At 71.1% G+C, this 55,099-nt stretch carries 54 protein-coding genes (2 of these 54 cut by a window edge); 27 read left to right on the top strand and 27 right to left on the bottom strand.

What is annotated here, in order from left to right:
* The 8 genes from L0984_RS23950 to L0984_RS23915 all read left to right on the top strand — a co-directional run.
* Positions 1-237, top strand: the end of a protein-coding gene (locus tag L0984_RS23950) for an alpha/beta hydrolase (RefSeq protein WP_234196851.1). Its footprint begins 609 nt before the window's first position; 237 of the gene's 846 nt are visible here — the last part of the coding sequence; its start codon lies beyond the left edge, outside the window; its stop codon occupies positions 235-237.
* Between the two features lie 13 nt (positions 238-250).
* A complete protein-coding gene (cnbZ, locus tag L0984_RS23945) occupies positions 251-1,024 on the top strand; it encodes a 2-amino-5-chloromuconate deaminase CnbZ (protein ID WP_234196850.1) in 774 nt (257 codons plus the stop codon).
* 24 nt (positions 1,025-1,048) lie between these two features.
* Positions 1,049-2,047 carry a tripartite tricarboxylate transporter substrate-binding protein gene (locus L0984_RS23940; protein WP_234196849.1) on the top strand — a complete coding sequence of 333 codons (999 nt, stop codon included), beginning with the start codon at positions 1,049-1,051 and terminating at the stop codon, positions 2,045-2,047.
* 158 nt (positions 2,048-2,205) lie between these two features.
* Positions 2,206-3,723 carry a class I adenylate-forming enzyme family protein gene (locus tag L0984_RS23935; RefSeq protein ID WP_234196848.1) on the top strand — a complete coding sequence of 506 codons (1,518 nt, stop codon included), beginning with the start codon at positions 2,206-2,208 and terminating at the stop codon, positions 3,721-3,723.
* Positions 3,720-4,166 (top strand): PaaI family thioesterase, encoded by a 447-nt coding sequence (locus L0984_RS23930; RefSeq protein WP_234196847.1) that lies wholly within the window; start codon positions 3,720-3,722, stop codon positions 4,164-4,166. The genes L0984_RS23935 and L0984_RS23930 overlap by 4 nt, the downstream gene beginning before the upstream one ends.
* Positions 4,167-4,212: 46 nt before the next feature.
* Positions 4,213-5,199 carry a tripartite tricarboxylate transporter substrate binding protein gene (locus L0984_RS23925; protein WP_234196846.1) on the top strand — a complete coding sequence of 329 codons (987 nt, stop codon included), beginning with the start codon at positions 4,213-4,215 and terminating at the stop codon, positions 5,197-5,199.
* A gap of 41 nt (positions 5,200-5,240) precedes the next feature.
* Positions 5,241-6,059 carry an SDR family oxidoreductase gene (locus L0984_RS23920; RefSeq protein ID WP_234196845.1) on the top strand — a complete coding sequence of 273 codons (819 nt, stop codon included), beginning with the start codon at positions 5,241-5,243 and terminating at the stop codon, positions 6,057-6,059.
* A complete protein-coding gene (locus tag L0984_RS23915) occupies positions 6,056-6,373 on the top strand; it encodes a hypothetical protein (RefSeq protein ID WP_234196844.1) in 318 nt (105 codons plus the stop codon). The genes L0984_RS23920 and L0984_RS23915 overlap by 4 nt, the downstream gene beginning before the upstream one ends.
* Positions 6,374-6,519: 146 nt before the next feature.
* On the opposite strand, the gene L0984_RS23910 is transcribed toward L0984_RS23915, so the two are convergent.
* The 12 genes from L0984_RS23910 to L0984_RS23855 all read right to left on the bottom strand — a co-directional run bounded on the left by L0984_RS23910 (position 6,520) and on the right by L0984_RS23855 (position 18,285).
* Positions 6,520-7,515 carry a Bug family tripartite tricarboxylate transporter substrate binding protein gene (locus L0984_RS23910; RefSeq protein WP_370646177.1) on the bottom strand — a complete coding sequence of 332 codons (996 nt, stop codon included), beginning with the start codon at positions 7,513-7,515 and terminating at the stop codon, positions 6,520-6,522.
* Positions 7,516-7,560: 45 nt separating this feature from the next.
* Positions 7,561-8,715: an acyl-CoA dehydrogenase family protein gene (locus L0984_RS23905; protein WP_234196842.1), complete on the bottom strand. Its 1,155-nt coding sequence runs from the start codon at positions 8,713-8,715 to the stop codon at positions 7,561-7,563.
* A 79-nt stretch (positions 8,716-8,794) separates the two neighbouring features.
* Complete coding sequence (locus L0984_RS23900; RefSeq protein WP_234196841.1) at positions 8,795-9,601, bottom strand: enoyl-CoA hydratase/isomerase family protein; 807 nt, start codon at positions 9,599-9,601, stop codon at positions 8,795-8,797.
* Positions 9,598-11,298, bottom strand: coding sequence for a long-chain-fatty-acid--CoA ligase (locus L0984_RS23895; RefSeq protein ID WP_234196840.1), 1,701 nt, complete (start codon positions 11,296-11,298; stop codon positions 9,598-9,600). The genes L0984_RS23900 and L0984_RS23895 overlap by 4 nt, the downstream gene beginning before the upstream one ends.
* 63 nt (positions 11,299-11,361) lie before the next feature.
* A complete protein-coding gene (locus L0984_RS23890; protein WP_234196839.1) occupies positions 11,362-12,513 on the bottom strand; it encodes an acyl-CoA dehydrogenase family protein in 1,152 nt (383 codons plus the stop codon).
* 22 nt (positions 12,514-12,535) lie between these two features.
* Complete coding sequence (locus L0984_RS23885; RefSeq protein WP_234196838.1) at positions 12,536-13,363, bottom strand: SDR family NAD(P)-dependent oxidoreductase; 828 nt, start codon at positions 13,361-13,363, stop codon at positions 12,536-12,538.
* 45 nt (positions 13,364-13,408) lie between these two features.
* A complete protein-coding gene (locus tag L0984_RS23880) occupies positions 13,409-13,870 on the bottom strand; it encodes a MaoC family dehydratase (RefSeq protein WP_234196837.1) in 462 nt (153 codons plus the stop codon).
* Positions 13,863-14,306 carry a MaoC family dehydratase N-terminal domain-containing protein gene (locus L0984_RS23875; protein WP_234196836.1) on the bottom strand — a complete coding sequence of 148 codons (444 nt, stop codon included), beginning with the start codon at positions 14,304-14,306 and terminating at the stop codon, positions 13,863-13,865. Before L0984_RS23875 ends, L0984_RS23880 begins: the two co-directional genes overlap by 8 nt.
* On the bottom strand, positions 14,303-15,502 hold the full coding sequence (locus L0984_RS23870) for a lipid-transfer protein (RefSeq protein ID WP_234196835.1): 1,200 nt from the start codon (positions 15,500-15,502) through the stop codon (positions 14,303-14,305). Before L0984_RS23870 ends, L0984_RS23875 begins: the two co-directional genes overlap by 4 nt.
* A 124-nt stretch (positions 15,503-15,626) precedes the next feature.
* Positions 15,627-16,703 (bottom strand): AraC family transcriptional regulator, encoded by a 1,077-nt coding sequence (locus L0984_RS23865; RefSeq protein WP_234196834.1) that lies wholly within the window; start codon positions 16,701-16,703, stop codon positions 15,627-15,629.
* Between the two features lie 70 nt (positions 16,704-16,773).
* On the bottom strand, positions 16,774-17,970 hold the full coding sequence (locus tag L0984_RS23860) for a CaiB/BaiF CoA transferase family protein (RefSeq protein ID WP_234196833.1): 1,197 nt from the start codon (positions 17,968-17,970) through the stop codon (positions 16,774-16,776).
* 93 nt (positions 17,971-18,063) lie between these two features.
* Positions 18,064-18,285, bottom strand: coding sequence for a DUF3606 domain-containing protein (locus tag L0984_RS23855; RefSeq protein ID WP_234196832.1), 222 nt, complete (start codon positions 18,283-18,285; stop codon positions 18,064-18,066).
* Between the two features lie 210 nt (positions 18,286-18,495).
* Here L0984_RS23855 and L0984_RS23850 point away from each other — a divergent pair, with 210 nt between their 5' ends.
* The 3 genes from L0984_RS23850 (at position 18,496) to L0984_RS23840 (ending at position 21,608) form a co-directional block, all read left to right on the top strand.
* Positions 18,496-18,663, top strand: coding sequence for a hypothetical protein (locus tag L0984_RS23850; RefSeq protein WP_234196831.1), 168 nt, complete (start codon positions 18,496-18,498; stop codon positions 18,661-18,663).
* A gap of 237 nt (positions 18,664-18,900) precedes the next feature.
* On the top strand, positions 18,901-19,686 hold the full coding sequence (gene fabG, locus L0984_RS23845) for a 3-oxoacyl-ACP reductase FabG (RefSeq protein ID WP_234196830.1): 786 nt from the start codon (positions 18,901-18,903) through the stop codon (positions 19,684-19,686).
* Between the two features lie 35 nt (positions 19,687-19,721).
* Positions 19,722-21,608 carry a glycoside hydrolase family 15 protein gene (locus tag L0984_RS23840; protein WP_370646165.1) on the top strand — a complete coding sequence of 629 codons (1,887 nt, stop codon included), beginning with the start codon at positions 19,722-19,724 and terminating at the stop codon, positions 21,606-21,608.
* A 3-nt stretch (positions 21,609-21,611) separates the two neighbouring features.
* On the opposite strand, the gene putA is transcribed toward L0984_RS23840, so the two are convergent.
* Positions 21,612-25,490, bottom strand: coding sequence for a trifunctional transcriptional regulator/proline dehydrogenase/L-glutamate gamma-semialdehyde dehydrogenase (putA, locus tag L0984_RS23835; protein WP_234196829.1), 3,879 nt, complete (start codon positions 25,488-25,490; stop codon positions 21,612-21,614).
* An 86-nt stretch (positions 25,491-25,576) separates the two neighbouring features.
* Between putA and L0984_RS23830 the strand changes: the two genes are divergently transcribed.
* Positions 25,577-26,071 (top strand): Lrp/AsnC ligand binding domain-containing protein, encoded by a 495-nt coding sequence (locus tag L0984_RS23830; protein ID WP_234196828.1) that lies wholly within the window; start codon positions 25,577-25,579, stop codon positions 26,069-26,071.
* A 51-nt stretch (positions 26,072-26,122) separates the two neighbouring features.
* Here the strand turns inward: L0984_RS23830 and L0984_RS23825 are convergent, their stop codons facing one another.
* Positions 26,123-27,145, bottom strand: a complete 1,023-nt coding sequence (locus L0984_RS23825; protein ID WP_370646164.1) for a formylglycine-generating enzyme family protein — start codon at positions 27,143-27,145, stop codon at positions 26,123-26,125.
* Positions 27,146-27,249: 104 nt separating this feature from the next.
* Between L0984_RS23825 and L0984_RS23820 the strand changes: the two genes are divergently transcribed.
* The 6 genes from L0984_RS23820 to L0984_RS23795 all read left to right on the top strand — a co-directional run bounded on the left by L0984_RS23820 (position 27,250) and on the right by L0984_RS23795 (position 33,414).
* Positions 27,250-27,621, top strand: coding sequence for a DUF2946 family protein (locus tag L0984_RS23820; protein ID WP_234196943.1), 372 nt, complete (start codon positions 27,250-27,252; stop codon positions 27,619-27,621).
* A 160-nt stretch (positions 27,622-27,781) separates the two neighbouring features.
* Positions 27,782-28,477 carry an SCO family protein gene (locus L0984_RS23815; RefSeq protein WP_234196827.1) on the top strand — a complete coding sequence of 232 codons (696 nt, stop codon included), beginning with the start codon at positions 27,782-27,784 and terminating at the stop codon, positions 28,475-28,477.
* Positions 28,478-28,540: 63 nt separating this feature from the next.
* A complete protein-coding gene (locus L0984_RS23810) occupies positions 28,541-29,014 on the top strand; it encodes a copper chaperone PCu(A)C (RefSeq protein ID WP_234196826.1) in 474 nt (157 codons plus the stop codon).
* 48 nt (positions 29,015-29,062) lie between these two features.
* Positions 29,063-29,524 carry a hypothetical protein gene (locus L0984_RS23805; protein ID WP_234196825.1) on the top strand — a complete coding sequence of 154 codons (462 nt, stop codon included), beginning with the start codon at positions 29,063-29,065 and terminating at the stop codon, positions 29,522-29,524.
* 106 nt (positions 29,525-29,630) lie between these two features.
* The gene (locus L0984_RS23800) at positions 29,631-31,814 is read left to right on the top strand and encodes a TonB-dependent receptor (RefSeq protein ID WP_234196824.1); all 2,184 of its coding nucleotides are present in this window, start codon (positions 29,631-29,633) and stop codon (positions 31,812-31,814) included.
* A 13-nt stretch (positions 31,815-31,827) separates the two neighbouring features.
* Positions 31,828-33,414 carry a PepSY domain-containing protein gene (locus L0984_RS23795; protein WP_234196823.1) on the top strand — a complete coding sequence of 529 codons (1,587 nt, stop codon included), beginning with the start codon at positions 31,828-31,830 and terminating at the stop codon, positions 33,412-33,414.
* 118 nt (positions 33,415-33,532) lie between these two features.
* On the opposite strand, the gene L0984_RS23790 is transcribed toward L0984_RS23795, so the two are convergent.
* From L0984_RS23790 to L0984_RS23760, 7 genes are all read right to left on the bottom strand, one after another.
* Entirely contained in the window at positions 33,533-35,611 is a 2,079-nt protein-coding gene (locus tag L0984_RS23790; RefSeq protein ID WP_370646176.1) for a TonB-dependent receptor, read from the bottom strand.
* Between the two features lie 86 nt (positions 35,612-35,697).
* On the bottom strand, positions 35,698-36,213 hold the full coding sequence (gene nikR / locus L0984_RS23785; protein WP_234196821.1) for a nickel-responsive transcriptional regulator NikR: 516 nt from the start codon (positions 36,211-36,213) through the stop codon (positions 35,698-35,700).
* A 229-nt stretch (positions 36,214-36,442) separates the two neighbouring features.
* Positions 36,443-36,739, bottom strand: a complete 297-nt coding sequence (locus L0984_RS23780; protein WP_234196820.1) for a Dabb family protein — start codon at positions 36,737-36,739, stop codon at positions 36,443-36,445.
* 3 nt (positions 36,740-36,742) lie between these two features.
* Complete coding sequence (locus L0984_RS23775) at positions 36,743-38,635, bottom strand: ABC transporter permease (RefSeq protein WP_234196819.1); 1,893 nt, start codon at positions 38,633-38,635, stop codon at positions 36,743-36,745.
* A gap of 22 nt (positions 38,636-38,657) precedes the next feature.
* Positions 38,658-39,350 carry an ABC transporter ATP-binding protein gene (locus L0984_RS23770; RefSeq protein ID WP_234196818.1) on the bottom strand — a complete coding sequence of 231 codons (693 nt, stop codon included), beginning with the start codon at positions 39,348-39,350 and terminating at the stop codon, positions 38,658-38,660.
* Complete coding sequence (locus L0984_RS23765; protein ID WP_234196817.1) at positions 39,350-40,117, bottom strand: ABC transporter ATP-binding protein; 768 nt, start codon at positions 40,115-40,117, stop codon at positions 39,350-39,352. The genes L0984_RS23770 and L0984_RS23765 overlap by 1 nt, the downstream gene beginning before the upstream one ends.
* A 9-nt stretch (positions 40,118-40,126) precedes the next feature.
* Complete coding sequence (locus L0984_RS23760; protein WP_234196816.1) at positions 40,127-40,906, bottom strand: SDR family NAD(P)-dependent oxidoreductase; 780 nt, start codon at positions 40,904-40,906, stop codon at positions 40,127-40,129.
* Positions 40,907-41,091: 185 nt separating this feature from the next.
* On the opposite strand from L0984_RS23760, the gene L0984_RS23755 reads away from it, so the two are divergent.
* The 3 genes from L0984_RS23755 to L0984_RS23745 all read left to right on the top strand — a co-directional run bounded on the left by L0984_RS23755 (position 41,092) and on the right by L0984_RS23745 (position 43,714).
* Entirely contained in the window at positions 41,092-41,490 is a 399-nt protein-coding gene (locus L0984_RS23755; protein WP_017759469.1) for a cupin domain-containing protein, read from the top strand.
* A 50-nt stretch (positions 41,491-41,540) separates the two neighbouring features.
* Positions 41,541-42,758: an ABC transporter substrate-binding protein gene (locus L0984_RS23750; protein ID WP_234196815.1), complete on the top strand. Its 1,218-nt coding sequence runs from the start codon at positions 41,541-41,543 to the stop codon at positions 42,756-42,758.
* Positions 42,759-42,850: 92 nt separating this feature from the next.
* Positions 42,851-43,714: an IclR family transcriptional regulator gene (locus tag L0984_RS23745; RefSeq protein WP_234196814.1), complete on the top strand. Its 864-nt coding sequence runs from the start codon at positions 42,851-42,853 to the stop codon at positions 43,712-43,714.
* A gap of 37 nt (positions 43,715-43,751) precedes the next feature.
* On the opposite strand, the gene L0984_RS23740 is transcribed toward L0984_RS23745, so the two are convergent.
* The gene (locus L0984_RS23740; protein ID WP_234196813.1) at positions 43,752-44,495 is read right to left on the bottom strand and encodes an FCD domain-containing protein; all 744 of its coding nucleotides are present in this window, start codon (positions 44,493-44,495) and stop codon (positions 43,752-43,754) included.
* Positions 44,496-44,553: 58 nt separating this feature from the next.
* Between L0984_RS23740 and L0984_RS23735 the strand changes: the two genes are divergently transcribed.
* The 5 genes from L0984_RS23735 to L0984_RS23715 all read left to right on the top strand — a co-directional run bounded on the left by L0984_RS23735 (position 44,554) and on the right by L0984_RS23715 (position 50,071).
* Positions 44,554-45,411: a fumarylacetoacetate hydrolase family protein gene (locus L0984_RS23735; RefSeq protein ID WP_234196812.1), complete on the top strand. Its 858-nt coding sequence runs from the start codon at positions 44,554-44,556 to the stop codon at positions 45,409-45,411.
* Between the two features lies 1 nt (position 45,412).
* The gene (locus L0984_RS23730; protein WP_234196811.1) at positions 45,413-46,261 is read left to right on the top strand and encodes a polysaccharide deacetylase family protein; all 849 of its coding nucleotides are present in this window, start codon (positions 45,413-45,415) and stop codon (positions 46,259-46,261) included.
* A 74-nt stretch (positions 46,262-46,335) separates the two neighbouring features.
* Entirely contained in the window at positions 46,336-47,307 is a 972-nt protein-coding gene (locus L0984_RS23725) for a tripartite tricarboxylate transporter substrate binding protein (protein ID WP_234196810.1), read from the top strand.
* 45 nt (positions 47,308-47,352) lie between these two features.
* Positions 47,353-48,333: a tripartite tricarboxylate transporter substrate binding protein gene (locus tag L0984_RS23720; protein ID WP_234196809.1), complete on the top strand. Its 981-nt coding sequence runs from the start codon at positions 47,353-47,355 to the stop codon at positions 48,331-48,333.
* 28 nt (positions 48,334-48,361) lie between these two features.
* Positions 48,362-50,071 carry a CocE/NonD family hydrolase gene (locus tag L0984_RS23715; RefSeq protein ID WP_234196808.1) on the top strand — a complete coding sequence of 570 codons (1,710 nt, stop codon included), beginning with the start codon at positions 48,362-48,364 and terminating at the stop codon, positions 50,069-50,071.
* 234 nt (positions 50,072-50,305) lie between these two features.
* Here the strand turns inward: L0984_RS23715 and L0984_RS23710 are convergent, their stop codons facing one another.
* On the bottom strand, positions 50,306-50,560 hold the full coding sequence (locus L0984_RS23710) for a hypothetical protein (RefSeq protein WP_234196807.1): 255 nt from the start codon (positions 50,558-50,560) through the stop codon (positions 50,306-50,308).
* A gap of 207 nt (positions 50,561-50,767) precedes the next feature.
* On the opposite strand from L0984_RS23710, the gene L0984_RS23705 reads away from it, so the two are divergent.
* Positions 50,768-52,231 carry an ELWxxDGT repeat protein gene (locus L0984_RS23705; RefSeq protein WP_234196806.1) on the top strand — a complete coding sequence of 488 codons (1,464 nt, stop codon included), beginning with the start codon at positions 50,768-50,770 and terminating at the stop codon, positions 52,229-52,231.
* An 8-nt stretch (positions 52,232-52,239) separates the two neighbouring features.
* Here the strand turns inward: L0984_RS23705 and L0984_RS23700 are convergent, their stop codons facing one another.
* From L0984_RS23700 to L0984_RS23685, 4 genes are all read right to left on the bottom strand, one after another.
* Positions 52,240-53,043 (bottom strand): ABC transporter permease, encoded by an 804-nt coding sequence (locus L0984_RS23700; RefSeq protein WP_370646174.1) that lies wholly within the window; start codon positions 53,041-53,043, stop codon positions 52,240-52,242.
* A gap of 22 nt (positions 53,044-53,065) precedes the next feature.
* Positions 53,066-53,911: an ABC transporter permease gene (locus L0984_RS23695; RefSeq protein ID WP_234196804.1), complete on the bottom strand. Its 846-nt coding sequence runs from the start codon at positions 53,909-53,911 to the stop codon at positions 53,066-53,068.
* On the bottom strand, positions 53,908-54,906 hold the full coding sequence (locus tag L0984_RS23690) for an ABC transporter ATP-binding protein (RefSeq protein WP_234196803.1): 999 nt from the start codon (positions 54,904-54,906) through the stop codon (positions 53,908-53,910). The genes L0984_RS23695 and L0984_RS23690 overlap by 4 nt, the downstream gene beginning before the upstream one ends.
* A 63-nt stretch (positions 54,907-54,969) precedes the next feature.
* Positions 54,970-55,099: the end of a MerR family transcriptional regulator gene (locus tag L0984_RS23685; protein ID WP_234196802.1), read on the bottom strand. The gene runs 269 nt beyond the window's last position; the window shows 130 of its 399 coding nt (coding positions 270-399); its start codon lies off the right edge, out of view; its stop codon occupies positions 54,970-54,972.

Genomic DNA, 55,099 nt, shown 5'->3' with positions numbered 1-55,099 from the left:
GCCGGGACCGTGGTCCATGCCGTGGTCGGCGGCGCGGAAAGCGCGGAGTTCCAGCGCCAGACGCAGTGGCTGCGCGAGGCCTGGGGCGAGGCGGCGGTGCCCGTGGCGGACGTCTGCCCGGGCGCAGGCCACTTCGCCGTGGTCGAGGCCCTGGCCGACCCGGCGCACGACGTCCACCGGGCGTGCCGACTTCTCATGGCCGGCGCTTCGGCATCGGCCCTTCCTTCGAACCTCTGATACGTCCGTCGCGATGACCCTGCCCTCCACCCTTCCCGTTCCCCACGGCGGCTTCCGCTACCTGCCGGGTGGCTTCCAGTATTCGGCGGCGGTCGTCGCGGAGCCTGGCTTCGTGATCGAGCGCGCGGTCTTCGACACCGCCCTGCCGCTCGAAGAGGGCTTTGCCCGCATCGAAGCCCATCTGAGCGCGCTGGGTCGGCCGATGGCGGCGCTGTGCGCCTGCGAATTGCGCTCGCCCGCGCCGTTGACCGAGGCGGATTTCGTGGCCTTCAACCGGCGCTACGTGCAGCCCCTGGAGCGATGGGGCATCTACCTGGACGGGGCCAATCCCGTGGCCCGATGCAACCTGGTGCCGGCCGACCGGCCGCCCGAGACCGTGGTGTTCCACGCCTTCAGCTACACGCGACCGGCGGTCCTGGCGCAGCAGCGGCCCGACTTCGTGACCTCGGGCGCAGCCGAATGCCCCGACCGCCCGGGCTACCGCGAGGCGATCGTGCGGCTGGGCGAGACCTCGCCGGATGCGCTGCGCGACAAGCTGCAGTTCGCCCTGGGCGATCTCGAATCGCGCTTCGCGCCGCTGGGCGTGGGCTGGGCGGACGTGAAGGAGCTCAACCTCTACAGCGTGCACGACCTGCATCGGCCGCTGCTGCAGGGCCTGTCGTCGCGCGCAGGCGCCGGCTGCACCGTCACCTGCCATGCGGTGCGCCCGCCCGTCGTCGATCTGGAGATCGAACTCGATGCCCGCCGACATGGCAGCGTGCTGCTGCTGCCGCGCACGGCGGGTTGATTGGCTCTGATGAAAGGACTTCCCATGCCCTGCCTTTTTCGAACGCACCTTCTCCGTCGCTGGCTCCGCGCCGCCGCCACCTTCTGCGTGGCCGGCCTCGTGGGCGCGGGCGCCCTGGCGCAGACCGACGCCATCGGTGGACCGATCCGCATCCTGGTCGGCTTTCCGGCGGGCGGCACCATCGACGTGGTGACCCGGCAGGTGGCGGAAGAGATGAGCAAGGCGCTGGGCGTGCCCATGGTGGTAGAGGTGGCGGCCGGCGCGGGTGGCCAGCTCGCGGCCCAGCAGCTCAAGCGCGCCGCGCCGGACGGCCGCACGCTGATGGTGGCGCCTGACCACACGGCCGTGATCCTTCCCCTGACCCTGGCCAATCCCGGCTTCGACATGGCGACCGACTTCCAGCCCGTCGGCCTGGTGGCCCGCTACGAGGGCGCCCTGGCCGTCAGCCAGGCCAGCGGCATCCAGGACATGGCGGGCCTGATGGCCCGCGTCAGGACGGACCCGCCCGCGGGCAACGTCGGCGTGTCCGCGCCCGGCAGCAAGCCGCAGTTCCTGCTGTCGATGCTGGCGCGGCAGCAGGGGCTGGCCCTGACCGCCGTGCCCTACCGCGGCTCCGTGCCCATGGTGCAGGACCTGGCCGGCGGCCACCTGACGGCGGGCATCACCGCGCTGGGCGACTTCCTCGAATTCCACAAGGCCGGCAAGCTCAAGGTCATCGCCGTGACGGGCGATCAGCGCGTGCCCCAGCTGCCGGCCGTGCCGACGGTGACGGAGGCGGGCCATGCCTTGAAGATGCACTTCTGGATCGGCATGTTCGCCCCGGCGGCCGTGCCGCGTCCGGTGGTGGACCGCCTCAACCAGGCCCTGCAGAAGGCCCTGGGCGCGCCGGCCGTGCAGGAGCGCATGGCGGCCCTCGTGTTCGAACCCAGTCCCTCGACGCCGGAGCAGCTGAAGGCACGCATGGCCGCGGAGACGCGCGAGTGGGCGCCTGTGATCAACGCCTCGGGCTGGGTGCGGCAATAGGGCTGGAACGCCGGGGCGCCGGCGGGTTGCACGCTCGGGTCAGCCGCGCGTGATTGGAAGGTTTCGCCAACGCCCCCGACCGATCCAGCCATTGGGTGCAGCGCCGGCGCTGCCTACGCTCGGGCCGTCTGAACGAACCCGCCCCGCGCGTCCCCACCGTGTACCTCACCCAAGGCCTGCATCGCGCCCTGCAGCGACATCCCGAGAAGATCGCCCTCACCCACGTGGGTGAGGGCTTCGTGCGGCAGCACCGCTTCGCGCAGTTGCTGGACGACGTGGCGCGCCATGCCGCGGCCCTGCGCGGGCGCGGCGTGGCCGCCGGCGACCGGGTGGCCCTGCTGGCGCCCAACGACGACCTGCTGGTGCGCGCGCTCTATGCCTGCTGGTGGCTGGGCGCCGTGGCCTGTCCGCTCAACGTGCGGTGGTCGGCGGCCGAGGTGGCCCATGCAGTGACCGACAGCGGCGCGCGGCTGCTGCTGGTAGGCGACGGCCTGGGGCCGGCCCTGCCGAACGGCCTCGACGTGCCCGTGCTGCGCCTGGCGGCGCTGGCGGATGAGGCCGCCACCTGCCCAGCGTTGCCCGACACCCGCACCGGCGGCGACGCGGTGGCCTGCCTGCTCTATACCGGCGGCACCACGGGGCGCGCCAAGGGCGTGGTGCTCAGCCATGCGAATTTCTGGACGGCCTCGATGACGCGCGGCGCCGAGCTCAACAACGCACCCGGGTCAGTGTCGCTGCTGGTGGCGCCGCTCTTCCACGTGGCGGGGCTGGGCCGGCTGGTGGGGCAGACGCTGGTCAGCGGCAGCGCCATCACCATGGCCCAGTTCCGGCCGGCCGAGGTGCTCGCGGCCATCGAGCGCCATGGCATCACCGACGTGATCCTGGTGCCGACCATGCTGCAGGCCCTGCTGGACGAGCCGGGCTTCGCGCCACAGCGCGTGCGCAGCCTGGACCGCATCGCCTTCGGTGCGGCGCCCATGCCGCCCGACCTGCTCGACCGGGCCCTGCAGGCCTGGCCGCATGCCGAGTTCTTCCAGGCCTATGGCCTCACCGAGACGGCCGGCGCGGTGTGCATCAACCTGCCCGTCAACCACCGCTCGGCCGAGGCGCGTGCCGCCGGCCGCCTGCAATCGGTGGGCCGCGCAGGGCTGGGGGCCGAGATCGAGATCGTCGACGAAGACGGCCAGGCGGTGCCCCGTGGCACGGTGGGCGAGATCGTCGTGCGCGGGCCCATGGTCACGCGCGGCTACTGGCGCAACGACGAGGCCACTGCGGCGGCCTTCCGCGATGGCTGGTTCCGCACGGGCGATGCCGGCTGCATGGATGCCGAGGGCTACCTGCGCATCGTCGACCGCCTCAAGGACATGATCATCACGGGCGGCGAGAACGTGTACTGCGCCGAGGTGGAAGGCGCCCTGCGCAGCCATCCGTCCGTGGCCCAGGCCGCCGTGATCGGCCTGCCCGATGCGCACTGGGGCGAGCGGGTGCATGCGGTGGTGGTCGCCCGGCCGGGCACCGACGCACCGACGCTCGATGCACTGCGTGACTGGTGCCGCGAGCGCCTGGCCGGCTACAAGTGCCCGCGCAGCCTGGCCGTGCTGCCGCAGCTGCCGCTGTCGGCCGCCGGCAAGGTGCTCAAGAACGTGCTGCGCGAGCAGGCGCGCGCCGCCTCATGAGCGCCGCGCCGCAGGCCCCGGATGCCGGCCCGCGCCCGGTGACGGGCGACGATCCGCGCCAGCTCTTTGCCAGGGTGCCCTTCTGCGCGCTGCTGCAGATGCGGCGCGAGCATTCGTCGGCCGGCCGGGCCCGCATGAGCCTGGATGCCCGCGCGGAGCTGGGCAATGTCATCGGTGCCGTGCATGGCGGCGTGGTGTCCACCCTGCTGGACGTGGCCATGGCCAGCGCGGCCGTCTCGCAGGTGGACTTCGCGCGCACCGCCGTCACGCTCAACCTGAGCACCAGCTTCCTGGAGCCGGGCCACGGCACCCTCACCGCCGATGCGCAGGTGGTGGCCACCGACGGCCAGGTGGCCTGGTGCCGCGCCGTCGCCACCGATGCCGCGGGCCGCACGGTGGCCCGGGCGCAGGGCAGCTTCCGCTACCTGCCGCTCCCACGCTGAGCGCGCACTGCCTGCCGACCCCATCACAACGAAGGAGACACGACCCATGACCACCGTCATCGCCTCGCCGCGCCGCCGGCGCCTCGTCGCCGGCCTGGCCGCCCTGGGCGCCGCCCCGATGGCCTTCACGGCCCGGGCCAATGCGCCCTACCCCAGCCGGCCCATCCAGCTGGTGCTGCCCTTTCCGCCCGGCGGCTCCTTCGACCCGGTGATCCGCGCGCTGGCCGAGGCCGCCTCGCGCGAGCTGGGCCAGCCGGTGGTGCTCATGCACCACCCCGGCGCCGGCGGCGTGACGGGCACGGCCAACGTGGCCCTGATGAACGAGGCCGACGGCTACACCATCGCAGTGATCCACAACTCCGTGATCCGCGCCCCGCTGGTGCAGCGGGTGAACTGGGACCCGCTCAAGGACTTCAGCTACCTGGGCAACCTGTTCGGCCTGACCACCGGCGTGTGCGTGGCCGCCGATGCGCCCTGGAAGCGCTTCGACGACCTCATGGCCGACGCCAAGGCCCGGCCCGGCAAGATCAGCTGGGGCAACGTGGGCGCCATCAGCATCAACCGCATCACGGCCGAGCGGCTCGCGCGTTCGGCGGGCACGTCCTTCAACATGGTGCCCTACAAGGGCGGCGGCGAAGCCTTCCAGGCGCTCATCGGGCATCACCTGGACGTGTATTCCGATCCCGGCTTCGGCGCCCAGGTGCAGGGCGGCCGCGTGCGCCTGCTGGCCAGCTTCACCGCGCAGCGGCTGCCCAACCATCCCGACGTGCCCACGCTGCGCGAGCTGGGCTACGACTTCGTGATCGACTCGCCGGTCGGCCTGGTGGCGCCCAAGCGGCTGCCGGCGCCCCTCGTGCAGCGGCTGCACGAGGCCTTCCGCGCGGCCGCTGCCTCGCCGGCCTACCTGCGCCAGCTCGACCTGTACGACATGGTGCCGCAGCCGAGTTCGCCCGAGGCCCACGCCGCCTTCGCCCGCGAGCAGTTCGCGCGCGACCAGAGGATGCTGGCCGAGATCGGCTTCAAGCCCGAGTAGCGCCGGCCCCGCTGCCCACGCCCTTCCACAGGACCTTTGCCATGACCGCATCCTCCGCCGCTCCCGTGTTCGACTTCTCCGGCCGCCATGTCTTCGTGGCCGGTGGCTCCTCGGGCATCAACTTCGGCATCGCGCAGGGCTTTGCGCGGGCCGGCGCGCGCATCGCGCTCATCAGCCGCTCGGCCGACAAGGTGGCCACGGCCGTGTCGCAGCTCGAAGCCGAGGGCGCCGAGGCCTTCGGCCAGGCGGCCGACGTGCGCCAGCCCGAGGCCGTGCAGGCCGCGCTGGAGGCCGCGGCCGCCCGCTTCGGGCCCATCGACGTGCTGGTCTCCGGCGCGGCCGGCAACTTCCTGGCCAGCGTGCTGGACATGTCGCCCAATGCCTTTCGCACGGTGGTGGACATCGACCTGATGGGCAGCTTCCACGTGGCCCGGCTGGCCCATGCGCACCTGCGCCAGCCGGGGGCGTGCGTGATCCAGATCTCCGCCAGCCAGGCCTTCACGCCCACGCCCTTCCAGGCGCATGTGTGCGCGGCCAAGGCGGGCGTGGACATGCTGACCCAGGTGCTGGCCATGGAATGGGGCCCGCAGGGCATCCGCGTCAATTCCATCGTGCCCGGGCCCATCGCCGACACCGAGGGCCTGCGCCGCCTGGCGCCCACCGACGACACGCTGGCCGCCATGGCCCGGCGCGTGCCGCTGCGCCGCCTGGGGCAGACGCAGGACATCGCCCGCATGGCCATGCTGCTGGCCAGCGACTGGGGCAGCTACGTGACGGGCGCGATCATTCCGGTGGACGGCGGCCTGGCACTGACCGGCCCGCGCGACTTCAGCGCCGCCGCCGCGGCCAGCCGCCGATGAGCGCCGGCATCGGCAGCGACGTGGAGGCTGGCGCAGCCGGAGACGACGCCCTGCGCAGCACCGCGCTGCTGCATGCCGCCCTGGCCCGCGCCGCCCGCAACCGGCTGGACGATGCCCACCGCCCGCTGGCGGCCATCGACATGCAGCTGATGTTCAGCGGCGCGCCGGGGGATTCGCCGCAGGCCCAGGCCAAAGCGACCGGTGGCGGACGGTCGGTGTGCTTCTGCGAGGCCGAGTTGCGCGATGCGCAGGGGCGGACGGTGGCGCGGGCCATGGCGACCTTCCGTTATGCGATGGTGGGGGCGTCGAGATAGGCGGAGAGCTGGGGCGGCTTTTGACCGAAGGGGCCGATGGATGCGCCCCCTCTCCCCAACCCCTCTCCCGCGAGGGAAGAGGGGCTCGGGCTGTGGCGCGATGCGGCCCGCGTCGCGCCGTCTGCCGCAGGCCGGTCTTCTTCGGTTCAGTTCAACCGGATCTGCGCGTCCCGGATGATGGCCGCATAGGCCGCGGCATCGCTGCGCAGCACGGCGGCGAATTCGGCGGGCGTGTCGCCGGCGGGCACCAGGCCCAGCGCCTCGATCTTCTCGCGCACGTCGGGCAGGGCCAGGATGCGCAGCGACTCGGCCGAGAACTTCTGCACCACCGGCTGGGGCGTGCCCGCCGGCATCAGCATGCCGAACCAGCCCAGCGGCTCGAAGCCGGTGAAGCCCTGCTCCTTGAAGGTGGGCACGTCGGGCAGCCAGCTCACACGCTGCGTGCCGGTGATGGCCAGCAGCTTGAACTTGGGCAGGTGCGGCCGCGACGAGCCAGCGTCCACGAAGGCGGCCGACAGCTGCCCGCCCATCATGGCGTTGACCAGCGGGGCGCCGCCCTGGTAGGGCACGTGCACCATGTCCAGGCCGCCCTGCAGGTTCAGCAGCGACCCCTGGATGTGCGACGAACTGCCCGCCCCGTAGGAGCCATAGCTGTACTTGCCCGGCTGCGCCTTCACCAGCTCCACGAACTCGCGCACGTTCGAGGCCGGCGTGCTGCGCGGCACGGCCAGGATGCTGGGGCTCAGGGCCACGCGCGTCACCGGCACGAAGTCCTTGAGCGGGTCGTAGGGCAGGTTCATGAGCGGGATCTGCTGCACCAGCGCCACGATGCTGAAGAGCACCGTGTGGCCGTCGGGCGTGGCACGCGCCACCAGCTGCGCGCCGAGGGTGCCGCTGGCGCCGGGGCGGTTGTCCACCACCACCGGCACCTTCCAGGCCTCGCCCAGCTTCTGCGCCACCAGGCGTGCGAGCACGTCGGTGGCGCCGCCCGCCGGATAGGGCACCACCATGCGGATGGGCCGGTTGGGATCGGGATAGGCGGGCGAGGCCTCAGCCGCGGCCGGCAGTGAGCCGGCCAGGCCAAGCGCGCCCGTGGTGCCGGCGAGGGCCAGCCCGAGCAGCGAACGGCGTGCAATGCGCATCATGGTGTGTCTCCTGGGGTCTTCGTGGTGGATGCGGGAAGCGGCTCAGCGCGCGGCCTGGCGCACCATGTTGCGCGCGATGACCATCTGCTGGATCTGCGTGGTGCCCTCGTAGATGCGGAAGAGGCGCACGTCGCGGTAGAAGCGCTCGATGCCGTACTCGGCCATGTAGCCTGCGCCGCCGAAGATCTGCACGGCCCGGTCGGCCACGCGGCCGCACATCTCCGAGGCGAACATCTTGGCGCAGGAGGCCTCGACGGCCACGGGCCGGCCGTCGTCGCGACGGCGGGCCGCGTCCAGCACCATGCAGCGGGCGGCATACACCTCGGCCTGCGAGTCGGCCAGCATGGCCTGCACGAGCTGGAGGTCGGCGATGGGCTGGCCGAACTGGCGCCGGTCCATGGCATAGGCCAGGGCGTCGCGCAGCATGCGCTCGGCCACGCCCACGCAGATGGCGGCGATGTGGATGCGGCCCTTCTCCAGCACCTTCATGGCCGTCTTGAAGCCCTGCCCTTCCCGCCCGCCGATGAGCTGGCCGGCGGGCACGCGGCAGTTGTCGAAGATCACGTCGGCGGTGTGCGCGCCGCGGTGGCCCATCTTGCGGTCGGGCTTGCCGATGGTGATGCCGGGCGTGCCGCGCTCCACGATGAAGGCCGACACGCCGCCCGCGCCCTTGTCGGCCGGGTCGGTGCGGGCCATGAGCGTGAACAGCCCCGCATGCGGCGCGTTGGTGATGTAGCGCTTGGTGCCGTTGACCACGTAATGGTCCCCATCGCGGATGGCCGTGGTGCGCAGCGAGGCAGCGTCCGAGCCGGCCTCGGGCTCGGTCAGGGCGAAGGAGGCGATCAGCTCGCCGGTGGCCAGGCTGGGCAGGTAGCGGGCCTTCTGCTCGGCCGTGCCGTCGAAGACGATGCCCTGCGAGCCGATGCCCACGGTGGTGCCGAACAGCGAGCGGAAGCAGGGCGAGGTCTGGCCCATGGCCAGCATGACCTCGGTCTCCTCCTCCATGGTCAGGCCCAGGCCGCCGTATTCCTCGGGCACGGTCAGGCCGAACAGGCCCAGGGCCTTCATCTCCTGCACCAGGGCAGGCGGGATCTCGTCGGTCTCGGCCACCTCGGCCTCGGCGGGCACCAGGCGCTCGCGCACGAAGCGGTTCACGCTGTCCAGCAGCTGCGCCAGGGTGTCGGGGTCTCGGATCATGCGGTCGTTCCTCGTTCAAGAAGGCAGGGATGCAGCCGCCCCGCCGCGGGCCCCGCGGCGACGAGCGGCGTGCGCGGTGTCAGGCCGCGGGCGGCCAGCTGAAGGGCAGCGGGCGCTTGTCCAGGAAGGCGGCCACGGCCTCGCGGTGGGCGGGCGTGCCGGCCGCCACGGCCTGGGCATTGGCCTCGGCGTCGAGCGCCTGGGCCAGCGAGGGCGCGCCCTCGGCCAGTGCGCGCTTGATCAGGCCCACGGCCGTGGGCGATGCGCCGGTGAAGCTGCGCGCGATGGCCCAGGCGCGCGGCAGCAGTGCCTCCGGCGCATGCAGCTCGCTCACGATGCCCAGGCGCAGGGCCTCGTCGGCGCGCACGTCGCGGCCCGAGAGCATCAGCTCGCGCGCCCGCTGCACGCCCACCACGCGCGGCAGCGTGTGGAAGGCGCCCACGTCCGGCACCAGCCCGACCTTGATGAAGGACATGCAGAACCAGGCGCGCGGCGTGGCGATCACGAAGTCCGCCGCCAGCGCCAGGCTGAAGCCCGCCCCGGCCGCGGCGCCGTCGACGGCGGCGACCACCGGACGGTCGAGCGTGAGCAGGTCGCGCAGCCATTCGTGCACGTTGCCCAGGCGCTCGCGCCACTGGCCGCTGTCGATCTGCAGGCTGCCGATGTTGCGCAGGTCGCCGCCGGCGCAGAAGTGGCCGCCTGCGCCGGTGAGCACCACGGCGCGGATGTCGCGGTCGCGCCGTACCGTGCGCACCGCCTCGGCCAGCTCGTCGCGCAGCACCAGGTCGAAGGCATTGCGCTTCTCGGGACAGTCGAGGGTGAGGGTGGCGACCTGTTCGCGCACCTCCAGGCGCACCATGCGCCGGGCTTCTGGCGATGCCGTCATGCGGCCTCCTGGGTGGGAACGAGGGCCGCGCGGGCTTCGGCCTCCTGCAGGGCGCGCCAGGCGACCTTGCCGGTGGCCGAGCGCGGCAGCGCGGGCAGGAAGCGCACGCTGCGCGGCACCTTGTAGGCCGACATGCGCGTGCGGCACCAGTCGAGCAGGCCGGCCTCGGCGAGCGTGTGGCCGGGCCGCGCCACCACGAGCGCCCGCACCGTCTCGCCACGGCGCGGGTCGGGCACGCCGACCACGCAGGCCTCCAGCACGGCCTCGTGCTCGTAGAGCATGGCCTCGACCTCGGCCGGCCAGACCTTGAAGCCGCTGGCGTTGATCATGCGCTTGAGGCGGTCGCGCATGAAGAAGTAGCCCTCCTCGTCCACATGCGCAAGGTCGCCGGTGCGCAGGTAGCGCTGGCCGTCGATGGTGACGAAGGCCTGGGCATCGGCCTCGGGCTGGCGCCAGTAGCCCAGCATGAGCTGCGGGCCGCGCGTGACCAGCTCGCCCACCTCGCCGGGCGGCAGCGGCGCGAGCGATTCCGGGTCGACCACCAGCGAATGCACACCCTGCGTGGGCAGTCCCAGGCACTGGCGCTTGCCGCGGTCCACGGGGTTGGCATGCAGGAAGGCCGCCGTCTCCGTCAGCCCATAGGCCTCGTTGTAGGCCAGGCCGAAGCGCGCCTGCAGCATGGCGGCCACGGCCTCGGGCATGGCGGCGCCGCCGCCCGAGAGCATCGACAGGCTGCCCAGGTCGGCCGTGGCGGCCTCGGGCTGGGCGAAGAAGTCCATCACCATGGCCGGCGGTGCGGCCCACACGCTCACGCGGTGGCGGGCCACCAGGGCCACGGCCTGGGCCGCGTTCCAGCGGGGCATCATGACCACGGTGGCGCCCAGCGTGATGGGCAGGTTCATGCCGTTCTGCATGCCCAGCATGTGGAACAGCGGCGCCACGCACAGGAAGACCGATTCCGAGTGCAGCCCGCGCCACACCTGCGAGGCCAGGTTGGAGGCCAGCAGCGTGGCATGCGAATGCCGGCAGCCCTTGGGTGCGCCGGTGGTGCCCGAGGTGTAGGGCAGCGCGGCCAGCGCATGGACATCGGCATGCGCGGGCGGCGGTGCCAGGCCTTCGGCGATGGCGGCCTCGAAGCCGTGGTAGGGCCCGTCGGGCAGCGGGCGGCGTGCCTCGGCCAGCGCCGGCACGCCCTGCACGGCCTCGGCCTGCGTCGAGGCGCCGCTGCCCGTGAGCGCATCGGCATAGGCCAGCACGAGCACCGCATCGAGCAGGCCGTCGGCCACGGCCTGCTGCACCGGCCCGAGCAGTTCCTGCGCGCAGATGGCGACCCGTGCCCCGCTGTCGCGGGCATAGTGGGCCAGCTCGGGCGCCGTGCTCATCGGGTTGACCGGCACCACGGCCGCGCCGGCGCGCTGGATGCCGAAGGTGGCGACGACGAACTGAGGGCAGTTCTGTGCCACGAGCAACACGCGGTCGCCCGGCCGCACGCCCAGGCGCTGCGCCAGATGGCCGGCCAGCGCGCAACTGCGCTGCCAGAGGCCGGCGTAGTCCAGCGTGCTGCCGGCGAACACGATGGCCGGCTTGTCGGGCCAGCGCTCGGCGGCGGTCTGCAGGTAATGCGTGAGCGGCACCTGCGGCACCCGCACGTCGGCGGGCACGCCACGGGGCCAGAAGGGACGGGGGGGCGAGGGCATCGGCGTTGTCTCCGTTGATGCGCGCCGCCCTGCACCGGGGCGGCGGGTGGGATCACGGGGCGGTCACAGGTTGCGGGCGATGAGCTCCTTCATCACCTCGCTGGTGCCGCCGTAGATGCGCATCACGCGCGAGTCGACGAAGGCCCGGCAGATCGGGTAGTCCATCATGTAGCCGTAGCCGCCGTACAGCTGCAGCATCTCGTCGAGCGCGCGGCCCAGCTCCTCGGTGGCGAAGAGCTTGGCCATGGCGGCCTCGTCCAGCGTCAGCCGGCGGCGCAGGTGTTCCGCCAGGTACTGGTCGACCATCATGCGCACCGCCGTCGCGCGGGTGCGGATGCCGGCCAGCGCAAACCGGGTGTTCTGCATGTCCAGCAGCGGCTTGCCGAAGACGATGCGCTCGCGGGTGTAGCGCACCGTCTCCTCGTACATGGCCTCCAGCTTGGCCGCCGCGCCGAGCGCGATGACGAAGCGCTCCTGGGCCAGCTCCTGCATGAGGTAGCCCAGGCCCTTGTTCTCCTCGCCCAGCAGGTTGCCGGCGGGCACGCGCATGTCCTCGAAGAAGAGCTCGGCCGTGTCGGCGGCCTCCTGCCCCATCTTGTCGAGCTTGCGCCCGCGCCGGAAGCCCGGCCGGTCGGCCTCCACCAGCAGCAGCGAGACGCCCTTGCCGCCGAGGTCGGGCGCGGTCTTGGCGACCACGACCACCAGGTCGCAGTTCAGGCCGTTGGAGATGAAGGTCTTGCTGCCGTTGATGACGTAGTCGTCGCCCTCGCGCCGGGCCGTGGTGCGGATGGCGCGCAGGTCGCTGCCGGCGCCGGGCTCGCTCATGGCGATGGCCAGGATGGTCTCGCCGCTCACGCAGCCGGGCAGCCAGCGCGCCTTCTGCGCCTCGGTGCCCAGCCGCGCGATGTACGGCGCCACCACGTCGGAGTGCAGGCCGAAGCCCAGGCCCGAGATGCCCGAGCGGCCGATCTCCTCGACGATCACGGCCGCATGGCCGAAGTCCCCGCCGCCGCCGCCCCAGGCGCTGTCGAGCGTGGGGCACAGCAGGCCCTCGCGGCCGGCCTTGAGCCAGGTCTCGCGGTCCACGCGGCCCTCGCGGTCCCACTCGGCCTGGCGGGGGCGGCATTCGCCGTCCAGGAAGCGGCGCACGGTCTGGCGCAGCAGTTCATGGTCTTCGCGGAAGACCTGGCGCGGATAGGTGAGGATGCTTTCCATGGTCGCCTTCGCTCACGCCCGCTCAGGGCTTGCCGCCGCCGCAGACCAGCACCTGGCCGCTGACGAAGTCGGACTCGGGAATGCACAGCAGGTAGACGGCGCCCGCGGCCTCCTCGGGCGTGCCGCCGCGGCCGAGCGGAATGGTCTGCTCGATGGACTTGAGGATCTGCGGATTCACGCCCACCCGGATCTGCCGGCCGGCGATGTCGATGCTTGCGTCGCTGCCGGCAGCGGCTTCGGTCAGGCGCGTCATGATGAGGCCGAAGGCCACGCTGTTGACGTTGACGCGGTAGCGGCCCCATTCCTTGGCCAGGGCCTTGGTCAGGCCGTTGATGCCGGCCTTGGCGGCGGCGTAGTTGGCCTGGCCGGCATTGCCGTAGACGCCCGACACCGACGAGATGTTGACCACCTTGCGGTGTACCGGCCGGCCTTCCTCGGCCTCGCGGCGGGCGGCGTCGCGGATGAAGTCCGAGGCCGCACGCAGCACGCGGAAGGGCGCCGTCAGGTGCACGGCGAGCATGGCCTCCCACTGCTCGTCGCTCATCTTCTGCACCACGTTGTCCCAGGTGTAGCCGGCGTTGTTGACGATGATGTCGAGCCCGCCGAAGGTGTCGATGGCGGTGGCGACGAAGCGCTCGGCAAAGCCGGCCTCGGTGACGCTGCCGACGCAGGCCACGGCCTGGCCGTCACGGGCCTGGATGTCGCGCACGGTCTGTTCGGCCGGGCCGGCGTCCAGGTCGTTGATGACCACGCGGGCGCCTTCGCCTGCGAGCTTGAGGGCGATCTCGCGGCCGATGCCGCGGCCGGAGCCCGAGACGATGGCGACCTTGCCTTCGAGTTTTCTTGACATGGATTTCCTTCGGGGAATTGGGGGGAGCGATGCGCGGGCGGCCGGTCAGCCCAGGGCGACAACGGCCTCGCCCTGCAGCTTGATCTGGCCGGCCTCGTTGGTCGTCTGCAGCAGCAGCCGCGCGCGGCGCTCGCCCAGCTCGACGACGATCTCGGCCACCTCGCCGGTGCAGCGGATGGCCTCGCCGACCTGGGTGATGGCGGCAAAGCGCACCTCGAAGCGGCGCAGGGCCTGCTGCGGCACCCAGTCGGTGAGCAGCCGGCCCAGCCAGGCCATGGACAGCATGCCGTGCGCGAACACGTCGGCCTGGCCGGCGGCGCGGGCGAAGTCGCTGTCCACGTGGATGGGGTTGTGGTCGCCCGAGGCGCCGCAGTACAGCGCCAGGGTGAGGCGGCTGACCGGCGGCAGCTGCAGCGGCGGCAGCCGGTCGCCCACGCGCAGTCCGGCGAGCTGGGCGGGCGCGAGCCGGGTGGTCGCGGGCGGGGTGTGGGCCAGGACTTCAGCCATGGCGCATCACCGTCACGCTGCGCAGGTCGGCCACATGCTCGCCGCGCTGGTTGCTCACCCGGGTCTGGCGCACGACGAACTCCAGCGCACCGCCCTTCTTGTCGTAGATGTCCTCGATGCGCTGCGCAAAGCGCAGGCGGTCGCCGGCATGGGCGAGCCGGTGGTAGGCAAAGCCCTGCTCGCCATGCAGCAGGCGGCGGTAGTCCAGCCCGAGCAGGTTGCGGATGGCGGCCGGATCGGGCGACTCCATCTCCAGGCAGAACAGGAAGGTGGGCGGCACCGGCAGGCCCGGATGGCCCGCGGCGCGCGCCGCCGCCTCGTCGGCATACACCGGGTCGGTCTGGCCCGTGGCCTTGGCAAAGAAGCGCAGCCGGCCCGGCTCCACGTCCACCTCGAAGGGCGGCATGGCATGGCCGATGTACTGGCGGTCGATCATGCGCCGACCTTCTCGTAGAGCGTGACCACGCAGGCGCCGCCCAGCCCCAGGTTGTGCTGCAGGGCCAGGCGTGCGCCTTCCACCTGCCGCTGCTCGGCCTGGCCGCGCAGTTGCCAGACCAGTTCGGCGCACTGGGCCAGGCCGGTGGCGCCCAGCGGATGGCCCTTGGACAGCAGGCCGCCCGACGGATTGGTCACCACCCGGCCGCCATAGGTGTTGTCGCCGTCGAGGATGAAGCGCTCGGCCGTGCCCTCGGGCGTGAGGCCCAGGGCTTCGTAGGTGATGAGTTCGTTGGCCGTGAAGCAGTCGTGCAGCTCGACCACGTCCAGGTCTTCCGGGCCCACGCCGGCGGCCTCGTAGACCTGATTGGCGGCGGCCACGCTCATGTCGTAGCCGACCACGCGGCGCATGTCGCCGCTGTCGAAGGTGCTGGGACGGTCGGTGGTCATGGCCTGGGCGCGGATTGCCACGCTGGCGTCCAAGCCGTGCCTGCGGGCGAACTCCGCCGAGCACACCACGGCCGCCGCCGCGCCGCAGGTGGGCGGGCAGCACTGGTAGCGCGTGAGCGGATCGAACACCGTGGGCGCCGCCATCACCTCTTCGAGCGTGAGCGTCTGCCTGAACACGGCCAGCGGATTGCGGGCCGCATGCTGGCGCGCCTTGACCGAGATGCGGCCGAAGGTGTCGGGCCGGATGCCATGCGCGCGGATGTAGTCGCGGCCGGCGCCGCCGAAGAACTGCGCCGCCCGGGGTGCGGCCGCATCGAAGCCCTGGTGTTCGGTCATGGCCTCGGCGAAGCGGGCCATGGGCGAGGGACGGTCGTCCCAGGCGCCCTTGAGCGCGCCGGGCTGCATCTGCTCGAAGCCCAGGGCGATGGCGCATTCGACCATGCCGCTTTCCACCGCCTGGCGCGCCAGGAAGAGCGCGCTGGAGCCCGTGGAGCAGTTGTTGTTGACGTTGAACACCGGAATGCCGGTGAGGCCCACACCGTAGATGGCGGCCTGCCCGGCGGTGGAGTCGCCGTAGACATAGCCCACATAGGCCTGCTGCACCTCGGCATAGTCGACGCCCGCGTCCCGCAGGGCGGCCTGGGCGGCGCGCATGCCCATGACGGTGTAGGGCTCGCTGGCGCCGGGCTTGGTGAAGGGGATCATGCCCACGCCCACGACGTGGACGGTTCGGCCGGTTCGGGTCATCGGGGGTTCCTCTGGCGTTGCTCCATGGCCGCCAGTGTGGCCAGCGCACCCCCGGCGGCCAATCGCGGATCGGCGCAAAAGGATTGGCAGAAAACATCGCCGGCCCGGTGGCCGGCCCGCGCCGTCAGTGCGACAGCTGCGGCTCGGCGGACGGTGCCGCCGCGTCCTGCGCCCGCGCCAGGTAGCGCTCGCGGTAGGCGCCGGGCGCAAGCCCCGTCCAGGCCTTGAAGGCGCGGTGGAAGGTGCTGGCCTCCGAATAGCCCAGGCGCTCGGCGATCTCGATCAGCGTGAGGTCGGGCCGCGACAGGTATTCCACCGCCACGTCGCGGCGCAGGCTGTCCTTGATGGCCTGGAAGCCCTGCCCTTCGCGCTGCAGCCGCCGGCGCAGGGTCTGCGGCGTCATGGCGAGCGAGCCGCTCACCTGCTCCAGCGACGGCAGCTCCTCGTGCAGGTGGCGGCGCAGCACGCGGCGGATGCGCTCGGTCAGGCTGGTGTGGTCGCGGTAGCGCACCAGCAGGTCGCCCGGCACGCTGCGCAGGAAGCCTTCCACGCTCTCGGTGCTCTGCACCACCGGCAGGTCGAGCCAGCGCGACTCGAAGCGCAGGCCCATCCAGTCGCGGCCGGCACTCACGGGCGCCTGGAACAGGCGCGAGGCCTCGGAGCGCTGCACATTGACCGCGCGGTCGTACACCACCTCCTGCAGGGGGATGCGACGCGCCACGAGCCAGCAGGCCACGCCGAAGGCGAAGAACATGAAGGAGCGCTGGGCGTATTCGAGCGGTGCCGACGGTGGCTGCCGCGTGTCGATGCGCAGCGTGACCAGGCCGCCGTGGCGCTGCACATGCACGCCGATGTCGGGCAGCACCTGGTGCGCATAGCGGGCGCCCTGGCGCAGGGCCTCGCCCAGCGTCTCGCAGCGCACCAGCATGCGGCAGCCGGTGGCGAAGGTGCCCAGCGGCACCGGGCGGCCGGCCAGGCCCCAGAGCTCGTCGCGCATGCGGCGCGTGAGCTGCACGACCAGCGTGGCGTACTGCGCCTGTGTGACGCGCGCGAGGTTCGAGCCCAGCAGCGTGGGCGCGATGCCCGCGCGGCGCAGCAGCGCATCGCAGTCCAGCCCGCGCGTGCGGGCGCCCTGCAGGATCTGGTCGACCTGCGCGATGGCGATGGTGTGCTGGACGGGGCGGGCGAAGCTGGGAGGCATGGCAAGGGGCGCGGGCGGCGGCGGGCCGGCGCCGACCGTACCCGAAAGCCACCAGCGGCTCAATGGGGCCTCAGCCGATGGCGGCCACGACCCGGAGCTGCTCCCGCTCTTCCTCGCTCCAGCCCAGTTCGGCCAGCACCTCGTCGGTGTGCTGGCCCGGCGCGGGTGCATCGCAGCGGATGGCGAAGTCATGCCCGCTGATGCGCACCGGCGGGCCCAACTGCCGGTCGCCGGCCGGGGCCGCCACGGACATGCCGCGGGCCTGCATCTGCGGATGGGCCAGGGCCTCGTCCAGCCGCAGCACGGGCGTGACGCAGCAGTCCTCCTTCGCGAACAGCGCCGCCCAGTGGGCCTGGCTGTGCTGGCGCAGCACGGCGGCGACTTCTGCCTTGACGGCATCGCGCCCGGGCGCGTCGAGGTCGGGCAGAGCGTCCGCGAGGTCGGGCCGCTCGATGACGGCGCAGAAGCGCCGCCAGAACTTGGGCTCCAGGGCGCCGACGGCCATCCAGCGGCCATCGGCGGTGGCGTAGTGGTCGTAGCAGGCCAGGGCGCCGGTGAGCTTGTCGGTGCCCAGCGGCCGGGCCCGGTCACCGCCCGCCACGGCCATGTGGGGAATGACGGCATGGGCCAGCAGCCCGTCGGCGATGGCCACGTCCACATGGCGGCCGCGGCCGGTGCGTGCCGCATCGAAGAGCGCGGCCAGGATGCCCATGACCGCCGGCATGGTGCCGCCCAGCAGGTCGGCCACCGGCACGCTGGACAGCGCGGGCGGCGCGCCGGCGCGGCCCATCTGTTCGGCCACGCCGGTCAGCGCGGCGTAGTTCATGTCATGGCCGGCGGCCTCGCGCATCGGTCCGGTCTGGCCGTAGCCGGTGATGCTGCAGTACACCAGCCGGGGGTTGCGCGCCTGTGCGGCGGCCACGCCCACGCCCAGCCGGTCCATGACACCGGGCCGGAAGGATTCGACCAGCACATCGGCGCGCTCGCACAGCCGCAGCAGCGTCTGAACGCCACCGGGCTGCTTGAGGTCGAGGCGGATGCCGCGCTTGTTGCGGTTGACCTGGCGACGGACGCCGGCCACGGCATAGTCGCCCGCGCCCAGGTCCTCGATCTTGATCACGTCCGCGCCCAGGTCGGCGAGATGCAGCGTGCACATGGGACCCGGCAGCAGCCGGGTCAGGTCCAGCACGCGCACGCCTGCCAGCGGCGCGCCCTGGGCGCTGACGGCGGGCGAGGCCTGCGGTCGGTCTTGGGGGTCGTTCCACATGCGGGCCACTCTAGGCAGCACGGGGCTGCGCGGGAATGGCCCAAAGCCTCATCCGGCTTCGCAGGAACGATCAAGCCCCGAAAGGGTGGAGGTTCAGCCGCCCGCCTTGTCGACCTGGTCGTCGTTGGTCGAGGCCCGCGTGCCCTTGAGGTGCATCTCGACGTCGGGGGCCTTGTCGCCCACGGCGGCCACAGCCTCCTTCAGCTGGGCGGCCGTGACGTCGAGCTTGCGGCCCCAGCGTTCGAGGGCTTCGGGGGATTCGATGTCGATGCGTTCGATGCCGTCGGCGCGTGTGGAATCGTTGGAAGGGGTCATGTCCAGGGTCTCCAGGTGAAAGGTTGACGGTCCATGCTGCGGTGTGGGACACGTGGCGCCTGTAGGCTGTCGCCGCCCGGCGTCGCGGGCCATTGAAGCCTTCGGGATCGCTCGGGGCGGATGAAGCCTCGTCCGACAGCGGGTGGCGCCGCCCACCCGCGGCGTGCCGCCGGGCCGCTGGCAAACTGCCTCGCTTTGCAAGGAGCTGCCGTGTCCTCTTCCGCCTCGCCCCAGACCGCCGTGTTGAACGTGAGCACGCGGCCCTTCTCGGTCAGCGCCCGGGTCGAGGTGACGCCCGGCGGCATGCTGGCCATTGCGGCGCTGGTGACGGGCATCCTGCTGTCCACCGCGTTGATCGTCCAGGTGGCCAAGCGCTGAGCGGGTATCGACGGGGCGTGCTTGCCGGCGTCCTGCTTCAGCTCGTCCACTCTGCTGTGATCGACCTGCTGGCACCGACCGGGAAGGCTTCCCGTCAGCCAACCATCCGTCCGGGCGCTCAGTCGCTGTCTGCCTCGTCCGACGCGAAGGGGCCCCGGCCGATGCGCCAATGAATCCGTGCCAGCAACGTGGCACCGCAGCCCCCGCACCGGCGGGCTGTGCCGAACAGGGATTCGCATGGACCTCCATCTCGAACAGAAGCGCGTGCTCGTGACCGGCGGCAGTTCCGGCCTGGGGGCCGCCATCGTCAAGGCCTTCGCCGACGCCGGCGCCCGCGTCGCCATCAACTACCGCTCCAAGCCCGAGGCCGCCGAAGCCCTGGCCGACGCCTGCCGCCATACCGCAGCGGGCCGGCCGATCACCGTGCAGGCCGACATCGCCGACGCCGAGGCGGTCGACGGCATGTTCGCGGCGCTGGACCAGGCCTGGGGCGGCATCGACGTGCTGGTCAATAACGCCGGCATCGATGGCGAGCATGCATTGAGCTGGGAGGCCGATCTCGACGGCTGGGGCCGCGTGATCGACACCAACCTCAAGGGCGCCTTCCTGTGCGCGCACCAGGCGTTGCGGCGCATGGTGGCCCAGAAGTCGGGCGTGATCCTCAACACCACCAGCGTGCACGAGACCATCGCCTGGAGCGGCTACAGCGCCTACTGCGCCAGCAAGGCGGGCCTCACCATGATGGGCCGCACGCTGGCGCAGGAGGCTGCGCCGCACGGCGTGCGCGTGCTCAGCCTGGCGCCCGGCGCCATCAGGACGCCGATCAACCGCGACGTGTGGGAAGACCCGGAAGGCCATGCCGACCTGCTGCGCAAGATCCCGCTCGGTCGCATGGGCGAGCCGGAGGACATCGCCGACATGGCGGTGGTGCTGGCCTCGCATGCGGCGCGCTACATGACGGGCACCACGGTGTTCGTGGATGGCGGCATGACCGATTACCCCGACTTTGCGCACGGCGGATGAACGGCCCGCGTCCGACCCCGACCCCTCGCACAGCGGTGAACGAGGGCGAAGCCGCCGAGCCTTCCGTCCCGCACCGCCGCATCGAGGACTACGCGCTCATCGGCAACATGCTGTCGGCGGCGCTGGTCGGCCGCGACGGTGCCATCGACTGGCTGTGCCTGCCGCGCTTCGATTCGCCCGCCTGCTTCGCGGCCCTGCTGGGCGACGAGCGCCATGGTCGCTGGAAGGTGGCCCCCGTCGACGCAGACGCGCAGGTGAGCCGGCGCTACCTGTCCGACTCGGCGGTGCTGGAAACCCGCTTCCGGACCGCCACCGGCGTGGTCACGGTCACCGACTTCATGCCCCGCAACGACGACGACCCCGCCCATGTCGACGTCGTGCGGATGGTGGGGGGCGTCGAGGGCGAGGTGGAGATGCAACTCGACCTCACGGTGCGCTTCGCCCATGGTTGCACCGTGCCTTGGGTACAGCGCAAGGACTATGGCCTCAGCATGGTCGCGGGACCGGATGCCATCGAACTGCATGCCGATCTGCCGCTGGAAGGCCATGGCATGAGCACGCAGGCGCGCTTCACCGTGCGCGCCGGCGAGCGCGTGCCGATGACGCTGGCCTACCACCCTTCCCACCGCCGGCCGCATTTCGTCGAGGACCGCGACGAGTCGATGGAGCGCACGGTGCTCTGGTGGCGCGACTGGGTCGGCCGTGCCACCCTGCCGCCGATGCCGCCCGCCTGGCGCGGCGCCGTGGTGCGCTCGCTCATCACGCTCAAGCTGCTGACCTATGCGCCCACTGGCGCCATCGTCGCGGCGCCCACCACCTCGCTGCCCGAGGCCATCGGCGGCACACGCAACTGGGACTATCGCTACTGCTGGGTGCGCGACTCCGCGCTCACGCTGTATGCGCTGCTCAATGCCGGCTATCGCGAGGAGGCGCAGCACTGGCGCCAGTGGCTGATGCGCGCGGTGGCTGGCTCCCCGAACCAGCTGCAGATCATGTACGGCATTGGCGGCGAGCGATGGTTGCCCGAGTACGAGCTGCCCTGGCTGCCTGGCTTCGAAGGCAGCCGGCCGGTGCGCGTGGGCAACGGCGCCGCGGGCCAGATGCAGATCGACGTGTATGGCGAGCTCATGGACACGCTGCATGCCGCCCGGTGCGCCGAGCTGCAGCCCAATGCCGAGGGCTGGGCCATGCAGAAGGCCCTGCTGGTGCACCTGGAGAAGGTCTGGCGCGAACCGGACCAGGGCATCTGGGAGACGCGCGGCCCGCCTCGGGCGTACACCCATTCGCGCCTGATGGCCTGGGTGGCCTTCGACCGCGCCGTCGCTGCCGTGGAACACCATGGCCGGGACGGCCCCGTCGAGCACTGGCGCGAGGTGCGCGACGCCATCCATGCGGACATCTGCGCGCACGGCTTCGACGCGAAGCTCGACAGCTTTGTGCAGTACTACGGCGGCCAGAGCCTGGATGCGGGCCTGCTGCTGATGCCGCAGGTGGGCTTCCTGCCGGCCACGGACTCGCGCGTGGCCGGCACCATCGCCGCCATCGAGCGCGGGCTGATGCAGGACGGGCTGGTCCAGCGCTATTCGACTGGCGCCACGGACGATGGCGTGGGCGGTCGGGAAGGCGCCTTCCTGGCCTGCAGCTTCTGGCTGGCCGACGCCTATGTGCTGGCGGGACGGCACCACGACGCCGCCGTCCTCTTCGACCGCCTGCTCGGCCTGTGCAACGATGTCGGCCTGCTTTCGGAGGAATACGACATGCAGGCCGGTCGGCAACTGGGCAACTTTCCGCAGGCCTTTTCGCACATCGGGCTGATCAACACGGCGCACAACCTGGCCACCGCGCACGGACCGGCGCGGCAACGGGCCGGGCGCGAGGCGCCGCGGCGGCCGGCTGGCGGCGAGCGGCCTCGCGGCGCCTGAGCTTCAGCCCATCGTCATCAGGCTGGCATTGCCGCCGGCGGCGGCGGTGTTGACGCTCAGCGAGCGCTCGCCGAGCAGTGCCGCGAGCGCCGCGGCAGGCTCTGCCGCCGGCCAGGCGTGCAGGGCGACGAGGGGCCCGGGCCGCTCGGTCAACTGGCGCGCGACGGCCAGGCGCTGGGCCGCGTCGCCGTGGTGCAGGACCAGTTCGAAGGACGCCCCGTCGGTACCCAGCGGATCGTCGACCAGGCTGACGTGCGCCCGAACGGGCGGCGGCAGCCGTGCATGCAGTGACGTCGTTGAAGCATCCGTAGGCCACACTGCGTGGCTTCCGGCGGCCAGCACGGCGGCGAGCTGGGCAAGTCGCGCGCGGTCTTCGTCGGCCAGGCACAGGGCCGCGCGGCGAGGGTGAAAGGCGTAGCGGTTGCGCTCGCCGGTCGGGCCGGCGAGCAGCCAGGCGGTGGGACGCGGCATGGCCATGTGCAACTGCTCGCAGTGCTCGGCCAAGGGCGCATCGCCGCTGCGGAGAACCCAGTCCTGCAAGACGCGTAGCGCGGGTAGGTCGGCGGTGTCCACGTGGTCGGCCTCGGCCATCGGCAGTGCGCACGCCACGGCGTGGGCCAGGAAGCCCCGCGGTCGCCGCGCCAGCAGCCGGTACAGGTACAGCGGCCCGCCGGCCTTGGGCCCGGTGCCCGACAGGCCTTCGCCGCCGAAGGGCTGCACGCCCACCACGGCGCCCACCATGTTGCGGTTCACATAGACATTGCCCACGTGCGCAGACTGCACCACGCGCTCGATGGTCTCGTCGATGCGGGTGTGCAGGCCCAGCGTGAGGCCGTAACCCGTCGCGGCGATCTGTGCGAGGAGCGCGTCGAGTTCAGGGCGCCGCCAGCGCAGCACATGCAGCACCGGGCCGAAGACCTCGCGCTGCAGCTCGGCCAGGCTGTCGATCTCGATCAACGTGGGCGGCACGAAGGTGCCGCCTTCCGTGGCGCCGGGGCGCGCGCGGCCTGCGCGGTGCACACGGCGGCCGCGGGCCTGCATGGCCTGCACATGGGCCTCGATGCCGGCCCGGGCTTCGGCGTCGATGACCGGGCCGACATCGGTGTGCAGCAGCGCGGGGTCGCCCAGGTTCAGCTCGGCCATGGCGCCGCGCAGCATGTGCAGCAGCGCGTCGGCCGACTCCTCCTGCACGCACAGCACGCGCAGGGCCGAGCAGCGCTGGCCCGCGCTGTCGAAGGCCGAGGCCAGCACGTCGGCCACCACCTGCTCGGTGAGCGCGGACGAGTCCACGATCATGGCGTTCTGTCCGCCCGTCTCCGCGATGAGCGGCACGGGGCCGCCGTGGGCGCCGAGCCGTTGCGCAAGGCTGCGCTGCAGCAGCCGCGCCACCTCGGTGGAGCCGGTGAACATCACGCCCTGCACGCGCGGGTCGGCCACCAGCGCGGCGCCGACGGTTTCGCCGTCGCCGGGCAGCAGCTGCAGCGCCGCAGGCGGCACGCCGCCTTCGTGCAGCAGCCGCACGGCCTCGGCCGCGATCAGCGGTGTCTGCTCGGCGGGCTTGGCGAGCACCGGGTTGCCGGCGGCGAGTGCCGCGGCGATCTGGCCGGTGAAGATGGCCAGCGGGAAGTTCCAGGGGCTGATGCACACCACGGGGCCGAGGGGCGCGTGGTCGTCGCCCTGCAGCGCGCGGCGCGCCTGGCCGGCGTAGAAGCGCAGGAAGTCGATGGCCTCGCGCACCTCGGCGATGCCGTTGGCGAAGGTCTTTCCGGCCTCGCGGGAGAGCAGTGCGACCAGCTGGGGCATGCGGGCCTGCATGCGGTCGGCCGCGCGTTCGAGCGCGGTGGCGCGCTCGGCAGCGGGTGTGGCGGCCCAAGGGCTGGCGAAGCTGTCCGCGGCGGCCAGCGCGGCCGCCACGTCATGTGCAGTCGCGGGGCGCACGGTGCCGACGACGTCCGCGTGGCAGGCGGGATTGCGCACGGGCATCGCGGTGAGCGCACCGGGCGAGGCCGCGGCCATAGCGCCGGCGATGGCGCTGCCGAGCATGGGCGCGGCGGTCGTATCCGCAGGCGCGGCCCCAGCCCCGGCCCCATCCTGCGCTGTCCCCAGCACCGGCGCCGATGACCATGGAAGGTGCCGGCTCTCCGCCACCGCGGCCTCCAGCACGGCCAACTGCGCATCGTCCGCCAGGTCCATGCCCCGCGAATTGGCGCGCGCCTCGCCGTACAGGCGCAGCGGATGCGCGATGGCCGGGTGCGGGGCGCCTGCCCTGCCCTCCTCGGCCGCCTGCCGGTCCACCGTGCCGACGGGGTCTTCCACCAATTCCTCGATGGGGAGTAGGCGATCGGCGATGCGATGCACGAAGGAGGTGTTGGCACCGTTCTCCAGCAGGCGGCGCACCAGATAGGCCAGCAGCGTCTCGTGCGTGCCCACGGGCGCGTAGATGCGGCAGGGCCGGCCCAGGCGGCCCTCTTCGGCGCGGCCCACCACCTGCTCGTACAGCGGCTCGCCCATGCCGTGCAGGCACTGGAACTCGTACTGCCCCGGCTGCCAGCGGGCCGGATCGGCCAGGGTGTGGATGGCCGCCAGCGTGTGGGCGTTGTGGGTGGCGAACTGCGGGTACACCTGCGCCGGCGCGGCCAGCAGCCGGCGGGCGCAGGCCAGGTAGGCCACGTCGGTGTGCACCTTGCGGGTGTAGACCGGAAAGCCGTCCTGCCCGTCGACCTGGGCGCGCTTGATCTCGCTGTCCCAGTAGGCGCCCTTGACCAGCCGCACCATCAGCCGACGGCTGCTGCGCGCAGCCAGGTCGATGAGGAAGTCGATGACGAAGGGACAGCGCTTCTGGTAGGCCTGCACCACGAAGCCCAGGCCGTTCCAGCCGGCCAGGGCGGGCTCGAAGCACAGGCGCTCCAGCAGGTCGAGCGACAGTTCCAGCCGGTCGGCCTCTTCCGCATCGATGTTGAGGCCGATGTCGTGCTGCCGGGCCAGGGTGGCCAGGTCGCGCAGCACGGCGTACAGCTCGTCCATCACCCGCGCCTTCTGCGCGCGGCAGTAGCGCGGATGCAGGGCCGAGAGCTTGATCGAGATGCCCGGTCCGTCGATGGGCCCGCGGCCGGCGGAGGCGCGGCCGATGGCATGGATGGCCTCTTCGTAGGCGCGGCGGTAGCGGGCGGCATCCTCGGCCGTCATCGCGGCCTCGCCCAGCATGTCGTAGGAATGGCGAAAGCCCTGCGCCTCCAGCGGGCGCGCCTTGGTCAAGGCTTCGGCAATGGTCTGGCCGGTGACGAACTGCTCGCCCATCATGCGCATGGCCAGGTCCACGCCCTTGCGGATCAGCGGCTCGCCGCCCTTGGCCACCAGCCGGCCGAGCTGGGCCGACAGGCGCGTCTCGCTGTGCGTGGCGACGAGCCGGCCGGTGAGCAGCAGCCCCCAGGTGGCCGCGTTGACGAAGAGCGAGGGGCTGCGGCCCAGGTGCGCCTGCCATTCGCCCTGGGCGATCTTGTCGCGGATGAGGGCGTCGCGCGTGCCCGCGTCGGGAATGCGCAGCAGCGCCTCGGCCAGGCACATCAGGGCCACGCCCTCCTGCGACGACAGCGCGTATTCCTGCAGCAGGCCCTGCACCAGGCCGCTTCGGCCGGCGCCGGTGCCGCGCTCGCGCAGGTGGGTGGCCAGGCGGCAGGCCAGCTCGTGGACGGCGCGGCCCTGGTCGGGCGACAGGCGGGCCTCGCCCATCAATGCCTGGACGGCGGTGGCCTCGTCCTGCCGGCAGGACGCAGCGATGGCACGGCGAAGGGGTGACGCGGTGCCGGTGGCCTTGTCGGCAATCCGGGTGTCGGTGCCAGGAAGGTCGGCGGCGGTGGGTCGAGGGGTGACAAGGTCGGGCATGGCAGTTCCGCAGATGAGTGCTGGCGTAGCGAATGCCTGAATAATTGCGCAGTCATCGCCGAATATTCGTTCGAATCTGTTCACTCATGCCGAACAAACCACTGGACGCCGCGCCGGAACTGGACCGCCTGGACCTGCGCATCCTGGCCACGCTGCAGGCCGACGGCCGCATCACCAACGTCAAGCTGGCCGAGACCATCGGCCTCTCGCCCACGGCGGTGCTGGCGCGGGTGCAGCGGCTCACCGACGAGGGCTACATCCTGGGCTACGAGGCGCGGCTGAACCCGCTCAAGCTGGGCGCGGGCATGCTGGTCTTCGTGGAGGTGCTGCTGGACCGCACCACGCCCAACGTGTTCGACGCCTTCAAGGCCGCGGTGCAGGTGCACCCGGAGATCATGGAGTGCCACATGGTGGCCGGCGGCTTCGACTACCTGCTCAAGACCCGCAGCGCCGACATGGCCGACTACCGCCGCTTTGCGGGCGCGGTGCTGTGGCAGTTGCCGGGCGTGCGCGAGACGCGCACCTATGCGGTGATGGAAGAGGTCAAGGACTCGGCCCGGCTGCATCTGCCGGGAAGCTGATCCCGCGGAGGCCGCGCGCTGCGGAACGCATCTGGCGCCGATCCGCGAGGCTCAGGGCCCGTCCTCGCGCACCAGCCGGATGCCCACCAACGTGTAGCGCGTGTCTGGCGCATTCCAGTTGCGGTAGCTGGCGCGGGCATAGAAGGGCCAGGTGTGCCACGAGCCGCCGCGCCGCACCCGCACCGCGCCGTCGGCGGGGCCCTGCGGATCGTCGACGGGCGAGCGGGCGTAGTAGTCCTCGCCGTACCAGTCGGCCACCCATTCCCAGGCGTTGCCGTGCATGTCGTACAGGTCCCAGGCATTGGGCGCGCCGCTGCCCACCGGCGCGGTGAAGGCGAATCCGTCGTCGGCCGGCAGGGCCATCGCCTTCCACTGCGGCCAGTAGGCCGCGGTGCGCTGGTCGAAGACGTTGGCACTGCCGCGCAGCGAGGCCGGGTCGTCGCCCGTGTTGTAGCGGGTGCGGGTGCCGGCCCGGCAGGCGTATTCCCATTCGGCCTCGGTCGGCAGGCGGTAGCGATGGCCTTCGGTGCGGCTCAGCCACGCGGCCAGGGCCTGCGCGTCGTTCCAGGTGACGTTGACCACCGGATGGTCGTCGCCCTGCGCAAAGCCGGGGTTGTTCCAGGCGTAGCGCGGGTCGCGGCCTTCGAAGGCATCGCCGCGCACGGTCTTGGCGGGGTCGTAGTCGACGCGCCAGCCATAGCCGCCGGTGCCATCGGCGATGGATTCGGGCACATAGCCCGAGCGTTCGAGGAAGCGGCGGAACTGGCCGACCGTGACCTCGTGCTGGCCCATCCAGAAGGCATGCGTGATGCGCACCTTGTGCACCGGGCCCTCGTCGCCCAACAGGGCAAAGCGCTCGGGCGGCAGCTGCGGAAAGTCCCGGGCCAGGGTGGCGGCCGGCTCCTCGCTGCCCATCAGGAACTCGCCCGCAGGGATGCGCACGAAGCGCATGCCCAGGCTGTTCGTCTGCACAGTGGGCGCACCGGCCGACGGCGGTGGCGTGGCAATGGGAAGCGCGCATCCGGCGATGGCCAGCGCGGCAGACACGATCCAGAGGCGGCGGCGGAAGTCCATCGGCCCATGCTAGCCAGGGCCCGGGCTGGCGCCAACTGGGCGAACGGCCAGGGCCGCGCAGCCTTGCATCGCGGCTCGCAGCAAGCCCTATGCATAATGCCCCGATGCATGGCCTGCGCAGTTCGTCCACGGTAGTCCGCCTCGTCCTGGCGTGGCTGCTGCTGACCTTGGGCGTGGCATTCGCATCGCCCTTGGTGGCACCGCAGGCCATGGAGCTGGTCTGTGCCCAGGGCGGCTCCGTCAAGCTCGTGGTCGTCGACGACGACGGCAAGGCGCAGGCGGCGGTCCACCACGGACTGGACTGCCCGCTGTGCCTGGCGAGCGGCCTGCCTCCCTCGGCCGACCTGCCGACGTTGCGCCAGCCCCAGCCGCTGGCGCACGCGCTTCACCCCATCGTTCGCGCGCGCATCGCCGCGCTGGTCGGGGCGCCGTTGCCGCCCCGAGGGCCGCCCTCCACCCTGCTGCCGACGGCCTGATCGCCGCACGTCGCATCGCCATCGGGCGGCGACGCCATGCGGCTTCAGGGGCCGGCTCGCCTCATTCACGCCTGCGCACGCGGCTCGTGCCGTGCGGTCCCGGAGGGCCGCGCGGCGGCCTATGGCGTCGGCCAGGCTCCACCGAACGACTGCCCTTCCCATGGACATTCCGCCTCCTGCGCCTTTGGTCTGTGTGCCATCGACTGCGCCTGCTCCCGCCTCGGCCGATGCGGCCGGCCCTGCCCCTTCGCGCCATGGCCGCCGACGCTTTCTTCGGGCCGGCCTGCTGGCCCCCGTCGGCCTGGCGCTGGCCGGTTGCGACGGTTTCCGACCGTCTCCCCTCGCGGTGAACGGTGTCGACATCACCGGCGCAGCCTATGCGCGTGACTTCCATCTTCGCGACCCCGATGGGCAGGAGCGAACGCTCGTCGACTTCCGCGGTCAGGCGGTGCTGATGTTCTTCGGCTTCACGCAGTGCCCGGATGTCTGTCCGACGGCGCTCACGCGCGCCGCACGCATCAAGGAGCTGCTGGGTCCGCAAGGCCCGCAACTGCAGGTGATCTTCGTCACCCTCGACCCCGAGCGCGACACGCCCGAGGTGCTCAAGGCCTATACCGCCGCCTTCGATGCGAGCTTCCTTGGTCTGTACACCGACGCCGAGGGCACGGCCCGGACCGCCAAGGACTTCCGCGTGTACTACCGCAAGGTGCCCACCGGCGCGTCCTACACCTTGGACCATTCGGCCTTCAGCTACCTGTACGACCCGCAGGGCCGCGTGCGCATCCTGCTGCGGCACGAGCAGAGCGCCGAGCAGTGCGCGGCGGACGTGCGGCAACTGTTGCCGAAGACGGCCTGAGCGCCTCCCCATCTCCTTCTTCCTCCCACCCACCCACTCATCCATCCATCAAGGAGCCTTCGCATGACTTCCCTCTTCCGCCCGCTCGCCCTGGGCGCCTTCCTGCTCGCAGCCGCCACCGCCCATGCCCAGGTCACCGTCAGGGACGCCTGGGTCCGCGCGACGGTGCCGCAGCAGAAGGCCACGGGCGCCTTCATGCAACTGCAGTCGCCGCAGGACGCCCGCCTGATTTCGGCCAGCTCGCCCCTGACGCCCACCGTCGAGGTGCACGAGATGGCCATGCAGGACAACGTGATGAGGATGCGCCAGGTCCAGGCTGTCGATCTGCCTGCCGGCAAGCCGGTGGAACTGAAGCCCGGCGGCTACCACGTGATGCTGATGGACCTGAAGCAGCAGGTGAAGGCGGGCGAGACCGTGCCGCTGAGCCTGGTCTTCGAGGGCAAGGACGGCAAGCGGCAGACCGTTCAGGTGCAGGCACCGGTGCGCCCGCTGAAGACCGAGGCGATGCCGATGACGCACGGCGAGCACAAGCACTGATCCAGGAAGCTCGCGGCCCGATCGACGGGCCGCACGCCACCCTGACCCATGCGCACACGTAACAGCCTTCCGCTTCGCATGCCCTTCCCGGGCAGGGCAGCGCGCTGGCTGCTGCTGGCGCACTGGCTGCTGCTTCTGCTGCCGATGTGGCCAGCCCTGGGCGGTCCGCAGGCCCAGGGTGCGCCCCTGCCGCCCGATGCCTTCATGGTCTGCACGGCTCAGGGCATGCAGGCGGTCCGCGCCGTACCGGGCGTCTCGGGCGAGCCCCGCACGCTCGATGCGCAGGAGGATGCCGCCGCGACGGGCGACGCGCCCGATGCCGCCTCCGCGTCCTATGGCTGCGCGCTCTGCCATGCGCGCGTCCTGATGCCCCTGCCGGTCTGGGCGCCCGGTCTGGCCTGGCGGGCGCTGCCCCTGCCGCAGCCCGTCCCACCCCTCTGCGTTCTTCTCGTTGCCGACGCGCCCTGGCGTCCGCTGCAGGCCCGCGCGCCACCGGCTCTCGCCGGATGACCCTGCGCCATTGACGTCCCGCGGCCGCCCTGGCCTGCGGGCTGGCGCCTGCGTGGGCGGTGCACCGATGCGCCGCCGCGGATCCCCGTGTCCTTCGACGAGAACCATGTCCTCATTACGCCTTCCCTTTGCGCCCGCGCCGCTCGCGTGGGCGAGCCTCATCGCCCTGTCCCATGCCGCTCCTGCCCTTGCACAGAGCGAGACGACCGGCAGCCTTCCTCCCGTGCAGGTGCGCGACGCGCCCGCCCAGCCCAACGGCCGCCTTGCCCTGGACGTGCCGGCGACCACCGGCAGCCAACTGGGCCTCACGCCGCGCGAGACGCCTGCCACGGTCACCGTGGTGGATCGTGCCACCCTCGATGCCCGCGGTGTCACCAACACGCAGGAGGCGTTGCGCGCGATCCCGGGAGTCACCGCGCACGACGCGCCCGGCAACATCGGCGTGCAGTACCGCGGCTTCAGCGGTGCCTCGCTCACCCAGCTCTTCAATGGCATCAACGTGCAGTACACGATCGCCGCGCGGCCGGTGGACAGCTGGATCTACGACCGGGTCGAGGCCATCGGCGGTGCGTCCAGCTTCCTCTATGGCGCAGGCGGTGTGGGCGGCACCATAAACTACATCACCAAGCTTGCGACCCGGCACGACATCTCCGAGGCACAGCTGCGCCTCGGCAGCGACCGTCTGAAGGAAGCGTCGGTCGGCCTCAATCGCCGCATCGCAGGCGATGGCCTGGGCAGCGGCGACCATTACCTGCGCATCGACCTCAACCGCCGCCACGGCGATGGCTGGACCGATGGCACGCGCAAGGACGCGACCCAGTTGGCGGCCTCGCTGCTCTCGGACTTCGGCGGTGGCCTGAGCCACACGCTGGCCTACGAATACCAGAAGGAATACGTGGACCGGCCCTACTGGGGAACGCCGCTGATGCAGCCGCTGGCAGGCACCGCGCGCATCGACCCTGGCACGCGGACCAAGAACTACAACAGCGCCGACGGCATCTACGCCCAGCGCGTGCAGTGGCTGCGCTCGCTCACCGACTGGCGCGTGAGCGATGCGCTGCAACTGCGCAACACCTTCTACGTCTACGACGCGTTGCGCGACTACCGCAACGTCGAGAGCTACACCTTCAACCGGAGCAACACGGCGGTCACGCGCTCGGCCACGCTGCTGCAGCGGCACGACCAGCGGATGGTGGGCAACCGCATCGACGGCAGCTACCAGGGCCGGCTGGCCGGGCTGCGCAGCGACTGGTCCTTCGGGCTGGACGTGAGCCTGAACCGCCAGACGCGCTTCCCCAACAGCCTGTCGGCCACGGTCAGCACGGTCAACCCGTACGTCTTCACCACCGAGCCCTTCTTCACCATCCGCGGCATGACGCCGGGCTTCCGGCCCGACCGGGAGAACAAGGTGCGCACGGTGGCAGCCTTTGCCGAGAACCGCACCTTCCTCACGCCTTCGCTCAGCCTGGTGACGGCCTTGCGCCACGAGCGCATCGACCTGGACCTGATCAATCGCCGTGAGGTGACCGCGGCCAGTCCGGCCACCTACTCGCGTGGCTACAACCCCACCACCGGCCGCGCCGGCCTGGTGTGGGACGTGGCGCCAGGCGCCAACCTGTATGCGCAGTACGCGACGGCGGCGGACCCGCCGGCTGGCGTGCTGAGTACCGCCAGCTTCGCCAATGTGCGCGACAACAGCGAGCTCACGACGGGCCGCCAGGTCGAGCTGGGCAGCAAGCTGGACTTCTGGCAGGGCAAGGGCACGGCGACGCTGGCGGTCTATGACATCGTGCGCAAGAACATCGCGACGCAGGATCCGGCCAACAGCAGCCTGACCGTGCTCGTGGGCCAGCAGTCGTCCCGCGGCGGCGAGATCGCCGTGGGCCTGCAGCCCACGCGGGACTGGTCGGTGCAGGCCAACTGGAGCTACTCCCGCGCGCGATACGACGCGTACAGGCAGGGCGGCGTGGACTATGCGGGCAAGACGCCCACCAACACCCCGCGCACGGTGGCCAACCTCTGGACGTCCTGTGCCTTTGCGCCCCAGTGGCAGGCGAGCATCGGCATCCGTCGGGTCGGTGCCGTGTATGGCGACGCGGCCAACACCCTGCGCTGGCCGGCCTACACGCTGCTGGACCTGGGCCTGAGCTACCAGGTGCACCGCAACGCCGAGCTGACGCTGCGCCTGCGCAATGCCACCGACCGGGTCTATGCCGCCAACCTGACCGGCACCATGGCCTACCTGGGCGAGCCGCGCACTGCCGACCTGACGCTGCGCGTCGGCTTCTGAGCGGGGGCCCGCCATGCGAGTGCGCTTCAAGCGCTGGCTCTTTCTCGTCCACCGCTGGATGGGCGTGGGGCTGTGCGCCTTCTTCGCGATGTGGTTCGTCTCGGGCGTGGTGATGATGTACGTGGGCTATCCCAAGCTCACGTCCGCCGAACGTCTGGCGCACCTGCCGCCTCTGGGCGACGGGGCCGGACTGCTGGGCCCGCGCGAGGCGCTGGACAGGGCGGGCGTCGCCGGCCCCCTGCGCGAACTGCGGCTGGCCGCCGGCCGCGCAGGTCGGCCGGTGTACCTGGCGGTGCCGCAGACCACGGCCACGGCGGCTGAGGGTCGGCGACGTGCGGCGCCCGGGGCCGGCACCGTGGTGATCGATGCGCGCAGCGGTCAGCGGCTGCCCGCGGCCGACGTGGCCGCGGCCCTGGCCAGCGCCACCGCCTTCGGCGCGCCGGCCGGCGCGGACGCACCCCTGCCCCGGCACATCGGCCTGGTGCAGGAAGACGCCTTCACGCATTCCCGCGCGCTCGATGCACACCGGCCGCTGCACCAGGTGCAACTGGGCGATGTCGATGACACGCGGCTGTACGTCTCGAGCCTGACCGGCGAGGTGGTGCGCGATGCGACGCGTACCGAGCGTCTGTGGAACTACGCCGGTGCCTGGATCCACTGGCTCTACCCCTTCCGCGGCGGGGTGCTCGATGCGTGGTGGGCCGACATCGTGAACTGGCTGTCCATCGCGGGCATCGGGCTCGTGTTGGCCGGCATGGGGGTGGGCCTGTTGCGCTGGCGCTTCGGCCGGCCCTACAAGAGCGGCTCGCGCTCGCCCTACGGCGGGCGGGCCATGCGCTGGCATCACATCGGCGGACTGCTGTTCGGCGCCGTGACGCTCACCTGGATCTTCAGCGGGCTGATGTCGATGAACCCCTGGCGGCTCTTCGACACCGGTGCCGCACCCCTGCGGGTGCAGGCACTGCAGGGCATCGGGCTGCAGCCGGCACCGGGCGAGGCCGCCCCGGCTGCGCTGCTCGCGGCCGCCGGTGCCGGGACGCGGGAGCTGCGCTGGACGCCGGTGCTGGGCACGCCCGTCGTCCAGGCCCACGGGGCGTTGGGTGCGCCGAGGCTGCTGAAGGCGGTCGATGCGTCTTCCCATGTCGTCGACGAAGTTCGGCTGCATGCCGCCATCGCCGGCCTGCTGCCGGCGCCCCTGTTTCGTGTCGAGCGCCTGCAGGCCTACGACTTCCACTACTACGACCGCGCGGCCCACACGATGACCGGCGGCGCCGAGCGCCCGCTGCCCGTGCTGCGCGCCGTGTTCGGCGATGCGCAGCACAGCTGGGTGCACATCGACCCGGCCACCGGTGCCGTGCTCGGCCGCAGCGACAGCGGCCGACGCGCCAGCCGCTGGCTGTTCGCGCTGCTGCACAGCTGGGACTGGCTGCCCCTGCTGGACCGCCGGCCGCTGTGGGACGTGCTGCTGGTGGCGCTGAGCCTGGGTGGCGCCCTGGTGAGCGTGACGGGCGTGGTGATCGGCTGGCGACGGCTCGGGACCAAGGTCCGCGCTGCTCGGGCGAGCCGCAGGGACAGCCCTTCGGACTTCATGGTGAGGTGATGGGCAGGGTTCGGGACAAAGCCCTGGCGTCGGAACACAAGGATTCAGTGCGCACCCGGCCGACGCCGAGCCAATAGCAACAGCATGGGCGGCCGGAGGCAAGACCTGGGAAGGTCCGTCAGAACGTCCAGCGGGCGCTGACGCGCGCGCTGCGCGGCTCCATCGGATGGATGTGCCGGCCTTCGATGCCACTTCCGCAGACGCCCTGGGCGACCTCGCCCGCGGTGCACGAGGCATAGAGGTATTCGATGTCGTTGCCCTTGCGCCCGGCGATGTTGAACACGTCGAGGCCCAGCGTCAGGTGGCGGTTCACCGCGTAACGCGTCCCAAGGTTCACCAGTGTCGTCGACCTGGATCGGACGTTGTCCAGCGTGTCCAGCGCGCGCGGGCCCAGGTAGCGCAGGCGCAGGGATGCGGTGAGCGGGCCATCGGTGTAGGTCACGCCGGCAGCCAGAACCCGCTCCACGGCGTTGTCGATGTAATTGCCTTCACCCTCCGGCGCCGCGCCACGGAAGCGGGCACGCGAGAGCGCGGCGTCGGCCTCCAGCCGCCAGCGCCGGTCGAGCTTCCAGCGCAGCGTGGCCTCGATGCCTCGCCGGCTGCTGGCGCGCCCGGGCTCGGTACTGCCGGCATCGCCGACATAGACCAGCTCGGAGTCCAGCCGCAGTTGCCAGAGCGCGACCGTGGCCGTGAAGTCCTCATCGGGCTGGAAGCGCCAGCCGACCTCGGCGCCACGGCCCTTGACCAGCGCCGGCACGCGGTCCGCGGGCAGGCCGCTTTGCGGATCGAGCTGGATGGTGGCGCCGCGCACGTCATTGCTATGGAAGCCGACGCCGGCATTGAGGTACAGCTCGTGCGCGGGCGTGACGGTGAAGGCCAGCCCGGCCTTCGGACTTGCGAGCGAGTCGTGGCCGCGGCCACTGTTCACCGGGCCGTAGACAGGCTCGCGGCCATCGACCGTGTAGCGCAGCAGGTCGCCGCGCAGGCCGACGTAGCCCCGCAGCCGCTCGGTGACGTTCACCAGTTGCTGCCCGTAGACGGACACCAGGTCCTGCGACACCTTGTCGTTGCGCACGGTCGACGTTCGTTGCCGCGCGACGGTGTCGTACAGGCCGACTTCTCCGATGCGGTCGCCGCGCCATTGCGCGCCGAAGCTCAGGATGCCGTCGAGCCCGCCCAGGCGGTTGGGCATGCTGTGCGAGGCCTGCGCACCGAAGATGTGCCGCCGATCGGTCTGCTCGAACTGGTCGCCCGTGTCGGGCCTGTCCAGGAAGTAGGTGAAGTCGGAAAACAGGTCGAAGCGGTAGTCGATGGCATAGGCGCTGATCTGCGTATTGCCCTGCGGGCCGTTGTCGAACCACTTGCCCGACAGGCTGAGGCGGCGGGTCTTGCCGCCATCCGTGGTGTTGAGCGAGCCGAAGCGCGACAGCTCGCCGTTGTCCACCAGCCGCTGTGGGATCTGGTCTGTCGAGTTCCAGCGGCTCTGGTAGGCCATGCCGGTGAGGCTGAAGCCGCGGGACGGCGAGCCCTGCGAGTAGCGGACCACGGCGTTGGCCTTGCGCAGCCGCTCGGGCGTGTCCCAGGGGCCGTCGTTGCCCTCCAGTTCCACGGCGCCGAGCCAGGTCTGGTCCCCAACGGTGCGCGAGCCTGCGGCCAGCAACCGTCGAAAGTTGTTCTTGCCGAGCGTGAGTTCGGCGAACGGCGCATCGAGCGCGCCGACGTAGTCCAGGGAAGCGCTGCCGGCCAGCGAGAAGTCGCCGCTGTCCGCGAAGTAGGGTCCCTTGCGGTACCGCACGCCGGACACGAGATCGGGAATCAGGAAGTTGAGGTCCGCAAAGCCCTGGCCGTGGCCATGCGTGGGCATGTTGACGGGCATGCCATCGACCGTCACTGCGAAATCCGTACCGTGGTCGAGGTTGAAGCCGCGCAGGAAATACTGGTTGGCCTTGCCGTCGCCGGAGTGCTGGGTGGCGACCACCCCGGGCACGGCTTCCACGATGTCGCCCGGCCGAAGCTTGGGACGGGCCTGGAACGACGCCTTCTCGGCCGCACCTTCGCTGGCGGAGTCGGCCGTACCGATCGTGGCGTCGCGCGGGCCGCGCACCGACACCTCCGGCAGGTGGCCGTCCTGGCTCCAGGCCGGTACGCTGGTGATGAGGGCTGCAGCGAGCAGGCCGGGGGATCGGCGATTGGCGATGCGCACGGCGTTTCCTTGTCGTATGAACAATTTCCAATTATTCATACCATGTGAGCCCGACCCCATACGCCAAATGGCGCAGCCGCTCAGTTCACGGGCTTGAAGTGCCGGTGCGGCTTGCTGGCGCCGTGGCTGTGCTGGTCGCCCGCGTCGAGCGGCACCAGGTGCACATTGCCGTGACGCACGCCCCGCAGCGCGATCAGCTGCTCGGCACAGGCCTGCACGGTGGCCGTGGGGCCGCGCAGCACGACCGTTTCGAGGCAGTGGTCGTGATCCAGGTGGGTATGCAGGCTGGTGATGACCAGGTCGTGATGGTCATGCTGCAGATCCATCACGCGAGCCGTGACGGTGTGCTCGTGGTGGTCGTAGACGTAGCTGACGTTCGCCACGCACCACGAGGGTCGCCCGCTGGGCGCAGGCTGCGCGAGCGTCGCGCTGCCGAGGCGAAAGCGGATCAGATCGCGGAAGGCCTCCGACCGGTTGCCGTAGCCCTTCGCCGCGATGAATGCATCGAATTGCTGGGCGAGTTCATCGTCGAGAGAGATCGTGAAGCGTTCCATGGAGGCGCGGGTGTTGAGCCAGCGCATCATAGTGTTGGGCATTCGCCGATCGCCCCTTGCGCGGGTCGATGCGAGCCGGTGAGCCCGTGCGCCCAGTGCTTGGCCTGCCCTGTGCGCATTGAAGGTTCGAGGGGATCCGGCACTCGCGCGCCATGCGCGGCGGGCAGAGCGCCGAGGAGCCGGCCGTGACCGCTTTCCGTCGCGGCGCGCGCGATCATCAGGTCGCCGGGCGTTGTGCCGTCCGGACTGACAGCTGCGGACTACCGCTCGGTCAGCGCCAGTGGCCGGAGTCGAAGACCACCAGTCGCTCCGTCCGACCGGCCATGAAGGCCTTCATCTCCTGGTGCACGGCGCTGACCTGGTAGCGCTCGTGGGCCGCCTCGTCGTCGAAGCAGGCAATCACCGCATGGCTGAAGCCTTGCGCGCGGCTGGCCTCGTTGGGCGCGTAGAGGTAGCTCACCAGGCCGGGTGAGCCCGCGCGGATCTGCGCCGCGTAGTCCTGCACGCGCTGGTGGAAGGCGTCATCGGTGCCCGGCTTGAAGGCCATCAGGACGGCATGGATGAACATGGCTCAGCCCCTCTTGCCCGCTTCGGCCGGATTGCGCCCGCCCAGGCGGTTCCAGCCCTGCACCGCCAGGCCCACCAGCCCTTCGCGGAAGAGCAGCACGCAGGCGATGAAGATGACGCCCTGCACGATCAGCACCCACGAGCCGAGCGGCGCCAGGTAGTTCTGCAGGGTGACGAAGGTCAGCGCGCCGACGATGGGCCCCAGCAGGGTGCCGATGCCGCCCAGCAGGCTCATCAGCACCACTTCGCCGGACGCATGCCAGTGCACGTCGGTGAGCGAGGCCACGCCGAACACCAGCACCTTCATCGAGCCGGCCAGGCCCGCCAGCCCGGCAGACAGCGCGAAGGCCTGGAGCTTGTAGCGCGAGGTGCCGTAGCCCAGCGAGCGGGCGCGCTGTTCGTTGTCGCGCACCGCGCGGATCACCTCGCCGAAGGGCGACTGGAGGATGCGCACCACGAACAGGTAGGCCGCCAGGAAGACGGCCAGCACCACGTAGTACATGACCATCGAGTTGCCCAGGTCGAACAGGCCGAAGAGCCGGCCGCGCGGCACGTTCTGCAGGCCATCCTCGCCCCCGGTGAAGCCCGCCTGCACGGCCACGAAGTACACCACCTGCGACAGCGCCAGCGTGATCATGGAGAAGTAGATGCCCTGCCGGCGGATGGCCAGCGCGCCGAACACCAGCCCCAGCAGCACGCCCGTGGCCGTGCCGGCCAGCAGGCCCAGTTCGGGTGTGAGCGCCCAGACCTTCATGGCCATGCCGGTCGAATAGGCCGCGGCGCCGAAGAAGGCCGCGTGACCGAAGGACAGCAGGCCGACGTAGCCCAGCAGCAGGTTGAAGGCCGCCGCGAACAGCGCGAAGCACAGCACCTTCATCAGGAAGGTGGGGTAGAGCACCAGCGGCGCCACCAGCGCCAGGGCCAGCAGCAGCCACCAGCCCAGCACCTGGTACCTGCGCGCCAGTCGCAAGGTGACGCGGGTGGCCTCGGCCGCCACGGTGTTCTGCACCTGCAATGGCCGGCCGAACAGGCCCGAAGGCTTGACCAGCAGCACGATGGCCATGATCACGAAGATCACGAAGTTCGACGCCTCGGGATAGACGACCTTGGTGAGCCCCTCGATCACGCCCAGGCCAAGGCCGCTCACGATGGCGCCGCCGATCGAGCCCATGCCACCGATGACCACCACCGCGAACACCACGACCACCAGGTTGGAGCCCATGAGCGGGCTGACCTGGTAGATGGGCGCGGCCACCACGCCGGCGATGGCCGCCAGCGCGACGCCCAGGGCATAGGTCAGCGTGATGTAGCGCGGCACGTTGATGCCGAAGGACTTGACCGTCGCGGGGTTCTCGGTGGCGGCGCGCAGTACCGCGCCCAGCCGCGTGCGCTCCATCAGCAGCCAGACGCCCACGCACACCACCAGCGAGACGACGATGGCCCAGGTGCGGTACAGCGGCAGGAACATGAAGCCGAGGTCGATGCCGCCCAGCAGCTGCTCCGGGATGGCATAGGGCAGGCCCGAGACGCCATAGGCCTGCCGGAACGCGCCCTCGATGCACAGCGCCAGCCCGAAGGTCAGCAGCAGGCCGTAGAGGTGGTCCATCTTGTAGGTGCGCGCGATGATGGTCTTCTCCAGCACCACGGCGAGCACGGCCATGATGAGCGGCGCCAGCACCAGCGCGCCCCAGTAGCCGATGCCCAGGTAGTTCAGCAGCATCCAGGCGACGAAGGCGCCGGCCGTGTACTGCGCGCCGTGCGCGAAGTTGATGATGTTGAGCAACCCGAAGATGACGGCCAGGCCGATGGACAGCGTGGCATAGAAGGCGCCGTTGATCAGCCCCAGCAGCAGCTGGCTCAGCAGCGCGGAAGACGGGATCCCGAAGATGTCGAACATGGTGTGGTTTCCTGCTGCTGCGTCAGACGCCGAGCTGGCGCCGGATGCGCTCGGGCTGCGCCGCGGCTTCGGCGGCGCTCAGGTGGTCGACCACGACACCGTGGTCCATGATGTAGAGGCGGTCCGCCACCGACGAGGCGAAGTGGAAGTTCTGCTCCACCAGCACGATGGTGAAGCCGCGCTGCTTGAGGGCGCGGATGGCGGTGGCGATCTGCTTGACGATCACCGGCGCCAGGCCCTCGGTGGGCTCGTCCAGCAGCAGCATGCGCGCGCCGGTGCGCAGGATGCGGCCGATGGCCAGCATCTGCTGCTCGCCGCCCGACAGGTTGCCGCCGGTGCTGCCGGCCCGCTCCTTCAGGTTGGGAAAGAGCGCATGGATCTCGTCCACGCCGAGGCCGCCCGGCGCAAGCACCGGCGGCAGCATCAGGTTCTCGGTCACCGTCAGGCTGCGGAACACCGCCCGTTCCTCCGGGCAGTAGGCCAGCCCCAGGCGCGGGATGCGGTGGTCGGCCATCGCGATGGTCTCGGTGCCGTCGAACACGACGGAGCCGGTGCGCCGCTCGATCATGCCCATCAGGGCGCGCAGCGTGGTCGTCTTGCCGGCGCCGTTGCGCCCGAGGATGGTCACCAGTTCGCCCTGGCGCACTTCGAGGTTCACGCCCTGCAGGATGTGCGACTCGCCGTACCAGGCGTGCAGGTTGCTGATCTGGAGCATCACGCGGTCTCCTGCGTAGGTTCGACGCCCATGTACGCGGTGATGACGCGCTCGTCGGTCGAGACGCGCCGGTAGTCGCCTTCGGCCAGGATGCTGCCGCGCGCCAGGACGGTGATCGCGTGGCACAGCTCGGACACCACCGACAGGTTGTGCTCCACCATCAGCACTGTCCGTTGGGCCGACACGCGCCGGATCAATGCGGTGATGCGGGCGACGTCCTCCTGGCCCAGTCCCGCCATGGGCTCGTCGAGCAGCAGCATGCGCGGGTCCAGCGCCAGCGTCATGGCGATCTCCAGCGCGCGCTTGCGGCCGTAGGGCAGTTGCGCGGCGCGGGTGCCGGCATCGGCCTCCAGGCCCACCTCGCCCAGCAGCCGCAGTGCCTCGCCGTCCAGGTGGGCCATGGCGCGGGCGGGCCGCCAGAACCGCGGGCCCAGGCCGGTGCGCTGCAGCAGCGCGACGCGCACGTTCTGCAGGGCCGTGAGGCCCAGGAAAACGGCCGAGATCTGGAAGGAGCGCACGAGCCCCAGCCGCGCCACGGCCTCCTGCTGCAGCCGGGTGACGTCGCGGCCGAAGTAGGCGATGCGGCCGGCGTCAGGCTGCAGCACCTTGGTCAGCAGGTTGAAACAGGTGGTCTTGCCGGCCCCGTTGGGGCCGATCAGCGCGTGGATGGTGCCCTCGCGCACGGTCAGCGACACGTTGTCGACGGCCTTGAAGCCGCCGAAGCGCTTGGTGAGCCCCTCGCAGGCCAGGGCGATGCGTTCAGCCATGCGGTCTCCTCACATGCGGGCGAGCATGCCGCCGTCGATGGCCACCACCTGGCCGTTGATGAAGGCACCGGCGCGGCCGGCAAAGGCCACGACCAGCGGGGCGATGTCCTCGGGTTCGGCCCAGCGCCCGGCGGGCACGGACTGCTCGATGAAAGCCTGGAAGCCCTCTCGCGCCTGCAGTGCCGAGGTGAAGCGCGTCTTGACGAAGCCGGGGGCCAGCGCGTTGCAGGTGATGCCGTGGGGGCCGTATTCGACGGCGATGGCCCGCGTGAGGGCGGCCAGCGCGCCCTTGGCCGTGGCGTAGGCGGCGATGCCCGGCATGGTGGCCTGGCCCGCCACCGACGACATGTTGACCACCGTGCCGCGGCCGGCGGCCACCATGCCGGGCAGCACGGCATGGCAGCAGTTGAAGGCGCCTTCCACGTGCACCGCCTGGATCTGCTTCCACTCGTCGAGCGACATCTCGACCAGCGGCTTGCGGTTCTGGTTGCCGGCGTTGTTGACCAGGATGTCGGGCGCCCAGCCGGTCGCCTGCAGCTGCGCGACTTCGGCATGCACGGCCTCGCTGTCCGTCACGCTGAAGACGGCGCCGCGTGCCTCGATGCCGGCGGCCTGCAGCTGGGCGACGGCGGCGGCGCAGGCATCGGCGGCCAGGTCGTTGACGACGACGCGGGCGCCCGCGCCCCCGAGGCTGCGCGCAATGGCGAAGCCCAGGCCCGACGCGGCACCGGTCACGAGCGCGGTGCGGCCGGCAAGGCCGAAGGTCTCGGCCAGGAAGGCTGTATTCAAGCTTGTCTCCTCGTTCGAATGGCGGCAGTGGGCGCCGTCCGCAGGGCGTTGCGCCACTTGCCAAATCAGTAAAAGTCTCGTTTTATGAGACTTGACACGATTTGTACTATACGAAAGAATTTTTGGGCCATCCAAGCTTTCGACGCCCGGGGAAACCCGGCCCACCCTCCAAGGAGACATCCGTCATGGCGCTAGAAACACCCGGCGAGGCCGGGGCCCACCTGCTCGGCCCGCTGGCCTCCCATTACCTCGACGTGGAGGCCCTGCCGTGGAAGCCGACACAGGTGCCCGGCATCGACATCAAGGTGCTCGTGCAGGACAAGGAGACGGGTCTGCTCACGGCCCTCTTCCGCTGGCAGCCGGGCACCGAGCTGCCCATGCACGAGCATGTGGAGATCGAGCAGAGCTACATCCTCGAAGGATCGATCGTGGACGCCGAGGGCGAGGCCCGCGCCGGCGGCTATGTCTGGCGTCCGCGGGGCAACCGCCATGTGGCCCGTTCGCCCCATGGCGCGCTGGTGCTGTCCTTCTTCCTCAAGCCCAACGTGTTCATCGACCAGTTCGCCGGCCAGAAGCTGGAATAGCGCGGCCCACCGCCCGCCTTGCATCCCATACCGACAACAGGAGACAACCCATGAAGAAGCATCCCACCCTCGCCTGCGCCGCCGCAGGCCTGATGAGCCTGGCCCTGGCCGGCGCCGTCCATGCGCAGACGGTGTCCAACGACGTCGTCAAGATCGGCCTGCTGAACGACCAGTCGGGCCTGTTTGCCGACATGTCCGGCAAGATGTCCATCGAGGCCGTGAAGATGGCCATCGACGATTTCGGCGGCAAGGTGCTGGGCAAGCCGATCCAGCTCGTGTCGGCCGACCACCAGAACAAGGTGGACATCGGCCTGGCCATCGCCCGCAAGTGGTACGAGCAGGAAGGCGTGGACATGATCCTGGACGTGCCCAATTCGGCGATCGCGCTGGGCGTGCAGGAGCTGACCAAGCAGATGAACCGCGTTGCCATCTTCACCAGCCCCGGCACCTCCGATCTCACCGGCAAGGCCTGCTCGCCCAACGGCGTGCACTGGACCTACGACACCTATGCCTATGCCTCCGGCGCGGCCTCGGGCGTGATGGCCGAGGGCGGCAAGAGCTGGTTCTTCATCACGTCCGACTACGCCTTCGGGCATGCGCTGGAGCGCGACGCCTCCGCCGTCGTCAAGGCGCAGGGCGGCCAGGTGCTCGGGGCCATCCGGCATCCCATCGGCAGCTCGGACTTCTCGTCCTACCTGGTGCAGGCGCAGGCCAGCAAGGCGCAGGTGATCGGCCTGGCCAACGGCAGCGCCGACACCATCAACACCATGAAGCAGGCGCGCGAGTTCGGCATCGGCACCGGCAAGCAGCGCATCGCGGCGCTCTACATGGGCATCAACGACGTGCACAGCATGGGCCTGGCCATCGGCCAGGACATCAACCTGGTGGAGGCCTTCTACTGGGACCAGAGCCCCGAGAGCCGGCAGTGGTCCGAACGCTTCTACAAGGTCGCGGGCCGCATGCCCTCGGGCGTGCAGGCGAGCAACTACGCGGCCACGCTGCATTACCTCAAGGCCGTGCAGGCGGCCGGCACCGACGAGGCCGGCGCGGTCATGAAGAAGATGCACGAGATGAAGATCAACGACCTGATGACCAAGGACGGCACCATCCGCGAGGACGGCCGCGTGATGCGCGACCTGTACCTCTACAAGATCAAGAAGCCGTCCGAGTCCAAGCGCCCGTGGGACTACTACACGGTGGTGCGCACCATCCCCGCGCAGCAGGCCTTCAAGGCGCCGGACCCGGCCTGCCCGCTGGTCAAGAAGTAAGCAGCGCCACACTGCGGCGGTGGCCCCGCGCGGGCCTGCCCAAGAAGACCCGCGCGATAAACTGCCGCCGCACCTGGAGAGCCCCGCCCCCGATGTCCCACAGCGATCCTGACGAGTCCACCGACGCGGCCGGCGCCCGCGGCAGCGGCACGCCCGATGGCAGCCTGGACAAGATGCTCAGCATCCTGAACCTCTTCACCGAGGACAACAGCGCCATCACCCAGGAGGACATCGTGGCGCGCATCGGCTGCTCGCGCGCCACGGCCTATCGCTACCTGAAGTCGCTTTCCACCGCGGGCCTGATCAGCCCGGTGCACGGCGGGGCCTACGTGGTGGGCTCGCGCATCATCGAGCTCGACCGGCTGCTGCGGCTGCGCGACCCGATCCTGCTGGCGGCCCGGGACGTCATGGCCACGCTGGCGCGCGAGCAGAAGGTCAACGTCATGCTCTGCGCCTACTACGGCGACAAGGTGATGTGCGCCGACACCGAGTGGCCCGACACCAGCTACACCTCCAGCTACGAGCGCGGCAAGCCGATGCCGATGTTCCTGGGCGCCACGGCCAAGGCCATCCTGGCCCACCTCACGCCCTACCAGCTGCGCAACCTGATGCTGTGGCACCCCGCCGAGATCCGGGCGGCAGGTCTGGGCGACAACTGGGACGAGTTCCGCGCCAACATGCGCCGCGTGCGCAAGGAGGGCGTGGTCGTCTCGCACGGCGAGATCGACAAGGGCCTGATCGGCGTGGGCGCGCCCATCTTCAGCGCCGAGAAGAAGGTGCTGGGCAGCCTGGTCGCCATCGTGCCGGCCAAGGGCCGGGCGGCCAGCGCGGCGGCACTGGAGCGTCTGCGCGGCGCGGTGCAGCAGGCTGCGCAGGCCCTCACGGACAAGCTGCGCGCCGGGCAGCGCGACGCTCCGCCTGCGCGCGCCTCGCGGCCGCGGCGCATCGAGGGCTGACCTCGCAGCCCGCGGCCCGCGGTGCGCGCCGGGCCGGTCAACCCTTCTCGTCGGGCGCACTGGCACTGGCACCGTCGCGCTCGTGCGCGAAGATGCTGGCCGTGCGCCGGTAGTGCTCCGCCAGCAGCGCCCGCGCCTGTTCCAGTTCGCCCTGCATGACGGCGTCGAAGATGGCGCGGTGCTCGTCCTGCTCGTTGCGCCGCTTGTAGGCCACGCGGGCCGCGAGCTGACGGAAGCGGTAGGCCTGGTCGTAGAGCTGTTCGCAGAAGCCCAGCAGCAGCGCTGAGCCGCAGCCGGCCAGCAGCGCGCGATGGAAGGCGCGGTGCTGGCGCTCCCATTCCGGGTTCTCGGCATAGGCGTCGTCGGAAATCGAGCGCGGCGTGCGCGACAGTCGATGGAAGGCCAGCACCAGCGGCTCTTCCCATTCCGGACCGCGGCGGTCGAAGGCTTGGCCGATGGCCATCGACTCCACCGCCACCCGTGTGTTCACCAGGTCTTCCAGCTGTGCCTGCGTGGCCTGGGCCACGGCAAAGCCACGCTGGTCGTTGTGCACCACCCATTCCTCGCTGGCCAGGCGGTTGAGCGCCTCCCGCAGCGGACTCGCGCCCACTTGGTAGCGCTCGCGCAGCTCGTGCATCAGCAGCTTGCGCCCGGGCTGCCAGTGGCCCGCCAGCACATCGGCACGCAGGCGCTCGTAGGTCTGGCGTGCCAGGGTGGGCGACGAGGCATCGGCGACGGCGGCCAGCCCTGGGAGAATCCCTGGTTCCGTTTTTATCGACAAAACATCCTCTTGATAATTAATATCGTCAAACACCACTCAACAAGGGTTTGTCGAAATTATGTCCAGATATGCGCGCGTGACGCCACCAGGGCGCCCCACCCAATGGGCCGTGGAGCGCGGAGGCGAGTTGTGGGGCCTGGGTGACCAGGTGCCGGCCGGGGTGAACGACAGCGCCTGGCTCGACCTGATGGCCCACGGCCCGAGCGCCCGGCAGCTGGAGCAGGCCACGCCGCTCGCGCCCGATGCCGTGCGCTGGGAACTGCCCGTCGCCCGTCCCGGCAAGGTGATCTGCCTGGGCCTCAACTACGCCGCCCACGCGGCCGAGGGCGGCAATGCGGCCCCCGAATACCCCAGCTTCTTCATGCGCGGCGCCAGCTCGCTGATCGCCCATGGCGCGCCGCTGGTGCGGCCCCGGGTGTCCGACAAGCTGGACTTCGAGGCCGAGCTCGCGGTGGTGATCGGCCGCCGCGCCCGGCACCTCTCCGAGGCCGATGCCCTGTCGGCCGTGGCGGGCTACGCCTGCTTCAACGACGGCACGCTGCGCGACTACCAGCGCCGCACCGCCCAGTGGACCATCGGCAAGAACTTCGACGGCACCGGCGCCTTTGGCCCCTGGCTGGTGCCGGCGGCCGACCTGCCGCCCGGCGCGGCGGGCCTGAAGATCGAGTCGCGCCTGAACGGCCGCGTGATGCAGAGCGACGACACCGGCCACATGATCGTCACCGTGGCCCGCGCGCTGGTGCTGCTGAGCGAAGTGCTCACGCTGGAGCCGGGCGACGTCATCGCCATGGGCACGCCCTCGGGCGTCGGCTATGCGCGCACGCCGCCGGTGTGGATGCAGCCGGGCGACCGCATCGAGATCGAGATCGAGGGCGTGGGCCTGCTGGCCAACCCCGTGGTGCAGGAGGAAGGCTGAGATGGACCCCGTCATCACCCGTCTGCCCGACGACTTCCGCTGGCCGGGCGGCCACCGGCTCGCGGTCATCTTCAACATCGCCTACGAGGCCTGGTCGGACGGCCAGGCGCCGGGCATCGGGCCCATGGGCAATGTGCTCAAGCCGGGCTTCTTCGACACCAATGCCCACTCCTGGGCCAGCTTCGGCCTGGTGCGTGGCATCCATCGGCTGCTGGGCATCGCGCAGAAGCACGGGGTGCGCACCAGCGTGATGGTCAACGGCGTCATCTGCGAACGCGATCCGGCCACGGTGCGTAAGCTGGCAGAGCTCGGCCATGAGGTCATCAACCACTCGTGGGGCATGGACGTGATCCCGGTCTACTTCGACGAGGCCGGCGAGCGCGCCAACCTGACGCGCAACCACGACTTGCTGACGGCCACGGCCGGCGTGGCGCCCATCGGCTGGATCAGTCCGCGCGGCACCGGCAGCCCCATCAGCTCGCGCCTGCTGGCCGAGGCGGGCTACCTGCACCATGGCGACGTCAACGACGACGACCGGCCTTACGTGATGGACTTCGGCGGCAAGCGCATCGTGGGCATCCCGCTCACCATGGACGTGAACGACCTGCCCACCTGCATCCGCTACGGCCAGGGGCCGCGCCACATGCTGGACACCTTCGAGGACACCTTCGCCGCCATGCGCGCCGAGCCCGTGCCGCTGATGCTGGACGTGACGGCCCACACCCACGTGATGGGCCGGCCCTCCGGCGCCTGGGTCTACGACGAGATCATGGCCCGCGTGAAGCAGGCCGGCGACGTGTGGATCTGCACCCGCGAGGAGATGGCGCGCCACGTGCTCGCGTCGATCTGAGCCGCCGGGCTGCAGTGCAGCCCCTCGGTCCGAGCCGCCGCAGAAGCGGCCGGGCCTTCCCAGGAGACAAAGACATGGCATCCAAGCTCTGGCGGCGCCTGCTGCCCGCCCTCGCCCTCGCGGCCTTGCCGCTGGCGGCAGCGGCGCAGGACAAATGGCCCACCCGGCCCGTGCGCTTCGTGGTCGCCTTCGCACCGGCCGGCCCGGCGGACATCATTGCCCGGCTGCTGGCGCACCGGCTGGCCCAGCCCCTGGGCCAGAGCGTGGTGGTGGAGAACAAGCCCGGCGCCGGCGGCAGCGTGGCCTCGGCCCTGGTCGCACGCGCGGAGCCCGATGGCTACACCCTGCTGATCAACACCAGCTCCTATGCCGTCAACCCGTCGATGCAGCGGCAGCTGGGCTTCGACGCCAGGTCCGACCTCACGCTCGCGGCCCTGGTGGCGGCCAGCCCCAACCTGATCGTCACGGCGCCCAACCTCAAGGCCCGCACGCTGCAGGAGGTGGTGGCCGATGCCAAGGGGGGCAGCTACAACTACGGCACGGCCGGTGCCGGCACCACGCCGCACCTGACGGCCGAGTACCTGTTCAAGGTGCTGGCCAAGGTGCCGGTGACGCACGTGCCCTACCAGGGCGCGGCCCCGGCACTCAATGCCGCGATGAGCGGCCAGACGCAGCTGGCCAGCGTGGCGCTGCCGGCGGCGGTGGAGCTGGTCAAGTCCGGCCGCGTGCACGGGCTGGTGGTGACGGGCGCGCAGCGCTCGCCCGCGCTGCCGGACGTGCCGACGGTGGCGGAGTCGGGCTTTCCGGGCTTCGAGGACGTGACATGGGTCGGCGTCTTCGCGCCCGCCAAGACGCCGCCGGCTGTGCTGCAGCGGATCAACGATGAAGTGGCGCGCCTGCAGAGGGACCCGGAGTTCCTGGCCCGCCTGGCCGCCACCGGCTTCGAGCCCATGGGCGGCAACCTGGAGGCCGTGCGCGGCTACCTGGATCGCGAGCTGGACAAGTGGGCGCGCGTGGTACGCGAAACGGGCGCACAGCCGAACTGACGCTTCGACGCACGCTTCCGAGCTTCACAAGAGAGGAGACACACCATGATCCATCGCCGGCACTGCCTGGCCACGCTGGGCGCGCTCGCTGCGGCCCCGTTCGCGTCCGCCTTCGCGCAGGGCGCCTATCCCAACCGGGCGATCAAGTTGCTGGTGCCTTTTTCGGCCGGCGGCAGTCCGGACCTGCTGGCCCGCGTCATCGGCACCCAGCTCGGCCAGCAGTTGGGCCAGGGTGTCATCGTCGACAACCGCCTGGGCGCCAACGGCATCGTGGCGGCCGAAGCGGTGGCGCGTTCCGCGCCCGACGGCTACACGCTGCTGGTGACCACAGGCTCGCAGGCCATCAATCCGAGCATCTACAAGAGCCTGCCCTACGACACGCTGGCCGACTTCGCGCCGGTCACGCTGTTCACCGTCGCACCCGCGCTGACGCTGGTGGTGGCGCCCGACTCGCCGTACAAGAACTTCGGCCAGTTCCTGGAGGCTGCACGCCAGCCCGGTGCGCAGATCACCTACGGCTCGCCCGGCACCGGCAACACGCTGCACCTGGCCGGCGAGCTGCTCAACGAGACGGCCGGCACCCGCATGCTGCATGTTCCCTACAAGGGCGCGGCCCCGGCGCTCAATGCCGTGATGAGCAAGGAGGTGACGGCCTGCTTCCTCAGCACCGCTGCGGCCACGATGGCGGTGAAGGCCGGACAGGTGCGACCGCTGGCCGTCACCAGTGCCAGGCGCATCGCGGCCTTTCCGGATGTGCCGGCCATGGCCGAGAGCGGCCTCACGGGCATGGACTACAACGGTGGCTGGGTCGGCCTGTTCGCGCCTGGCAAGACGCCCGATGCCGTGGTGCAGAAGCTGGCCGCCGAGGTGCAGCGGGCCATGCAGGTGCCGCAGGTCAAGGACAAGATGGTCGGCTGGGACAGCCCGCCCGCCACGCTGAGCACACAGGAATTCGCCGTCTTCTTCCGCCAGGAGATGGACAAGTTCGCCCGCATCGTCAAACAGGCCAATGTGCCGCTGCAATGAGAAGAGGAGCCCGAGGAGGATGAGCGCCATGCCCAATCTGGAAACCCGCACCACCGTCGAGAACGGCCTGGTGTTCATGCGTGACGTGGCCGTGACCATGTCCGACGGCGTGACGCTGCGCGCCAATGTGTTCCGCCCCGAGGCGCCCGGCCGCTACCCCGTGGTGATGGCCATGGGCGCCTACGGCAAGGACGTGCATTTCGAGGACGCCTTCAATCCGCAGTGGCAGGTGCTCAAGCGCATCTACCCGGGTCTGGACGCCGAGGGCAGCACCGGCCGCTACCTGCGCTGGGAAGTGGTGGACCCGGAACGCTGGGTGCCCGAAGGCTTCGTCGTGATCCAGGTCGATTCGCGCGGCACCGGCCGCTCCGAGGGCTACCTCGATCCCTTCGGACCGGTGGAGACCCGCGACTTCTGTGATTGGATCGAATGGGCCGGCACGCAGCCCTGGAGCAACGGCAAGGTGGGGCTCATCGGCGTGTCGTACCTGGCCATCAAGCAGTGGCAGGTGGCGGCGCTGCGGCCCCCGCACCTGGCGGCGATCGTGCCGTGGGAGGGCTCCAGCGAGTTCTACCGCGACGGCGGCCACCACGGCGGCATCCTGAGCAACAGCTTCACCTTCGAGTGGTGGCCGCGCCAGGTGCTGGCCAACCAGTACGGCAGCGGCAAGAGCACGCACCGCGACCGCCTCACGGGCGAGCGCACCACCGGCCCGGCGCTCTCGGACGAACTGCTGCAAGGCAACCGCGCCGACCATCCCAACGACCGGCTGTCGCATCCGCTGGACGACGCCTGGAACCGGGCGCGCGCCGCCAACCTGCCCGCCATCGAGGTGCCGCTGCTGTCGGCCGCCAACTGGGGCGGCCCGGGCATGCACCTGCGCGGCAACTTCGAAGGCTGGCTGCGTGCCGGCTCGCGGCAGAAGTGGCTCTTCGCGCACATCGGCACGCACTACGAGAGCTTCTACCTGCCGCACTACGTGGCCATCCAGCAGCGCTTCTTCAAGCACTTCCTGGCGGGCGAGGACAACGGCTGGGACCGCGAGCCGCCGGTGCAACTCGCCATCCGTCATGCCGATGGCACGGCCGAAATGCGCACGGAGCAGGAATGGCCGCTCGCGCGCACCGCCTGGACGCCCTTCCACCTGGACGCCGCCGACGCCTCGCTGGGCGACGCGCCGCCGCGCGCTGCCGCCCAGGCGAGCTTCGAGGCCATGGGCGAAGGCCTGAGCTTTTCGACGGCGCCCTTCGCGCAGGACACCGAGTTCACCGGCCCGGCCGTGCTGCGGCTGTGGGTCTCGTCCAGCACCACCGATGCCGACCTGTTTGTCGTGCTGCGCGTCTTCGATCCGGAGGGCCAGGAGGTGAGCTACGTGGGCGCGCATGAACGCGTGCCCATGGCCATGGGTTGGCTGCGTGCCTCGCACCGCAAGCTGGACCCGGCGCGCAGCCTGCCCTGGCGGCCCTGGCACAGCCATGACGAGGTGCAGAAGCTCGTGCCCGGCGAGGCCTATCCGGTGGAGGTCGAGATCTGGCCGACCTGCCTGGTCTTTCCCAAGGGCTGGCGCCTGGTGCTCACGGTGCAGGGCCACGACTTCATCGTGACCCCGCCCGGTCGCATGCGCCACGACCATCCCGAGGACCGGCCCGCGGAGGAGTTCGGCGGCGTGACCACGGTCCTCACGGGTGGCGACCACGACAGCCGACTGCTGATGCCGCTGATTCCGGCGCGACGCTAGGGCCGCGAGGCTGTCAATCCCGGTGGCTGGCGCATTGGCCGTTCGGCTTGCGATAGCCGGGCCCGCCGCGGGAGCCGCAGCCCCCGCTGCCGCCCCCACCCCCGCCTGCACCGCCCCTGTAGGTCGCGTGGCGGCTGCCGGACGAGTGACCCCCACGTCGGCCCCGTGCGTCGGCGTTGGCGCCCAGACCCCCGAAGAGGGTGGCCATCAAAACTGCTCCCAGCACTCGGCGCTTCATGGCTTGCGGGTCCCTTCCTTGCCGGTGTACGGATTGACGTTGCCTTTGGTGCTCCAGTTGTCCAGCTTGGTCTGGTTCGGATTGGTGGCATGGCTGGGCGCGACGTGGGTTCCGTCGTGCCGGGTGTAGCCGCTCACCGAATGGCTGCCCGAATGGAGGCTACCGCCGCCGCTGTGCCCTCCGCCGCCACCCTTGGCGGCTGCGGCGACACACAGCGACAACGCTGCGGCCAGGATCATTGCTTTCTTCATGTGCCTGTCTCCTCTCGCGCCGGGTTCGGCGCAACGGGATGCTGCACTTAAGCATTTGGCAATACAAGTCAACATTCGGCCGTTTGGTCTAAGGGGTTTGCCGAGCCCGCGGGTGACGGCCGGCGCGGCAGGGCGCTTCTAACCCCCGCCACCACCCGGGTGGAATCTCCAAGTGGAAAACATTTCCTCTTTGGATAGAGTGCGCGCATGCACGCGTTCACGCCCTCCCCTCTTCTCCATGCCTGCCGTCTGGCGCTGTCGCTGACGGCCGCTGCGACGCTGTTCCTCGGCACGGCCATGGCTCAGCCGGCAGTGACCGCCGACCCCGAGCGGCCGGTGCTGCCCGAACAGCGCGCGCCCCTCGCCTTCGTCGCGCCCGCACAGATCACGCCGCTGGGCGAGCGCCGTGCGGTCTTCACCGCGGTGCATGCGCTCAGCGGCCAGGAGTTGTGGATCACCGACGGCACCTCGGGCGGCACGCGCCTGGTCAAGGACATCCTGCCCGGCTTCCGCGGCGCCTATCCCTCCAGCCTGACGTCGTACCGGGGCCGCATCTACTTTGCCGCCACCGACGGTGCGCAGGGCGTGCAGCTGTGGCGCACCGATGGCACCGGGCGCGGCACCGTGCCCGTCGCGCGTCTGCCCGGGGCGCCCGGCAGCGATGGCGCCCTGCCCGCCGAATTGACGGTCTTCAAGGACGCGCTCTATTTCGTGGCCAAGGAGCCGGACGGCGGCTTCCAGCTGTGGAAGACACAGGGCACGGCCCAGAGCACCGTGCGCGTGGCGGCCATCGCGCCGGGGCCACGGGCCCTGGTGCGGCAGCTCACCGTGGTGGGTGACTGGTTGTTCTTCACCGCCACCACGGCCGAGCACGGCCATGAACTCTGGGTGACCGACGGCAGTGCCAAGGGCACGCGGCTTGTGAAGGACGTCAGAGCCGGAGCCGAGGACGGCGGCATCGCGCGCCTGACGGCCGTGGGGCGGCAGCTGTACTTCACGGCCAACGACGGCCAGCACGGCACCGAGTTGTGGACCAGCGACGGCACGACGGCGGGCACGCGCCTGGTGAAGGATGTGCGAGCCGGCGAAGCCGCGTCACAGCCGCGGCACCTGACGGCGATGAAGGGCGTGCTGTACTTCGCGGCCGACGACGGCCGCCACGGCATCGAGCTGTGGCGCAGCGACGGCACCGTCGACGGCACGCGCCTGGTCAAGGACATCCAGCCCGGGCCGCGCGGCAGCCTGTCGAGCCCCGTGGCCGTGATGAACGGGCGGCTCTACTTCGCGGCCACCGATGGCGAATCCGGTGCCGAGCTGTGGACCTCGGACGGCACGGAGGCCGGCACGCGGCGCGTGGCCGACATCGCCGCTGGCGCATCGAGCGCGACACCCTCGCGCTTCGAGGTGGCGGCGGGCCGGCTGTGGTTCTCGGCCGGCGATGCCACGCATGGCGTGGAGCCCTGGTCCACCGACGGCACCGCCGCCGGCACGCGCCGCATGGCCGACGTGGTGCCCGGTGCGGCGCATTCGATGCCGGTGGGCTTCACCGCCGTGGGCAATGCCGTCCTGTTCACGGCCGACGACGGCCACGGCAACGAGCGGCTCTGGCGCATCGATCGCGCCGGGCGGCTCAGCCTGCTGGGCGATCCGCTGCAGCAGCGGCTGCGCTGAGCACGCGGCTAGCTGCCGCTGGAGGCATAGCGGCGCAGGCCCAGGCGCCACACGCCGAACGCGAGTCCCAGAAAGACAAAGCCCGCCAGGGGCGAGACGGCGCCCACCCAGGCGGGCGCGCCCAGCGGATCGGCGCGGCCCAGCACCATCAGCGCGGGGTAGTAGGCCACGCAGGCCAGCGGCACGCCGAAGGTGAGCAGGCGCCTGAACCACCGCGCGTACAGCGCCATGGGGTACTGCCCCGCCTCCACGCCGCCATAGGTGAACACGTTGGCGATCTCCAGGCTTTCCACCGTCCAGAAGGCGAGCGCGCCCTGCAGCACCAGGATGCCCAGGAACAGCGCCACGCCGCCCGCGACGGCGAACACGGCCACCGCGATGGCGGCCGGCGTCCAGTCGATGCCCGCCTGCACGCTGCCGAAGGCCAGCACCAGCCCGGCCTGCAGCAGACGGCCGAGGCGGCTCAGCCGCAGGTCGTGCCCCATCAGCTGCAATGCCACCGGCCGTGGGCGCAGCAACAGCCGGTCGAAGGCGCCGGTGCGCAGCAGCTCGGTGCCCAGCACGTCGAAGCCGCGGCCCAGCATGTCCGCCAGCGCGAACATGGCGTGCACCAGTCCGTAGAACAGCGCCACTTCGCCGAGGCTCCAGCCCCGCAGGCTGCCGAAGCGGTCGAACAGCGCCCAGATGCCGACGACCTCGATGCCGGTGGCCAGGAACTGCCCGGCAGCCAGCATCAGCGCCGATGCGGGATAGCGGGCCTGGCCTGCGATGGAGGCCGCGGCGAAGCGCAGGAACAGGCGGGCGTTGCCCATGGAACCGCGGCGTGCCATGGCCTCACCCGCCCTGCACTTCGAGCCGCGCGAAGGCGGCCTGCAGCGCCAGCCGGCCGGCGGCCGGCAGGGCCGCGACCCAGAAGCCCTGCAGCAGCAGGCCGCCCAGGGCACCGCTGCCCGCCAGCTGCCCGAAATAGATCCGCGCCGGAATGTCCACCAGCCCGGCCAACGGCTGCAGCAGAAGCCAGCGCTGCCAGCCGTCGGGCAGCAGCGACAGCGGCACCAGATTGCCCGACAGGATGATCACCACCGGCAGAGCCAGCATGTTGATGCCGCGGGCATCGAGCGCCGCCACCGCGGCCACGTTCAGCAGCATGACCAGCGCGGCCGACAGCAGCAAGGCCAGCACCATCGACACGCCGAAGGCCACGCCGGCCGCCAGGCTGGCGGGCGGGCGCCACGACCAGTCGCCCCAGCCTGCCAGGGGCAGCAGCAGCGCCGCGAAGGCCGCCATCAGCGCCAGGCGCGGCAGCACCCGCGCCGCGATCCAGCCTGCGCTGCGGACGAACCACAGCCAATAGGCGTCCACCGGGCGCAGGCGGTCGTAGGCGACGGCACCGGTGCGCACCGCCTGCGCCACCTCGGGGTCGCCCGCCCAGGGCAGCAAGGCCAGCAGCCCCTGCGCGAGCCAGGTGTAGGTGACCGCCTGGGCAAGCGGCATGGGCGCCGCGCCGGCCGCATAGAAGGCCGCGAGCACCATCACCTTGATGCCGCCCCACCAGCACTGGGTGGCGAAGCCGGCGAAGGCCGCGGTGCGGTACTGCAGCATCTGCAGGAAGCGCGAGACGAAGGCCGCACGGTAGGGCCGCAGCGCGCGGCCATCCGGCACCGATCGGCGGCCGCTCATGCCTCGGCCGCGCCGTGCAGGGCGTAGAAGCGGGCGATGACCTCTTCGATGGAGGGCGACTCGATGCGGATGTCCTCGACCGCGTGGGCGGCAGCGATGCGGGCGATCAGGTCGGCGGCGGGCGTCTGCTGCGGATCGAAGCGGAGCACCAGCGTGCGTCCCTCCCGCGCCGCGACGGGCGTGCCGGCGAGTTCAGTTCCGTCTGGCGGCGTGCCGGCGAAGTCCACCACCAGGCGGCGCTCGGCCAGCACCTGCCGCCGCAACGCCTCCACCGGGCTGTCGGCCAGCACGCGGCCATGGCCGACGATGATGACCCGCTGGGCCAGCGCCTCGATGTCGTGCATGTCGTGGGTGGTGAGCAGCACCGTGGTGCCGCGCTCGCGATTGGTCTTGCGCACAAAGTCGCGCACTGCGAGCTTGGAGGGCGCATCGAGGCCGATGGTGGGCTCGTCCAGGAACAGGATGTCGGGCCGGTGCAGCAGCGCCGCAGCGATCTCGGCGCGCATGCGCTGGCCGAGCGAGAGCTGGCGCACCGGCTGGCCGAGCACGCCCTCCAGGTTGAGCAGCGCCACGAGTTCGTCGCGCGTGCGGCGGTAGTCCGCCGCGTCCACCCGGTAAATGTCGCGCAGCAGGTCGAAGCCGTCTTCCACCGGCAGGTCCCACCACAGCTGGGTGCGTTGACCGAACACCACGCCGATGCGGCCCACATGGGCTTCGCGCTCGGCAAAGGGATCGCGGCCGTCGATGGTGATGCGTCCGCCATCGGGCCGCAGGATGCCGGCGAGCAGCTTGACCGTGGTGGACTTGCCCGCGCCATTGGGCCCGATGAGCCCCAGCAACTCGCCGCGCTGCAGCGAGAAGGAAACGCCGGCGAGCGCTTCCACCGTCCGATAGCGCCGTCGCCACAGGCCGCGCAGCGCCCCGCGCAGCCCCGGATCGCGCTCGGCGATGCGGTAGACCTTGGTGAGGCGGTCGACGTGGATGTGGGCAGTCATGGGGCGCGTCCGGACGGCGCAGGCGCCTGCGATGCAGAGGCCGCCGCCGTGGGGGGCGCGATGCTATCCGATGGCATGGGTGGCGGCATGCGACGGCGGCGGCCCCTTCGCGCCCGCTTCGAGCCAGGCGATCTTGCGGTCGAGGAAGGCGAGCATCGCCTGCAGTTCCAGGGCCCTGCCGCGCAAGGTGTCG

This window comes from Pseudacidovorax sp. NFM-22, from assembly GCF_021401245.1.
Classification (GTDB): Bacteria; Pseudomonadota; Gammaproteobacteria; order Burkholderiales; family Burkholderiaceae_C; genus Xenophilus.
The sequence above is the reverse complement of the archived record's forward strand: the minus strand, read 5'-3'. Positions and strand labels throughout refer to the sequence as shown.

What these genes read in the sequence shown, in the direction of transcription:
- L0984_RS23775 (WP_234196819.1), bottom strand. Translation starts at nt 38,635, where the DNA reads ATGTTCGACATCTTCGGGATCCCGTCTTCCGCGCTGCTGAGCCAGCTG.
- L0984_RS23855 (WP_234196832.1), bottom strand. Translation starts at nt 18,285, where the DNA reads ATGACCCCTTCCAACGATTCCACACGCGCCGACGGCATCGAACGCATC.
- fabG (WP_234196830.1), top strand. Translation starts at nt 18,901, where the DNA reads ATGGACCTCCATCTCGAACAGAAGCGCGTGCTCGTGACCGGCGGCAGT.
- L0984_RS23880 (WP_234196837.1), bottom strand. Translation starts at nt 13,870, where the DNA reads ATGGCTGAAGTCCTGGCCCACACCCCGCCCGCGACCACCCGGCTCGCG.
- L0984_RS23805 (WP_234196825.1), top strand. Translation starts at nt 29,063, where the DNA reads ATGCGCACACGTAACAGCCTTCCGCTTCGCATGCCCTTCCCGGGCAGG.
- L0984_RS23830 (WP_234196828.1), top strand. Translation starts at nt 25,577, where the DNA reads ATGCCGAACAAACCACTGGACGCCGCGCCGGAACTGGACCGCCTGGAC.
- L0984_RS23705 (WP_234196806.1), top strand. Translation starts at nt 50,768, where the DNA reads ATGCACGCGTTCACGCCCTCCCCTCTTCTCCATGCCTGCCGTCTGGCG.
- L0984_RS23860 (WP_234196833.1), bottom strand. Translation starts at nt 17,970, where the DNA reads ATGTGGAACGACCCCCAAGACCGACCGCAGGCCTCGCCCGCCGTCAGC.
- cnbZ (WP_234196850.1), top strand. Translation starts at nt 251, where the DNA reads ATGACCCTGCCCTCCACCCTTCCCGTTCCCCACGGCGGCTTCCGCTAC.
- L0984_RS23800 (WP_234196824.1), top strand. Translation starts at nt 29,631, where the DNA reads ATGTCCTCATTACGCCTTCCCTTTGCGCCCGCGCCGCTCGCGTGGGCG.
- L0984_RS23755 (WP_017759469.1), top strand. Translation starts at nt 41,092, where the DNA reads ATGGCGCTAGAAACACCCGGCGAGGCCGGGGCCCACCTGCTCGGCCCG.
- L0984_RS23700 (WP_370646174.1), bottom strand. Translation starts at nt 53,043, where the DNA reads ATGGGCAACGCCCGCCTGTTCCTGCGCTTCGCCGCGGCCTCCATCGCA.
- nikR (WP_234196821.1), bottom strand. Translation starts at nt 36,213, where the DNA reads ATGCCCAACACTATGATGCGCTGGCTCAACACCCGCGCCTCCATGGAA.
- L0984_RS23725 (WP_234196810.1), top strand. Translation starts at nt 46,336, where the DNA reads ATGGCATCCAAGCTCTGGCGGCGCCTGCTGCCCGCCCTCGCCCTCGCG.
- L0984_RS23910 (WP_370646177.1), bottom strand. Translation starts at nt 7,515, where the DNA reads ATGCGCATTGCACGCCGTTCGCTGCTCGGGCTGGCCCTCGCCGGCACC.
- putA (WP_234196829.1), bottom strand. Translation starts at nt 25,490, where the DNA reads ATGCCCGACCTTGTCACCCCTCGACCCACCGCCGCCGACCTTCCTGGC.
- L0984_RS23750 (WP_234196815.1), top strand. Translation starts at nt 41,541, where the DNA reads ATGAAGAAGCATCCCACCCTCGCCTGCGCCGCCGCAGGCCTGATGAGC.
- L0984_RS23690 (WP_234196803.1), bottom strand. Translation starts at nt 54,906, where the DNA reads ATGACTGCCCACATCCACGTCGACCGCCTCACCAAGGTCTACCGCATC.
- L0984_RS23925 (WP_234196846.1), top strand. Translation starts at nt 4,213, where the DNA reads ATGACCACCGTCATCGCCTCGCCGCGCCGCCGGCGCCTCGTCGCCGGC.
- L0984_RS23905 (WP_234196842.1), bottom strand. Translation starts at nt 8,715, where the DNA reads ATGATCCGAGACCCCGACACCCTGGCGCAGCTGCTGGACAGCGTGAAC.
- L0984_RS23715 (WP_234196808.1), top strand. Translation starts at nt 48,362, where the DNA reads ATGCCCAATCTGGAAACCCGCACCACCGTCGAGAACGGCCTGGTGTTC.
- L0984_RS23795 (WP_234196823.1), top strand. Translation starts at nt 31,828, where the DNA reads ATGCGAGTGCGCTTCAAGCGCTGGCTCTTTCTCGTCCACCGCTGGATG.
- L0984_RS23820 (WP_234196943.1), top strand. Translation starts at nt 27,250, where the DNA reads ATGCATGGCCTGCGCAGTTCGTCCACGGTAGTCCGCCTCGTCCTGGCG.
- L0984_RS23765 (WP_234196817.1), bottom strand. Translation starts at nt 40,117, where the DNA reads ATGGCTGAACGCATCGCCCTGGCCTGCGAGGGGCTCACCAAGCGCTTC.
- L0984_RS23825 (WP_370646164.1), bottom strand. Translation starts at nt 27,145, where the DNA reads ATGGACTTCCGCCGCCGCCTCTGGATCGTGTCTGCCGCGCTGGCCATC.
- L0984_RS23875 (WP_234196836.1), bottom strand. Translation starts at nt 14,306, where the DNA reads ATGATCGACCGCCAGTACATCGGCCATGCCATGCCGCCCTTCGAGGTG.
- L0984_RS23900 (WP_234196841.1), bottom strand. Translation starts at nt 9,601, where the DNA reads ATGACGGCATCGCCAGAAGCCCGGCGCATGGTGCGCCTGGAGGTGCGC.
- L0984_RS23780 (WP_234196820.1), bottom strand. Translation starts at nt 36,739, where the DNA reads ATGTTCATCCATGCCGTCCTGATGGCCTTCAAGCCGGGCACCGATGAC.
- L0984_RS23720 (WP_234196809.1), top strand. Translation starts at nt 47,353, where the DNA reads ATGATCCATCGCCGGCACTGCCTGGCCACGCTGGGCGCGCTCGCTGCG.
- L0984_RS23730 (WP_234196811.1), top strand. Translation starts at nt 45,413, where the DNA reads ATGGACCCCGTCATCACCCGTCTGCCCGACGACTTCCGCTGGCCGGGC.
- L0984_RS23695 (WP_234196804.1), bottom strand. Translation starts at nt 53,911, where the DNA reads ATGAGCGGCCGCCGATCGGTGCCGGATGGCCGCGCGCTGCGGCCCTAC.
- L0984_RS23895 (WP_234196840.1), bottom strand. Translation starts at nt 11,298, where the DNA reads ATGCCCTCGCCCCCCCGTCCCTTCTGGCCCCGTGGCGTGCCCGCCGAC.
- L0984_RS23870 (WP_234196835.1), bottom strand. Translation starts at nt 15,502, where the DNA reads ATGACCCGAACCGGCCGAACCGTCCACGTCGTGGGCGTGGGCATGATC.
- L0984_RS23930 (WP_234196847.1), top strand. Translation starts at nt 3,720, where the DNA reads ATGAGCGCCGCGCCGCAGGCCCCGGATGCCGGCCCGCGCCCGGTGACG.
- L0984_RS23735 (WP_234196812.1), top strand. Translation starts at nt 44,554, where the DNA reads ATGTCCAGATATGCGCGCGTGACGCCACCAGGGCGCCCCACCCAATGG.
- L0984_RS23940 (WP_234196849.1), top strand. Translation starts at nt 1,049, where the DNA reads ATGCCCTGCCTTTTTCGAACGCACCTTCTCCGTCGCTGGCTCCGCGCC.
- L0984_RS23915 (WP_234196844.1), top strand. Translation starts at nt 6,056, where the DNA reads ATGAGCGCCGGCATCGGCAGCGACGTGGAGGCTGGCGCAGCCGGAGAC.
- L0984_RS23710 (WP_234196807.1), bottom strand. Translation starts at nt 50,560, where the DNA reads ATGAAGAAAGCAATGATCCTGGCCGCAGCGTTGTCGCTGTGTGTCGCC.
- L0984_RS23885 (WP_234196838.1), bottom strand. Translation starts at nt 13,363, where the DNA reads ATGTCAAGAAAACTCGAAGGCAAGGTCGCCATCGTCTCGGGCTCCGGC.
- L0984_RS23770 (WP_234196818.1), bottom strand. Translation starts at nt 39,350, where the DNA reads ATGCTCCAGATCAGCAACCTGCACGCCTGGTACGGCGAGTCGCACATC.
- L0984_RS23815 (WP_234196827.1), top strand. Translation starts at nt 27,782, where the DNA reads ATGGACATTCCGCCTCCTGCGCCTTTGGTCTGTGTGCCATCGACTGCG.
- L0984_RS23865 (WP_234196834.1), bottom strand. Translation starts at nt 16,703, where the DNA reads ATGCCTCCCAGCTTCGCCCGCCCCGTCCAGCACACCATCGCCATCGCG.
- L0984_RS23920 (WP_234196845.1), top strand. Translation starts at nt 5,241, where the DNA reads ATGACCGCATCCTCCGCCGCTCCCGTGTTCGACTTCTCCGGCCGCCAT.
- L0984_RS23890 (WP_234196839.1), bottom strand. Translation starts at nt 12,513, where the DNA reads ATGGAAAGCATCCTCACCTATCCGCGCCAGGTCTTCCGCGAAGACCAT.
- L0984_RS23810 (WP_234196826.1), top strand. Translation starts at nt 28,541, where the DNA reads ATGACTTCCCTCTTCCGCCCGCTCGCCCTGGGCGCCTTCCTGCTCGCA.
- L0984_RS23745 (WP_234196814.1), top strand. Translation starts at nt 42,851, where the DNA reads ATGTCCCACAGCGATCCTGACGAGTCCACCGACGCGGCCGGCGCCCGC.